At 69.9% G+C, this 56378-nt stretch carries 54 protein-coding genes and 1 riboswitch (2 of these 55 cut by a window edge); of the genes, 16 read left to right on the forward strand and 38 right to left on the reverse strand.

The genetic code is table 11. The features are described 5' to 3' along the window. The 3 genes from RNB18_RS11650 to RNB18_RS11660 all read right to left on the reverse strand — a co-directional run. Positions 1-1184: the 5' portion of a hypothetical protein gene (locus RNB18_RS11650; RefSeq protein ID WP_311714037.1), read on the reverse strand. 1018 nt of this gene lie to the left of the window's left edge; the window shows 1184 of its 2202 coding nt (coding positions 1-1184); its start codon is at positions 1182-1184; its stop codon lies off the left edge, out of view. After that, positions 1181-1921, reverse strand: a complete 741-nt coding sequence (locus tag RNB18_RS11655; protein WP_311714038.1) for a nucleotidyl cyclase domain-containing protein — start codon at positions 1919-1921, stop codon at positions 1181-1183. Before RNB18_RS11655 ends, RNB18_RS11650 begins: the two co-directional genes overlap by 4 nt. 105 nt (positions 1922-2026) lie before the next feature. Then, positions 2027-2725 (reverse strand): Crp/Fnr family transcriptional regulator, encoded by a 699-nt coding sequence (locus RNB18_RS11660; protein ID WP_311714039.1) that lies wholly within the window; start codon positions 2723-2725, stop codon positions 2027-2029. Between the two features lie 235 nt (positions 2726-2960). On the opposite strand from RNB18_RS11660, the gene RNB18_RS11665 reads away from it, so the two are divergent. Continuing rightward, positions 2961-3458, forward strand: coding sequence for a DUF4396 domain-containing protein (locus RNB18_RS11665; RefSeq protein WP_311714040.1), 498 nt, complete (start codon positions 2961-2963; stop codon positions 3456-3458). Positions 3459-3465: 7 nt separating this feature from the next. Here the strand turns inward: RNB18_RS11665 and RNB18_RS11670 are convergent, their stop codons facing one another. Next, positions 3466-4098, reverse strand: coding sequence for a sulfite oxidase-like oxidoreductase (locus tag RNB18_RS11670; RefSeq protein WP_311714041.1), 633 nt, complete (start codon positions 4096-4098; stop codon positions 3466-3468). 177 nt (positions 4099-4275) lie between these two features. Here RNB18_RS11670 and bfr point away from each other — a divergent pair, with 177 nt between their 5' ends. Next, positions 4276-4755: a bacterioferritin gene (bfr, locus tag RNB18_RS11675; RefSeq protein ID WP_007381448.1), complete on the forward strand. Its 480-nt coding sequence runs from the start codon at positions 4276-4278 to the stop codon at positions 4753-4755. On the opposite strand, the gene RNB18_RS11680 is transcribed toward bfr, so the two are convergent. Next, positions 4752-5015 carry a (2Fe-2S)-binding protein gene (locus RNB18_RS11680; protein WP_311714042.1) on the reverse strand — a complete coding sequence of 88 codons (264 nt, stop codon included), beginning with the start codon at positions 5013-5015 and terminating at the stop codon, positions 4752-4754. The two genes, bfr and RNB18_RS11680, sit on opposite strands and share 4 nt — an antisense overlap. A gap of 119 nt (positions 5016-5134) precedes the next feature. Beyond that, positions 5135-6487 carry a class II 3-deoxy-7-phosphoheptulonate synthase gene (locus RNB18_RS11685; protein ID WP_311714043.1) on the reverse strand — a complete coding sequence of 451 codons (1353 nt, stop codon included), beginning with the start codon at positions 6485-6487 and terminating at the stop codon, positions 5135-5137. Between the two features lie 283 nt (positions 6488-6770). Here RNB18_RS11685 and RNB18_RS53660 point away from each other — a divergent pair, with 283 nt between their 5' ends. Continuing rightward, positions 6771-6827: a trp operon leader peptide gene (locus RNB18_RS53660; RefSeq protein ID WP_225887340.1), complete on the forward strand. Its 57-nt coding sequence runs from the start codon at positions 6771-6773 to the stop codon at positions 6825-6827. A gap of 91 nt (positions 6828-6918) precedes the next feature. Continuing rightward, entirely contained in the window at positions 6919-8775 is a 1857-nt protein-coding gene (locus tag RNB18_RS11690; RefSeq protein WP_311714044.1) for an anthranilate synthase family protein, read from the forward strand. Positions 8776-8786: 11 nt separating this feature from the next. On the opposite strand, the gene RNB18_RS11695 is transcribed toward RNB18_RS11690, so the two are convergent. From RNB18_RS11695 to RNB18_RS11710, 4 genes are read right to left on the reverse strand one after another with little or no spacing between them, the layout of a single operon-like run. Next, positions 8787-9815, reverse strand: a complete 1029-nt coding sequence (locus RNB18_RS11695; RefSeq protein WP_311714045.1) for a 6-phosphofructokinase — start codon at positions 9813-9815, stop codon at positions 8787-8789. 53 nt (positions 9816-9868) lie between these two features. Next, complete coding sequence (locus RNB18_RS11700) at positions 9869-10543, reverse strand: response regulator (protein ID WP_057611813.1); 675 nt, start codon at positions 10541-10543, stop codon at positions 9869-9871. Beyond that, positions 10540-11760: a MacS family sensor histidine kinase gene (gene macS / locus RNB18_RS11705; RefSeq protein WP_311714046.1), complete on the reverse strand. Its 1221-nt coding sequence runs from the start codon at positions 11758-11760 to the stop codon at positions 10540-10542. The genes RNB18_RS11700 and macS overlap by 4 nt, the downstream gene beginning before the upstream one ends. Before the next feature lie 40 nt (positions 11761-11800). After that, positions 11801-12559 carry a lysophospholipid acyltransferase family protein gene (locus tag RNB18_RS11710; RefSeq protein ID WP_311714047.1) on the reverse strand — a complete coding sequence of 253 codons (759 nt, stop codon included), beginning with the start codon at positions 12557-12559 and terminating at the stop codon, positions 11801-11803. A gap of 144 nt (positions 12560-12703) precedes the next feature. Here RNB18_RS11710 and RNB18_RS11715 point away from each other — a divergent pair, with 144 nt between their 5' ends. Next, positions 12704-13483 (forward strand): alpha/beta hydrolase, encoded by a 780-nt coding sequence (locus tag RNB18_RS11715; protein WP_311714048.1) that lies wholly within the window; start codon positions 12704-12706, stop codon positions 13481-13483. Further along, positions 13476-14081 (forward strand): hypothetical protein, encoded by a 606-nt coding sequence (locus RNB18_RS11720; protein ID WP_311714049.1) that lies wholly within the window; start codon positions 13476-13478, stop codon positions 14079-14081. The genes RNB18_RS11715 and RNB18_RS11720 overlap by 8 nt, the downstream gene beginning before the upstream one ends. A 6-nt stretch (positions 14082-14087) precedes the next feature. Here RNB18_RS11720 and RNB18_RS11725 read toward each other — a convergent pair whose 3' ends face one another. The 6 genes from RNB18_RS11725 to RNB18_RS11750 all read right to left on the reverse strand — a co-directional run bounded on the left by RNB18_RS11725 (position 14088) and on the right by RNB18_RS11750 (position 19081). Further along, positions 14088-14795, reverse strand: a complete 708-nt coding sequence (locus RNB18_RS11725) for an endonuclease/exonuclease/phosphatase family protein (RefSeq protein WP_311714050.1) — start codon at positions 14793-14795, stop codon at positions 14088-14090. 87 nt (positions 14796-14882) lie between these two features. Further along, positions 14883-15836, reverse strand: a complete 954-nt coding sequence (locus RNB18_RS11730; RefSeq protein ID WP_057611808.1) for an ROK family glucokinase — start codon at positions 15834-15836, stop codon at positions 14883-14885. A 67-nt stretch (positions 15837-15903) separates the two neighbouring features. Beyond that, on the reverse strand, positions 15904-16392 hold the full coding sequence (locus RNB18_RS11735) for a DUF5304 domain-containing protein (protein ID WP_057611807.1): 489 nt from the start codon (positions 16390-16392) through the stop codon (positions 15904-15906). 57 nt (positions 16393-16449) lie between these two features. Continuing rightward, on the reverse strand, positions 16450-17607 hold the full coding sequence (locus RNB18_RS11740) for an ArsA family ATPase (protein WP_311714051.1): 1158 nt from the start codon (positions 17605-17607) through the stop codon (positions 16450-16452). A gap of 194 nt (positions 17608-17801) precedes the next feature. Next, positions 17802-18242: an SRPBCC family protein gene (locus RNB18_RS11745; RefSeq protein ID WP_266525699.1), complete on the reverse strand. Its 441-nt coding sequence runs from the start codon at positions 18240-18242 to the stop codon at positions 17802-17804. An 83-nt stretch (positions 18243-18325) separates the two neighbouring features. Then, a complete protein-coding gene (locus RNB18_RS11750) occupies positions 18326-19081 on the reverse strand; it encodes a metallophosphoesterase family protein (protein ID WP_311714257.1) in 756 nt (251 codons plus the stop codon). Positions 19082-19416: 335 nt separating this feature from the next. Between RNB18_RS11750 and RNB18_RS11755 the strand changes: the two genes are divergently transcribed. Beyond that, positions 19417-21213, forward strand: a complete 1797-nt coding sequence (locus RNB18_RS11755; RefSeq protein ID WP_311714052.1) for an AMP-dependent synthetase/ligase — start codon at positions 19417-19419, stop codon at positions 21211-21213. A gap of 19 nt (positions 21214-21232) precedes the next feature. Here RNB18_RS11755 and RNB18_RS11760 read toward each other — a convergent pair whose 3' ends face one another. Then, on the reverse strand, positions 21233-22864 hold the full coding sequence (locus RNB18_RS11760; RefSeq protein WP_449657635.1) for a GMC oxidoreductase: 1632 nt from the start codon (positions 22862-22864) through the stop codon (positions 21233-21235). 32 nt (positions 22865-22896) lie between these two features. Continuing rightward, positions 22897-24039: a glycosyltransferase family 4 protein gene (locus RNB18_RS11765; protein ID WP_311714054.1), complete on the reverse strand. Its 1143-nt coding sequence runs from the start codon at positions 24037-24039 to the stop codon at positions 22897-22899. 132 nt (positions 24040-24171) lie between these two features. On the opposite strand from RNB18_RS11765, the gene RNB18_RS11770 reads away from it, so the two are divergent. Next, positions 24172-25413: a glycosyltransferase 87 family protein gene (locus tag RNB18_RS11770; protein WP_311714055.1), complete on the forward strand. Its 1242-nt coding sequence runs from the start codon at positions 24172-24174 to the stop codon at positions 25411-25413. On the opposite strand, the gene RNB18_RS11775 is transcribed toward RNB18_RS11770, so the two are convergent. After that, positions 25371-26684, reverse strand: coding sequence for an MATE family efflux transporter (locus tag RNB18_RS11775; RefSeq protein WP_311714056.1), 1314 nt, complete (start codon positions 26682-26684; stop codon positions 25371-25373). The genes RNB18_RS11770 and RNB18_RS11775 overlap by 43 nt on opposite strands. A 90-nt stretch (positions 26685-26774) precedes the next feature. Here RNB18_RS11775 and RNB18_RS11780 point away from each other — a divergent pair, with 90 nt between their 5' ends. Next, on the forward strand, positions 26775-27305 hold the full coding sequence (locus tag RNB18_RS11780; protein WP_311714057.1) for a PadR family transcriptional regulator: 531 nt from the start codon (positions 26775-26777) through the stop codon (positions 27303-27305). Here the strand turns inward: RNB18_RS11780 and RNB18_RS11785 are convergent. The 5 genes from RNB18_RS11785 to RNB18_RS11805 all read right to left on the reverse strand — a co-directional run bounded on the left by RNB18_RS11785 (position 27293) and on the right by RNB18_RS11805 (position 32624). Further along, positions 27293-28486: a hypothetical protein gene (locus RNB18_RS11785; protein WP_311714058.1), complete on the reverse strand. Its 1194-nt coding sequence runs from the start codon at positions 28484-28486 to the stop codon at positions 27293-27295. The genes RNB18_RS11780 and RNB18_RS11785 overlap by 13 nt on opposite strands. Before the next feature lie 33 nt (positions 28487-28519). Then, positions 28520-29536: a C40 family peptidase gene (locus RNB18_RS11790; RefSeq protein WP_311714059.1), complete on the reverse strand. Its 1017-nt coding sequence runs from the start codon at positions 29534-29536 to the stop codon at positions 28520-28522. Positions 29537-29761: 225 nt separating this feature from the next. Next, positions 29762-30796, reverse strand: a complete 1035-nt coding sequence (locus RNB18_RS11795) for a C40 family peptidase (RefSeq protein ID WP_311714258.1) — start codon at positions 30794-30796, stop codon at positions 29762-29764. Positions 30797-31005: 209 nt separating this feature from the next. Then, positions 31006-32349 carry an NYN domain-containing protein gene (locus RNB18_RS11800; protein ID WP_311714060.1) on the reverse strand — a complete coding sequence of 448 codons (1344 nt, stop codon included), beginning with the start codon at positions 32347-32349 and terminating at the stop codon, positions 31006-31008. A gap of 35 nt (positions 32350-32384) precedes the next feature. Next, positions 32385-32624 (reverse strand): hypothetical protein, encoded by a 240-nt coding sequence (locus RNB18_RS11805; protein ID WP_020137397.1) that lies wholly within the window; start codon positions 32622-32624, stop codon positions 32385-32387. A 171-nt stretch (positions 32625-32795) separates the two neighbouring features. On the opposite strand from RNB18_RS11805, the gene RNB18_RS11810 reads away from it, so the two are divergent. Both RNB18_RS11810 and RNB18_RS11815 read left to right on the forward strand, forming a co-directional pair. Beyond that, a complete protein-coding gene (locus RNB18_RS11810) occupies positions 32796-33536 on the forward strand; it encodes a rhomboid family intramembrane serine protease (RefSeq protein ID WP_311714061.1) in 741 nt (246 codons plus the stop codon). Next, complete coding sequence (locus tag RNB18_RS11815; RefSeq protein ID WP_057611794.1) at positions 33533-33814, forward strand: Lrp/AsnC family transcriptional regulator; 282 nt, start codon at positions 33533-33535, stop codon at positions 33812-33814. The genes RNB18_RS11810 and RNB18_RS11815 overlap by 4 nt, the downstream gene beginning before the upstream one ends. A gap of 3 nt (positions 33815-33817) precedes the next feature. On the opposite strand, the gene RNB18_RS11820 is transcribed toward RNB18_RS11815, so the two are convergent. The 7 genes from RNB18_RS11820 to ctaE all read right to left on the reverse strand — a co-directional run bounded on the left by RNB18_RS11820 (position 33818) and on the right by ctaE (position 43084). After that, positions 33818-35980 carry a protein kinase domain-containing protein gene (locus tag RNB18_RS11820; protein ID WP_311714062.1) on the reverse strand — a complete coding sequence of 721 codons (2163 nt, stop codon included), beginning with the start codon at positions 35978-35980 and terminating at the stop codon, positions 33818-33820. A 68-nt stretch (positions 35981-36048) separates the two neighbouring features. Further along, on the reverse strand, positions 36049-37410 hold the full coding sequence (locus RNB18_RS11825; RefSeq protein ID WP_311714063.1) for an aminotransferase class V-fold PLP-dependent enzyme: 1362 nt from the start codon (positions 37408-37410) through the stop codon (positions 36049-36051). Positions 37411-37530: 120 nt separating this feature from the next. Then, a riboswitch (SAM riboswitch) is annotated at positions 37531-37647 on the reverse strand. Positions 37648-37718: 71 nt separating this feature from the next. Further along, positions 37719-38783, reverse strand: coding sequence for an anthranilate phosphoribosyltransferase (gene trpD, locus RNB18_RS11830; protein WP_311714064.1), 1065 nt, complete (start codon positions 38781-38783; stop codon positions 37719-37721). 118 nt (positions 38784-38901) lie between these two features. Next, positions 38902-40545, reverse strand: coding sequence for a cytochrome bc1 complex cytochrome b subunit (qcrB, locus tag RNB18_RS11835; RefSeq protein ID WP_311714065.1), 1644 nt, complete (start codon positions 40543-40545; stop codon positions 38902-38904). Continuing rightward, positions 40542-41597 carry a cytochrome bc1 complex Rieske iron-sulfur subunit gene (gene qcrA / locus RNB18_RS11840; RefSeq protein ID WP_311714066.1) on the reverse strand — a complete coding sequence of 352 codons (1056 nt, stop codon included), beginning with the start codon at positions 41595-41597 and terminating at the stop codon, positions 40542-40544. Before qcrA ends, qcrB begins: the two co-directional genes overlap by 4 nt. Beyond that, positions 41594-42403 (reverse strand): cytochrome bc1 complex diheme cytochrome c subunit, encoded by an 810-nt coding sequence (gene qcrC, locus RNB18_RS11845; RefSeq protein WP_266525730.1) that lies wholly within the window; start codon positions 42401-42403, stop codon positions 41594-41596. The genes qcrA and qcrC overlap by 4 nt, the downstream gene beginning before the upstream one ends. A 60-nt stretch (positions 42404-42463) precedes the next feature. Continuing rightward, the gene (ctaE, locus tag RNB18_RS11850) at positions 42464-43084 is read right to left on the reverse strand and encodes an aa3-type cytochrome oxidase subunit III (RefSeq protein ID WP_311714067.1); all 621 of its coding nucleotides are present in this window, start codon (positions 43082-43084) and stop codon (positions 42464-42466) included. A gap of 145 nt (positions 43085-43229) precedes the next feature. Here ctaE and RNB18_RS11855 point away from each other — a divergent pair, with 145 nt between their 5' ends. Next, positions 43230-43631 (forward strand): response regulator, encoded by a 402-nt coding sequence (locus RNB18_RS11855; RefSeq protein ID WP_311714068.1) that lies wholly within the window; start codon positions 43230-43232, stop codon positions 43629-43631. 19 nt (positions 43632-43650) lie between these two features. On the opposite strand, the gene RNB18_RS11860 is transcribed toward RNB18_RS11855, so the two are convergent. From RNB18_RS11860 to ctaC, 4 genes are all read right to left on the reverse strand, one after another. Further along, entirely contained in the window at positions 43651-44913 is a 1263-nt protein-coding gene (locus RNB18_RS11860) for a L,D-transpeptidase (protein WP_311714069.1), read from the reverse strand. Positions 44914-45044: 131 nt separating this feature from the next. Continuing rightward, complete coding sequence (locus RNB18_RS11865) at positions 45045-45443, reverse strand: cytochrome c oxidase subunit 4 (RefSeq protein ID WP_062037766.1); 399 nt, start codon at positions 45441-45443, stop codon at positions 45045-45047. Further along, positions 45440-47182: an aa3-type cytochrome oxidase subunit I gene (ctaD, locus tag RNB18_RS11870; RefSeq protein ID WP_311714070.1), complete on the reverse strand. Its 1743-nt coding sequence runs from the start codon at positions 47180-47182 to the stop codon at positions 45440-45442. Before ctaD ends, RNB18_RS11865 begins: the two co-directional genes overlap by 4 nt. Next, positions 47179-48138, reverse strand: coding sequence for an aa3-type cytochrome oxidase subunit II (gene ctaC / locus RNB18_RS11875; protein WP_280867215.1), 960 nt, complete (start codon positions 48136-48138; stop codon positions 47179-47181). Before ctaC ends, ctaD begins: the two co-directional genes overlap by 4 nt. Positions 48139-48409: 271 nt before the next feature. Here ctaC and RNB18_RS11880 point away from each other — a divergent pair, with 271 nt between their 5' ends. Further along, positions 48410-49771: a cysteine desulfurase/sulfurtransferase TusA family protein gene (locus RNB18_RS11880; protein ID WP_311714071.1), complete on the forward strand. Its 1362-nt coding sequence runs from the start codon at positions 48410-48412 to the stop codon at positions 49769-49771. 9 nt (positions 49772-49780) lie between these two features. Here RNB18_RS11880 and RNB18_RS11885 read toward each other — a convergent pair whose 3' ends face one another. After that, positions 49781-50755: a carbohydrate kinase family protein gene (locus tag RNB18_RS11885; protein ID WP_062037755.1), complete on the reverse strand. Its 975-nt coding sequence runs from the start codon at positions 50753-50755 to the stop codon at positions 49781-49783. Between the two features lie 152 nt (positions 50756-50907). Here RNB18_RS11885 and RNB18_RS11890 point away from each other — a divergent pair, with 152 nt between their 5' ends. Then, complete coding sequence (locus tag RNB18_RS11890; protein ID WP_311714072.1) at positions 50908-51117, forward strand: hypothetical protein; 210 nt, start codon at positions 50908-50910, stop codon at positions 51115-51117. 581 nt (positions 51118-51698) lie between these two features. Then, a complete protein-coding gene (locus RNB18_RS11895; RefSeq protein WP_394817610.1) occupies positions 51699-53270 on the forward strand; it encodes a hypothetical protein in 1572 nt (523 codons plus the stop codon). A gap of 81 nt (positions 53271-53351) precedes the next feature. On the opposite strand, the gene RNB18_RS11900 is transcribed toward RNB18_RS11895, so the two are convergent. Next, positions 53352-53708, reverse strand: coding sequence for an iron-sulfur cluster assembly accessory protein (locus RNB18_RS11900; protein ID WP_266525746.1), 357 nt, complete (start codon positions 53706-53708; stop codon positions 53352-53354). Between the two features lie 269 nt (positions 53709-53977). On the opposite strand from RNB18_RS11900, the gene nadA reads away from it, so the two are divergent. After that, the gene (gene nadA, locus RNB18_RS11905; protein WP_037719710.1) at positions 53978-55162 is read left to right on the forward strand and encodes a quinolinate synthase NadA; all 1185 of its coding nucleotides are present in this window, start codon (positions 53978-53980) and stop codon (positions 55160-55162) included. Positions 55163-55180: 18 nt separating this feature from the next. Here the strand turns inward: nadA and RNB18_RS11910 are convergent, their stop codons facing one another. Continuing rightward, positions 55181-56378: the 3' portion of a protein kinase domain-containing protein gene (locus RNB18_RS11910; protein ID WP_311714074.1), read on the reverse strand. Its footprint extends 1031 nt past the window's final position; only the last 1198 of its 2229 coding nucleotides appear in the window; its start codon lies beyond the right edge, outside the window — the gene reads right to left on this strand; it ends in the stop codon at positions 55181-55183.

Here is a 56378-nt window from a genome sequence, read left to right on the forward strand (position 1 = left end):
CGGGCGGAGACCAGCCGGGCGTCGACGCCGTCGCTGAACAGCGGGCGGCCGGGTGTCGCCTCCGGATCTACGGTGACGGCCAGTTCCCAGGCGAGCACCTCGGCGGCCTCGGCGACGGCGCTGAGCGAGGCCCCGTCCAGGACGGCGACGGCGATCCGGTAGGCCGCGTCCCGTAACCGCTCGGGGGTTTCCGAGCGGACGCCTCCGGCAAACCACTCGGCGGCCTGGCTCTCGGCGAACTTCCGGCATGCCGCGAGCAGTTCGTCGTGCGTGAGCTCGCCCCGGGTGTTGCGGGCCAGCAGGGTCGCGAAGTGGGCCGCCTCCGCGGGCCGCAGCTCGTCGAGGCCCCGCGCCTCCACCACCTCGGGATCGAGCGCCATGGCCCGGGCCCGCTCGTACGCCTCGGGCCCCGCCTCGTCGAGTTCGTCGGCCAGGTGACCTTCGAGTACGGCGGTCTGGGGGGCCGGCGTGTGGACGCGGTAGTAGCGGCCGCCGCGGGAGAGCACGTCCCCGGGTTCGGGGGTGGCCAGCAGGACCGCGTAGGCCTGCTTCTTGCGGAGCAGTTCGCAGAGCCGGTCCAGGCCGGTCTCGTCGGGCAGTCCGACGGCGCTGGGTTCCAGCACATAGCCGTGGCCCTCGTTGATCTGGTTGTCGTCCAGCTTGTCCAGGTCGGTGCGCGGATCGAGCCGCGAGACCTGGCCGCGGGTCAGGTCGTCCAGCAGGGACAGCGCGGTGTAGGAGCGGCCGGTACCGGGACGGCCGAGCAGGACCAGGAGCTGTCCGCCGCGCAGTTGCCCGCGGTACTCGCCGTAGTCCTTCGGTTCCTGGAAGACCCGGCGCAGCCTGCGTAGTTCGTCCTCCGGGAGCGGGCCGGCGAGCAGCCGCTCGGCCGCCTGTCCGCCGTAGAAGTTCATGGTCTGGACGGACCCGGAGCTGATGAGGGTGCCGGAGCCGTGCGAGGACACGGTCGAGCGGTAGATCCTGGAGGCGGCTGCCGCGGCTCCGGGCAGCGCCTCCTCGCCGAGCGGGTAGGCCGCGGTGCCGCCGATGACGTCGGACTGAGGCTGTTCCGGGCCGCTCCCCTGGTCGGGGCCGGTGGACTTGTCCGGTTCGGCTTTCTGCTGCGGCTGTTGCTGCTGGGGTTTCGGGTTGCCCTGGGGAGGCTGGGGGCTCTGCGCGTTCACCGGTCACCGCCGTACTGGTTGATGTGCAACGTGTCGACGTTGCCGTTGGCGATGAACTGGCCGCTGCCGTGGTGGTGGTTGTTCTGGACGAAGCTGTCCCCGGTGCCCTGGGGCTGCGGCGGCTCGGGCGGGAGGTCCTTGGCCGCAGTCGCCGGGTCGGGCGGCTGCGGCAGCCCGGGCACCGTGAACCAGGCGGCCCTGCGGCCCTCCTTCAGCTCCACCTCGTGGCGGCGGTAGTGGTCCGGCTCCACCCAGCGTCCGCCGGCGAGCACGACGTCCTCGTACAGCCGGTCGGAGGCGACCACCACCAGGGGTGCGCCCTCCGCGGCTTTGAGGATCGCCTTCGCGGTGTCGCAGTCGCCCAGTCGGCAGGCGAGATCGACGGCCCGCCCGGAGCGGCCGTGTGCGTCGGGCGTGACGGGGCCGATATGCAGACCCACGCGCAGCCGCAGGGGCTTGTTGAGGTCGCGGTTGGTCTGGCGGAGGTTCTGGTGGAGGTACTCCAGCCACTCCCCCACCACCCGCTGGGGCGGCACGTCGGGCGCCAGGACGCTGAGGATGCCGTCGCCGCGGTCCTCCTGGTAGAGCCGGGGAGCGCGGATACGGGCCTGTTCGAAAGCGGTGTTCGTGACCTCGTAGAGTCTGCGCCGCATCCCGGGTTTCTCGGTGTCGGACAACAGGCCCGAGCCCTGCGCGTCCACGTTGACGATGAAGCCGTACTCGGCTTCCTCCTCCATCGTTCTCTCCTCCCTGCCGTCCCGTCGAACCACCGGCTCCTCGGATGGTCGCGGAGCCTGCCGATCCCCGCTGTAGCCGTTTACACAGCGCGGCGCCGGGTGCTTCTAGGTCTGGGTGCCATGGGGTTGTCCGGCGGCGAGCAGGCGGAGGGGATCCAGGTCGGCCACGGCGAGGGTGCCGGGGCCGGTGCGGACCAGGCCCTGGTCGCGCAACAGGCGCAGAGCCTTGGCGACGGCCTCGCGGGTGGAGCCCACGGAAGCGGCCAGTTCGTGCTGAGCGAGGGGGAGCCGTATGGTCACGGCCTCGTTCTCCAGCCGGCCGGTACGGTCGGCGAGTTCGACCAGGCGTTCAGCGAGCCTCTGTAACACCGTCATGGAGGCGAGGGCCCGGCGCTCGTGGTCCGCGCTGCGCAGCCGCTCGGTGAGCTGAATCGTCATCAGCGCGTTGGCGGGCGGCCGGGAGGCCAGGAAGCGCCGGAAGCGCTCGCCGGGTACGACCAGGCCGGTCACCGGACCGAGGGAGCTCACCGAGGCACTGCGGGGACGGCCGTCGAGTGCCGCCATGTCTCCCACGACCTCGCCGGCCCGACGCAGGGCCAGGATCAGACGGCCGCCGCGCTCGGTCGGCGTCCACACCGTGCACCAGCCGCTGAGCAGGACGACCACGAACGTGGTGCGGTCGCCCTCGGCGAGGGGCGTGTCGTGCGGTGAGTACTCGTGCCGGGTGCCGAGACCCGACAACGCCTCCCGGTCCGCCGGGCCGAGACCCCCGAAAAAGGTACGCCGCTCTCCGAACAGCCCCACCGTCGTCCCCCGTGTGCCGCTCTCCCCCGAACCGGACCGCAAGCGGAACCCCGAAGGCCCCTTGGATCCGTCTCCACCCGACGTTTCCCGCCAGGCAAGGATCTCAGCGTAGCGCTCTGGGCACGGAATGTGCGGTCAGTTACCGGAACGACGTCCGAACCTTCACACGGATACCCCTAGGGGGTATATAGTCGGACCCCTGGAAGGATCCGTCATCCGACGCTGGAGGCCAGCCGTGGACCACGAACACACCGCGCACGCCCACACCGGGCACACCGACGCCGCACAGCCGGGCGCCACCTGGGCCGTCGCCGTCCAGGCCACCCTTCACTGCCTCACCGGCTGCGCCATCGGCGAGGTGCTCGGCATGGTCATCGGCACCGCGCTCGGCTGGGGCAATCTGCCCACCACCGTCCTGGCGATCGTTCTCGCGTTCGTCTTCGGCTACTCGCTCACCCTGCGCGGGGCCCTGAAGGGCGGCCTGGACTTCCGGGCCGCGGTCCGGGTGGCACTGGCGGCCGACACCCTCTCCATCGCCGTGATGGAGCTCATCGACAACGGCGTGATCGTCCTGTGGCCGGACGCCATGGACGCGGAACTCGCCGACCTGCTGTTCTGGGCGTCACTGGCGATCTCGCTGGCCATCGCGTTCGTCGTGACCGTGCCGGTCAACAAGTGGATGATCGGGCGCGGCAAGGGTCACGCGGTGGTCCACCAGCACCACGCGCACTGACCGACCGTCACAGCTCGGGGCCGTCCCCCGGCTGCTCCTGGTACGAGTACCGCTGTTCCTTCCAGGGATCGCCGACGTTGTGATAGCCGCGCTCCTCCCAGAAGCCCCGGCGGTCGGCGGTCATGTACTCGACGCCACGGACCCATTTGGGCCCCTTCCAGGCGTACAGATGGGGGACGACCAGCCGGAGCGGAAAGCCGTGCTCCGCGGTCAGCAGTTCCCCGTCCTTGTGGGTGGCGAAGATCGCGTGTTCGGACGCGAAGTCCTCGAGGCGGAGGTTGGAGCTGAAGCCGTACTCGGCCCAGACCATCACGTGGGTGACCGCCGGGGCGGGCGGGGCGATCTCCAGGATCGTGCGGGCGGGAATGCCGCCCCACTCGGCACCGAGCATGCTGAACTTCGTCACGCAGTGCAGGTCGCCCACGACGGTGGTGTACGGCAGCGCCGTGAACTCCTCGTGGTTCCAGCAGTGTTTCTCGCTGTCCGCGGTGGCGCCGAAGACCCGGAACTCCCAGCGCTCGGGCCGGAACTTGGGGACCGGGCCGTAGTGCGTGACGGGCCAGCCGCGCTGCAGTCGCTGCCCTGGCGGAAGCTCGGAGTGTGCCGCTTCTCCGCTCTCGCTCTCCACCGGCTGACCCATGCCTTCCATCCTGACAGACCCGAGGGGATGCACCCGACCAGCCCTCGCCCAATCCCCCTCAAATTGGACTAAGCATGCCCTTACTTACTAAGTGAAGACTTACTGGACGATCTTCTTCACCGGTGCAAGGATGCGGCGCAACCTGCCAGTTCCCCACGGTTGGAAGGAGCCTCTGCGATGCAGGGCGACCCCGAGGTCATCGAATTCCTCAACGAGCAGCTCACGGGCGAGCTCACGGCGATCAACCAGTACTTCCTGCACGCGAAGATGCAGGAGAACTTCGGCTGGACGAAGCTCGCGAAGTACACGCGGCACGAGTCGTTCGACGAGATGAAGCACGCCGAGGTGCTGACCGACCGCATTCTCTTCCTGGAGGGGCTGCCGAACTACCAGCGGCTGTTCCACGTGCGCGTGGGCCAGACCGTCAAGGAGATGTTCGAGGCCGACCGGCAGGTCGAGGTCGAGGCCATCGACCGCCTCAAGCGCGGTATCGAGGTGATGCGCGCCAAGGGCGACATCACGTCGGCGAACATCTTCGAGTCGATCCTCGCGGACGAGGAGCACCACATCGACTATCTCGACACACAGCTGGAGCTTCTGGAGAAGCTCGGCGAGGCGCTCTACATCGCGCAGCTGATCGAGCAGCCGGAGAGCTAGGCGGCCTCGTCCAGTGCGGCGAGGGCAGGCTGACCCTGTTCGGCGAGCTCACGGCGGGGGTACTCGCCCCGGCGCAGGAGCGCCTGGATACGCCGTACGCACGAACCGCAGTCCGTGCCCGCCTTGCAGGCGGAGGCCACCTGGCGGGGGGTGCAGGCACCGTCCTCGGCGTGCTTCTTGACCTGCTGCTCAGTGATGCCGAAGCAACTGCAGACGTACACGCGGTTCCACCTCCCGCCGGGATTGCTCGGTCTCGCCATCCCGATGATCGGTGAGGCTAACCTAACCTTACCCGGCGCTCAGGAACCGCAAAAGTGGAGCGGGGCGCGGATCGTATGTGATCCGCGCCCCATTCACGTTCCTGTAACAGGTGCTCCTGTCACTGGTCCCTGTACATCTCCGCGACGAGGAACGCCAGGTCGAGCGACTGGCTGCGGTTGAGGCGCGGGTCGCAGGCCGTCTCGTAGCGCTGGTGCAGGTCGTCGACGAAGATCTCGTCGCCGCCGCCCACGCACTCGGTGACGTCGTCACCGGTGAGTTCGACGTGGATGCCGCCCGGGTGGGTGCCCAGGCTCTTGTGGACCTCGAAGAAGCCCTTGACCTCGTCGAGCACGTCGTCGAAGCGGCGGGTCTTGTGGCCGGAGGCCGCCTCGTAGGTGTTGCCGTGCATCGGGTCGGTAATCCAGGCGACGGTCGCGCCGGAGGCGGTGACCTTCTCGACCAGCTCGGGCAGCTTGTCGCGGACCTTGTCGGCGCCCATGCGGACGATGAAGGTCAGCCGGCCGGGCTCGCGGTCGGGGTCGAGGCGCTCGATGTACTGCAGCGCCTCCTCGGCCGTGGTCGTCGGACCGAGCTTGATGCCGATCGGGTTGCGGATCTGCGAGGCGAACTCGATGTGCGCGTGGTCCAGCTGCCGGGTGCGCTCACCGATCCACACCATGTGCGCGGAGACGTCGTACAGCTGCCCCGAGCGCGAGTCCACGCGGGTGAGCGCCGACTCGTAGTCGAGCAGCAGCGCCTCGTGCGAGGAGTAGAACTCGACGGTCTTGAACTCCTCCGGGTCGGTCCCGCAGGCCCGCATGAAGTTCAGCGCCTGGTCGATCTCGCGCGCCAGCTGCTCGTAGCGCTGGCCGGACGGGGACGACTTCACGAAGTCCTGGTTCCAGGCGTGCACCTGGCGCAGGTCGGCGTAGCCGCCGGTGGTGAAGGCGCGCACCAGGTTGAGCGTGGAGGCGGAGGCGTTGTACATCCGCTTCAGGCGCTCGGGGTCCGGGATACGGGCCTTCTCGTTGAACTCGAAGCCGTTGACCGAGTCGCCCCGGTACGTGGGCAGCGTCACGCCGTCGCGGGTCTCGGTGCCCTTGGAGCGCGGCTTGGAGTACTGGCCGGCGATGCGGCCGACCTTCACGACCGGCACCGAGGCGGCGTACGTCAGCACGGCGCCCATCTGGAGCAGGGTCTTGAGCTTGTTGCGGATGTGGTCCGCGGACACGGCGTCGAAGGCCTCGGCGCAGTCGCCACCCTGGAGGAGGAACGCCTCTCCCTTGGCGACGGCCGCCATCCGGGCGCGCAGCTGGTCGCACTCGCCCGCGAAGACGAGCGGCGGATACGACTCGAGGTCCGCGATCACTGCGCGCAGAGCCTCGGTGTCGGGGTACTCGGGCTGCTGCGCCGCGGGCAGGTCTCGCCAGGTGTTGCCAGCGCTCGCGCTGGTCTTAGCGTTCACGGTCACGACGTCAACATTACGGGGTCGTGTCATGGCTCCAGCGCCGTGCCCAGCAAATGAGACACGAGGGGCGGACCGGCACCGCCCGTTCTGGAGGAGCAGCTGCCCGGACCGCGCAGCGCCTCGGCCAGTTCAGCGGCGAGCATCCGGGCCTCCCGGGACCGGTCGCCGGCAAGCTGTTGGGCCCGGCGCGCCGCCGGCCGGCAGCCGGGCACCAGACGGGCTCATGAGCACGCCAAGAAGAAGCCTGAGACGTTCCTGTGAAGGAAAGACGTGTAAGATCCGCGCCATGCACGCGCACTCGACCCAGAACTGGTGGTGGACCGCTCATCCGGCGGCCCACTGACAAGCGCGTACGCAAGACTTCGCGAAGGCCGCCCGAGGGGCGGCCTTCGGTGTTTCCGGGGTCGTTCCTCGCAATCAACAGCTGAGGAACCATGGACCTGACCCAGCTTCTGCACGACGACCGTCCTTTCGCCCTGCTCCGCCGCCGCACCCCGGGCCACGACGAGAACACCGTCGAACTGCTCGTCGGCCCGGTCGGCACCTACGACCGTCTCGCCGACCTCCCCGACGAGGGCCTGGCGCTCGTCCCCTTCCGCCAGATCCGTGAGCGCGGTTTCGACGTGCGGGACGACGGGACGCCGCTCGCGGTGCTGACGCCCGAGGAGACCCACGCCCTCTCCCTCACGGAGGCCCTCGCGCAGCTTCCCGCCCACGACGTCCGCGTCGAGAACGGCGGCTTCGACGTGGCCGACGAGGAGTACGCCGAGATCGTCGGACGGGTACTGCACGAGGAGATCGGGCGCGGCGAGGGCGCCAACTTCGTGATCCGGCGGACCTACGAGGGCGGCATCCCGGGGTTCTCCCGCGCGGACGCGCTCGCCCTGTTCCGGCGGCTCCTGGAGGGCGAGCGGGGCGCGTACTGGACCTTCGTCGTGCACACCGGCGAGCGGACCCTGGTCGGCGCGAGCCCGGAGGTGCACGTCCGGATGTCCGGCGGGACCGTCGTCATGAACCCGATCAGCGGGACGTACCGCTACCCCGCCGAGGGCCCGACCCCCGAGCATCTGCTCGCCTTCCTCGCCGACGGCAAGGAGATCGAGGAGCTGTCGATGGTCGTCGACGAGGAGCTCAAGATGATGTGCACCGTCGGTGACATGGGAGGGGTCGTCATCGGACCCCGGCTGAAGGAGATGTCCCACCTCGCGCACACCGAGTACGAGCTGCGCGGGAAGTCCTCGCTGGACGTGCGGGAAGTCCTGAAGGAGACCATGTTCGCGGCCACCGTCACCGGTTCCCCCGTGCAGAACGCCTGCCGGGTCATCGAGCGGCACGAGGTCGGGGGGCGCGGGTACTACGCCGGCGCGCTGGCCCTGCTCGGCCGTGATTCCGGCGGGGCGCAGACCCTCGACTCCCCCATCCTCATCCGCACCGCGGACATCTCCGCCGACGGCCGCCTCAGGGTCCCCGTCGGCGCGACCCTCGTGCGCGGCTCGGACCCGGTGAGCGAGGTCGCGGAGACCCACGCCAAGGCGGCGGGGGTACTGGCGGCTCTCGGCGTACGACCGTCCCGGCCCCGTGCGGAGCACGCGCGCGTGAGTCTCGCCGACGATCCACGCGTGCGTGCCGCGCTCGACGGGCGGCGCACCTCGCTGGCGCCGTTCTGGCTGCGGATGCAGGAACCCCTCGACGAGCTCACCGGACATGCACTGGTCGTCGACGGGGAGGACACCTTCACGGCGATGCTCGCGCACGTCCTGCGGTCGAGCGGGCTGGACGTCACCGTCCGCCGGTATGACGAGGAAGGGCTCCGGGAGGCGGTGCTCGCGCACGAGGGGCCGGTCGTGCTGGGCCCCGGTCCCGGTGACCCCTGCGACCTGGACGACCCGAAGATGCGGTTCCTGCGGGGCCTGACCACCGAGGTGATCAGGCAGCACCGGCACGGCGTCCTCGGCGTCTGCCTCGGACACGAGCTGATCGCGGCCGAGCTGGGCCTGGAGATCGTACGGAAGGAAGTGCCGTACCAGGGCGCGCAGACGACGGTCGATCTGTTCGGGCGGCCCGAGACCGTCGGCTTCTACAACAGCTTCGTGGCGCACTGCGACGACGAGACGGCGACCGAACTGGCCGCGCACGAGGTCGAGATCAGCCGGGCGGACAACGGAGAGGTGCACGCCCTGCGCGGCCCCGGCTTCGCGGGCGTCCAGTTCCACCCGGAGTCGGTCCTGACCCTGAACGGCGCCGTCGTCGTACGGGAGTTGGTGAGGCAGCTGCGCCGCACGACCGTGTGAGCCGGCCGGCGTCAGCCGAAGAACACCCCCACCTCCTCGTACAGCTTGGGATCCACCGTCTTCAGCTTCGCCGTCGCCTCCGCGATCGGCACACGCACGATGTCCGTCCCGCGCAGGGCGACCATCTTGCCGAAGTCGCCCTCGCGGACGGCGTCGATGGCGTGCAGGCCGAAGCGGGTGGCGAGCCAGCGGTCGAAGGCGCTGGGGGTGCCGCCGCGCTGGATGTGCCCGAGGACCGTCGTGCGGGCCTCCTTGCCGGTGCGCTTCTCTATCTGCTTGGCCAGCCACTCGCCGACACCGGACAGCCGAACGTGTCCGAAGGAGTCGAGCGACTCGTCCTTGAGGACCGCGTCGCCGTCCTTCGGCATGGCGCCCTCGGCGACGACCACGATCGGGGCGTACGACGCCTTGAAGCGCGAGGTGATCCAGGCGCACACCTGGTCGACGTCGAAGCGCTGCTCGGGGATGAGGATGACGTTGGCGCCGCCCGCGAGGCCGGAGTGCAGGGCGATCCAGCCGGCGTGGCGGCCCATCACCTCGCAGACCAGGACGCGCATATGGGACTCGGCGGTGGTGTGCAGCCGGTCGATGGCCTCCGTGGCGATGCCGACCGCGGTGTCGAAGCCGAAGGTGTAGTCGGTGGCGGAGAGGTCGTTGTCGATGGTCTTCGGTACGCCGACACAGGGCACGCCGTGTCGGTCGGACAGTTGCGCGGCCACGCCCAGGGTGTCCTCGCCACCGATGGCGACGAGCGCTTCGATCTCCCGCGCGGCCAGGTTCTCCTGGATCCGGCGGATGCCGTCCTCCTGCTTCAGCGGGTTCGTGCGGGAGGAGCCGAGGATGGTGCCGCCGCGGGGCAGGATGCCGCGCACGGCCGGGATGTCGAGACGCACGGTGGCGTCCTCCAGTGGACCCCGCCAGCCGTCCCGGAAGCCGGTGAAGTCATAGCCGTACTCCTGAACGCCCTTGCGGACGATGGCCCGGATGACGGCGTTGAGGCCGGGGCAGTCGCCGCCTCCGGTCAGTACTCCGACGCGCATGGACAGTTCCCTTCGCCGCAGGTGCCTGACGAAGGGTCAGTGTGACGCGCGTCTCACTCGTCGTCGAGGCCTCTTTCGATGGCGTATCGGACGAGCTCGACCCGGTTGTGGAGTTGCAGCTTGCCGAGGGTGTTCTGGACGTGGTTCTGGACCGTGCGGTGGGAGATCACCAGACGTTCGGCGATCTGCTTGTAGCTCAGGCCCTTGGCGACCAGCCTGAGCACCTCGGTCTCGCGCTCGGTGAGCTGCGGGGCCCTGGGCTGGTCGGGGTCGGTGGTGGGCGCGGGGTCGGTGGCGAGGCGGCGGTACTCGCCGAGGACCAGGCCTGCGAGGCCGGGCGTGAAGACGGGGTCTCCGACGGCCGTGCGGCGGACCGCGTCCAGGAGTTCCTCGGTCGACGCGGACTTCAGCAGATAGCCGGTCGCGCCCGACTTCACGGCCTCCAGTACGTCGGCGTGCTCGCCGCTCGCCGACAGCACGAGGACACGCAGCGCCGGGTTGTGCCCGACGAGCTCCTTGCAGACCTGGACGCCGGGCTTCACCGGCAGGTTCAGGTCGAGCACCAGCACATCGGGGTCCGCCGCCTTGGCCCGGCGTACGGCCTGGTCGCCGTCGCCCGCCGTCGCGACCACGTCGAAGCCGGACTCGGCCAGGTCCCGGGCGACCGCGTCGCGCCACATGGGGTGGTCGTCGACCACCATCACCTTGATCGGGCCCTTGTCACTCATCGCTGTCCTGCCTTCCCCCGTGAAACCTTCGGTACCTTCAGTTCGACCTCCGTGCCCTGTCCCGGAGGCGAGATCAGCTCGGCGCTGCCGCCGAGCTCGCGCAGCCGGCCCCGGATCGACAGGGCCACCCCGAGCCGCCCCTCGCCCTCGGCCTGGGCGAGCCGGCCCTCCGGGATGCCGGGTCCGTCGTCCCGTACGGTCACGATCACCTCGTCGGGCTCGTCCTCGACGAGGATCCACGCACGCGCGTGCTCACCGGCATGCCGGTGGACGTTGTCCAGGGCGGCCCCGACGGCCGCGGCCAGCTCGCGCGCGGCGGGCGGAGGCAGCGGGACGGGGGCGCCGGGCTCGACGAGGGAGACCTTCGCCGAGGCGTACGGGGCGAGCAGTGCGCGCAGGTCGAGCGGACCGGTCTCGTCCGGCCCGTCGTCGTCGACGACGTGGACGACCGCCCCCTGGGCCGCGTCCCGTGACACCCGGGAGACGGAGGTCAGGCCGCCGGAGACCAGGGTGCGCAGTGCCACCTCCTGCTCGCCGGCCATCCGGCCCAGTTCGGCCGCCTCGCCGCCCATGACCGCGCCCCGGCGCTGCACCATGGCGAGCACCTGGAGGACGCTGTCGTGGATGTCCCGGGCCAGTCGCTCACGCTCCCGGGTCGCCGCCTCGATCTCCAGGGCGCGGGCGAGGGTGCGCTCGGAGGCGCGGGCGACCTCGACGACGTAGCCGATGGCGATGGAGGCGACCCAGACGAGGATCACGTTGTGGACGGTGTCGCGGGCCGGATGGCCGCGCTCGAACAGGTTGGCGGCGGCGACCGGCGTGGAGGCGAGCGCGGCCCAGCGCCAGCCGCCCTTGATGGCGAACGCGAGGACGGAACCCGCCGTCCATATCGACGGCAGGGTGGGGCCGCCGCTGTCGATGTGGTGGTCGTTGACGACCAGCGGGGTCAGCACGATCCCGGTGATCGCGATCGCGAGGTCGACGGCGAGGAAGCGCTTGGTGCAGGCGGCCGCGTTCTGGACGCGGGGCAGCGTGGCGAGCGTCCACACGCACAGGACGACGTAGTAGGCGATGGCGATGCCGGGCCGGTCGAACTCGTCGTACTCGGTGGCGAAGAGCCCGACGGCGTACAGCATGGTGAGCACCCGGTACCCGGTCAGCGCACGCCACAGCGGCTGCTCGACCGACATGCGCATGACGCGCACCTGCTTGACCATGTCCCCCACCCCTGGGCTCCGACTGCCGTGTCCGAGGATCCTAGGACGCCGGCTGCTCGGGCTTGTCCTGCTCGGCCTTCGCGGCAGCCGCCTTGGCGGCCTTCTCGGCCTTGGCCGCGTCCGAGATCCGCCGCTTGGCGGCGGTCGCGTAGATGTCGACGTACTCCTGGCCGGAGAGCTTCATGATCTCGTACATGACCTCGTCGGTCACCGCGCGCAGCACGAACCGGTCGTGCTCCATGCCCTGGTAGCGGCTGAAGTCCAGGGGCTCGCCGATGCGGATGCCCGGTCGCATCAGCTTGGGCATGACCTTGCCCGGCGGCTGGATCTTCTCCGTGTCGATCATCGCGACCGGGATGACCGGGGCGCCGGAGGCGAGCGCCACGCGCGCGAGGCCGCCGGGCTTGCCGCGGTAGAGGCGGCCGTCGGGCGAGCGGGTGCCCTCGGGGTAGATGCCGAACAGCTCGCCGCGCTCCAGCACGTCGAGGCCGCTCCTGATGGCCGCCTCGCCCGCGCCGCGTGCGCCGGAGCGGTCCACCGGGAGCTGGCCGACGCCCTTGAAGAAGGCGGCCGTGAGGCGGCCCTTCACTCCGGGAGTGGTGAAGTACTCGGCCTTCGCGATGAAGGTGACCTTGCGGTCGAGGACCGCGGGCAGGAAGAAGGAGTCGGAGAAGGACAGGTGGTTGCTCGCCAAAATGGCGGGGCCCTCGGCGGGAATGTTCTCGAGGCCTTCCACCCAGGGCCTGAAGGCGACCTTCAGCGGCCCTCCGATGGCGACCTTCATCGTGCCGTACAACAACCGAGTGCCTCCTGTGTCCGTCGATGAGACCTTAACCCGGAGCCCTGTCAAACAGCCCGACGGCCCTGGTCGGTGTCAGTGCGGTCGCGTACGGTGAACCTCACCTGGACTTGCTCACGCTTCTTTCATGAACAGGAGACCTAGGTGCCGGTCCTCCCCGGAGCCGAGCCGTTCCGCCATGAGGGCGGGGAGGCCGGTGTCCTTCTCTGCCACGGCTTCACCGGTTCCCCCCAGTCGCTGCGCCCCTGGGCCCAGTACCTCTCCGAGCACGGCCTGACGGTCTCCCTGCCGCTGCTGCCCGGGCACGGCACCCGCTGGCAGGACATGGCCCTCACCGGCTGGCAGGACTGGTACGCCGAGGTGGACCGCGAGCTGCGCGCCCTCAGCGAGCGCTGCTCCTCCGTGTTCGTGGCCGGTCTGTCCATGGGCGGCACCCTGGCCCTCAGGCTGGCCGCCAAGCACGGGGACGCGGTGAGCGGTGTCGTGGTCGTCAACCCGGCGAACCGTATGCACGGCCTCGCGCCGTACGCCCTTCCGGTGGCCCGTCACTTCGTCCGTACGGCGCCCGGTATCGCCAGCGACATCGCCAAGGAGGGCAGCGTCGAGCTGGGGTACGACAAGGTGCCGCTGCACGCGGCGCACTCCCTGCGCACCTTCTTCCGGCAGGTCGACGGCGAGCTGCCGCAGGTCACCCAGCCGCTGCTGGTGCTGCGCAGCGCCCAGGACCATGTGGTGCCGGCGGCCGACTCCGCGCGCGTGCTGAGCCGGGTGTCGTCGACGGACGTAACTGAGATCGTGCTGGAACAGAGCTACCACGTGGCGACGTTGGACCATGACGCGGAGCGGATTTTCGACGAGAGCCTCGCGTTCATCGGCCGGCACACCACCGGCATCGGCAGCGAAGGGACGGCCGCACGTGGCTGAGCACGACTCCGACCGCGAGGACCGCGAGCCGGACGAGCAGGGCGTCCCGTTCGACGAGGAGGCCGCGTGGGCGGCCATCGTGGCCGGGTACGGCGAGGAGCCGAAGGACCCGCCGGGCACGAAGCCGTTCAAGTCGGTCGAGGATCTCGCGCTGCTCGAGACCGAGACGAACGACGAGCCGACGACCACGGAGACGCAGCCCAAGAAGGACGGGGCGAAGAAGGACGCGCCGAAGCAGGACGAGAAGCCGGCGAAGCCGCTGGGCGGTTCCGTCGCCTTCGCACCCGGTGTCGGGCCGCGCGACTACAGCGCGCCCGAGCCGTCCGAGGAGGACTTCGAGGAGGACGACGAGGGGCACTTCGTCCCCCCGGAGCCGCCGCCGCTGCCGTCCGCCGACACCACCTCGAGGTTCGCCTGGCTGGGAGTGCTGGGCGGGCCGGTTCTGCTGCTGGTCGCGGTGCTGCTCGGCTGGGAGATGACGTGGTGGCTGGCCACGGCGGGGATCGGCGGGTTCCTGGGTGGCTTCGTCACGCTGGTGACGCGGATGCGGGCGGACGACGAGGACGACGAGGATCCCGGCCGGGGTGCCGTGGTCTAGTACCGCTCAGTTCGCGGGGATTCCGAGGGTGGCCAGGACCGGGAGATGGTCGGTGGCCGCCCTCATGTCTGCCTCCGTGATCCCGGGGAGGTGCGTGGGGACTCCGCAGCCGAGCACGTCGATGCCCTTCGTGGCGAAGATCGCGTCGATGCGCTGGTGGGGTTCCGAGTGGGTCCAGGTGTGTTCGGCACCCGTCGGGCTGGTCGCCCAGCAGTCCTGGAGGTTCGTGGCGAGGCGCCTGAAGGTGCGGCCGGTGGGGCGGTCGTTCAGGTCGCCGCCGGCGATGACGTGGTCCACGCCCATGCCGGCGAGGCGGTCGAGGAGCATGCCCGCCTGGTCGTAACGCTCGTCCTCCTGCAACGACAGGTGACAGCTCAGTACGCCGAGGCGGGTGCCGCCGAGTCGTACGACCGCTGTGGCGAAGCCTCTTCTGTGCTGCCCGGGAGTAAGAGGGAGGAGGACGTCTTCCGTACGTTCGACCGTTGCCCGCAGGTTGCAGAGGATCGCGGGGCCCGCCGCTGTGCCGCCTCCGGTGAGGATGACCAGTCCTGAGGCTGACGCCAGCCTTGCCAGCTTCTTGCGCCAGCGGAAGAAACGGGGGGCTTCCTGGATCAGTACGAGATCGGGTTCGCAGGCCTTGATGACTCGGGCCAGCGCGTCTGTGTCGTCTCGCATCGAGCGGATGTTGTAGCTCAGGACTTTGACCGGAACCATGTGGATCAATTTACGCCCAAGAGCAAGAGGAAGGGGCGCGAGGTGTGTGCCGCCCCGCGCCCCTGAGTAGGTCCACCGAATGCAGGTCTACATGATCGGGTCCGGCTCTCTCGCCAGGTCCGCCGCGCCCACCAGGCCCGCCTTGTTGCCCAGTTGGGCCGCGATGACGTCGGCGACCGGGCGCCAGTTGCCGCCCACCAGCCAGCGCTTGTAGGACTTGCGGATCGGGTCCAGGACCAGTTCTCCCTCGTCGGAGAGGCCGCCGCCGACGATGAACGCGGAGGGGTCGAAGAGGGAGGCCAGGTCGGCGAGGCCGGCGCCGGCCCAGCGGGCCAGCTCGCGGTAGGAGTCGACGGCCACCGGGTCGCCCTGTCGGGCGGCCATGGAGATGTGCTTGCCCTCGATGCCGTCGGGGCTGCCGTCGCCGAGGCCGAGGAGGATCTCGGCGTTCTCCGGGGTGGCGTTGGCGCGCTGCTTGGCGTAGCGCACCAGGGCGCGGCCGGAGGCGTACTGCTCCCAGCAGCCCTGGCTGCCGCAGCCGCACAGGAGACCGTCGGGCACCATGCGGATGTGGCCGAACTCGGCCGCCACGCCGAAGTGGCCGCGGCGCAGCTTGTTGCCGATGATGATGCCGCCGCCGAGGCCGGTGCCCAGTGTGATGCAGATGACGTTGCGGTGGCCCTTGCCCGCGCCGAATTTGTACTCGCCCCACGCGGCCGCGTTGGCGTCGTTCTCCACGACGACCGGAAGGCCGACCCGGGTCTCGACCTTCTCCTTCAGCGGCTCGTTGCGCCAGTGGATGTTGGGCGCGAAGTAGACCTCCGAGCGCTGGCGGTTGACGTATCCGGCCGCACCGATGCCCACGCCCACGATCGCGTGCCCGGCGCGCGCGCCCTCCACCGCCGAGGCGATCGCGTCCACGATGCCCTCGGCCGTGCCCGGGGTCGGCACCTTGTAGGTCGAGAGGATGTTGCCTTCCTCATCGACCACGCCGGCCGCGATCTTCGTGCCGCCGATGTCGACGCCGATGGTGAGTCCCATGAATCCCTCAGTTTCGGTCGAGCCCCGCTACGGCCAACCGTACCCGAGCCCCTGCCGTCAGGGGGTTTCAGTCCAAGTCGATGCGCTCGCCGGGGCCGGGGTCCTCGCCCCGGTCGCGCAGCGTGTCGTCGTCGCGGCGGCTCCAGCGCTGCTCCTGCGCCTGGACCGCGGAGCGGTAGGCGGCGAGGAGCTCGCCCCCCGCGGCGGCGAGGTGGTCGAAGACGTCCGGGTTGCGTTCGATGACCGGCTCGACCGCGGCCTTGGCCTGCTGGACGACCTGCTTGACCACCTGCTGGGCGGCGGGTCCGGCGATGCCACCGAGGAGCGGGGACTGGAGGCCGGACAGCTTCTCGGCGACGTTGTCGACGAGCTTGCGCAGCTCTTCGGCGGCCGAGCCCGGGGGCGGGCCGTACTGGGTGCGGCGGCGGGCCTTCTCCGCCGCGAGGTCCTCCGCGACCGCCGTCGCCCACGCGTCGGCGTCGGTCGCCCGTACCTCGTCCACGGAATCCACGGGCTCGCGGTCTCCGGCGTCGGACGGGGGGAGCTCTTCGCTCATGACGACCTCCTGACTACGGTTCGTCCCTACGACGTTACCCGAACGGGCGTACACGGTTCACGGTGTCCGGGGCCACAGATCCGGGTCCGGCGCGAACCGGATCCGCAGCTCGCCCTCGCGCAGGGCGGCGCCGGCGACGGTGCAGCGGCGCAGAGCCGAGGGCAGCGGGACGATCCGGCGGAACTGCCCTGCGCTGACGAGGAGTTCGTCGCCGCGCCGGATCAGCTCCAGCTCCTCGCGTATGGCGCCGGGCAGCGGGAGGTGCCACACCAGGACGCCGTCCTCGGCGAGGTGATCGACGACAGGCCACTCGACGGTGGAGGTCGTGTCGTTGACCTCGGGGACGGCGAGGGCGGCGAGGTCGTCGGTGCCGCGCGGGTCGTGGCCGAGATGCGGGACGGCATGGACGTCGTACGACTCCTGCCACTCCTCCAGGGCCTTGCGCTGCTGGGCGACGAGGCCGGCGGGCCACTCCTCCGGTACGACGCGGTTGGCGATCAGTGCGTCGGGGCGCAGGCCGCGCAGGGCGAGGGCGAGGCTCGCGGACCGTACGTCGTCAGTACCGGCGGGGCCGGGTTCGGCGACGAGTCGTACGACGGCCTCCCGATCGGCGAGGACGGCCTCGACCGCGCCGAGTTCGGTGTCCCAGCGGGCGGCGGTCTCGTACAGCCACTCCGAGGGCATGGGGACGCCGGCGAGCCTTCCGAGCACGGGGCGCAGGCCCGCGGCGGCCTGGCGCTCGGCCGGGAGCAGACGGCGCAGGTAGCGGCGGAGTTCCTCGGGGAGGGAGAGGAGGGCGAGGGCCTGCTGGGTGGGCGGCAGGTCCACGACGAGCAGCTCGTGCCGCTCTGAGAGCGCCGCGTCGCGCAGGGCCCGCAGGAGGGTGAGTTCCTCGGCGCCGGGGAGGGGGGTGACCTCCTCGGGGTCCAGGCGGGAGGCGCCGAGCAGGTTGAGGACGTTGGAAGCGCGGTCCTGGAAGCGGGCGAGGTCATCCCGGAAACCGGCGGTGGCGTCGGGGCGCCAGGCGGTGAGATGTGGGTTGACCCGGGTGGGGGTGGGGCCCGTTGCCGCGCCGAGAGTTGTGCCCAGGGTGTCCGTGCGGTCGGCACTCAGCACCAGGGTGCGGATGCCGTCGCCTGCGGCGCGCAGGGCGGTGGCGGCGGCGACTGTCGTACGACCGCTGCCGCCGGGGCCGGTGATCAGGATGGTGCGCATAGGGGTGAACCGTAACGGACGCCACGGTTCGGCCCGGCCGTGCGGTCTCGCGGCTGCGGGCCGGTGGGGGCTGGTCGCGCAGTTCCCCGCGCCCCTGAGTGTTTGGGGGCGCGGGGCTGTATCAACGTGCGGCTCCGCCGCGTGGGCGCGACCAGCCACGACGGACCCGCACCCGACAGCCGACCGGCGAACCCCTACTCCCCCGACTCCACCCGCTTCTTCAACCCCGCCAGCGCCCGGTCGATGATGACCTTCTCCGCCTTGCGCTTGATCATGCCGAGCATCGGGATCTTGACGTCGACCGTCAGCAGATACGTGACCTCCGTCGCCCCCGCACCCGCCGGCTTCAGCACATACGAACCGTCCAGCTGCCGCAGCATCTGGGACTTCACCAGCGTCCAGGAGACCTCGTTCTCGCCGGTCCATGTGTAGCCGAGGACCTGGTCGTCCTTGATGGCGCCCGCGTCCATGACCAGCCGGACCTGCTCGGCGCGGCCGGACGCGTCCGTCGAGAGGACCTCCGCCTGCTTCACCTCGCCCGTCCAGTCCGGGTAGCGGGCGAAGTCCGCGATCACCGCCATGACGTCGGCAGGCGCAGCTTCGATCGTGATGCTCGAACTGGTGTGTTCCGCCATCGCCGTGGCTCCTCCAGAAATGGTCCGGTGAGGAAGGGTGGTACGCACGTCTGTGCAGCGTGAAGGCTACCGCGCGTCCGGACTCACCATTCCAGCGCCCACGGCTTGCCGGTCCCCGCGAAGTGCCCCACGTTCACGCACTCGGTCGCCCCGATCCGCATTCGCCGGACCAGGGGCTGGTGGACGTGACCGAACAGCGCGTACCGGGGCCGGGTGCGGCGGATCGCGTCCAGCAACGCCCGGCTGCCCCGCTCGAACCGCCGCGCCACCGTGTCGTACACCAGCTCCGGCACCTCCGGCGGGATGTGCGTGCACAGCACGTCCACCTCACCGACCGCCTCGATCTTCGCCGCGTACTCCTCGTCGCTGATCTCGTACGGCGTCCGCATGGGCGTCCTGAGACCGCCGCCGACGAAGCCGAACGTCCAGCCGCCGATCTCCGCCCGCTCGCCGTCGAGCACGGTCGTACCGGGTCCGGCGTACTCCGGCCACAGAGGCGGCATGTCGACATTGCCGTAGGTCGCGTACGTCGGTGTCGGGAAGGCGGCGAACATCTCGGCGTACTGCTTGCGCACCGCCTTCTCGATCACGGAGGCCCGGTCGGCGCCGATCCCGTCCCACAGCCGGGCTCCGAGCTCTCGCGCCTCCTCGAAACGGCGGGCGGTGCGCAGTTCCACGATCAGGTCGGCGTTCTCCGTCCCGAACAGGTCGGGGAAGATCCCGCGCGAGTGGTCGGCGTAGTCGAGGAAGAGAACGAGGTCACCCAGACAGATCAGGGCGTCGGCACCCTCGCCGGCTCTGGCCAGGTCACGGGCGTTGCCGTGCACATCGCTGACCACGTGTACGCGCGTCTTCCGGTTTCCGGCCGGTGTGGGTGCCATGACGATCAAGAGTAGGCCTGTGCGGCATACGTGAACAGAGCCGACCGGTCCTGCGGTTACTGGCCAGTCAGTAAGCAGGTGGACTACTGTGCGCGAAGAACCCCAATCCGTGTGACGCAGCGAACATCTCGCCGGGACCCCCTGTCGAAGAAGCCATACCGGCGGGTAACGTCCGGGCAGTCCAGTCGTGCTCAGCTTTCAATTACTGAAACCCTGAGTACCTGCCCGAGCCTTGGACCGACCGTCGCATCACACAACGTCGTGGCGCCGGCGCCCTATGAGGAGCAGCAGTCTTGCGCGAGTTCAGCCTTCCGGCTTTGTACGAGGTCCCTGCGGACGGCAATCTCACCGACATCGTCCGCAGAAACGCCGCGCAGCATCCCGACGTCGCCGTCATCGCCCGCAAGGTGGGCGGTCAGTGGCAGGACGTGTCGGCCACGGCGTTCCTGGCCGAGGTGCACGTCGCCGCCAAGGGGCTCATCGCCTCCGGCGTCCAGCCGGGCGACCGGGTCGGCCTGATGTCCCGTACCCGCTACGAGTGGACGCTGCTCGACTTCGCGATCTGGAGCGCGGGCGCGATCACCGTGCCGGTGTACGAGACCAGTTCGCCGGAGCAGATCCAGTGGATCCTCGGTGACTCGGGCGCGACCGCCTGCATCGTGGAGCTGGACGGTCACACCGCGGCCGTCGAGTCGGTGCGCGACTCGCTGCCCGCCCTCAAGCACGTCTGGCAGATCGAGGGCGGCGGGATCGAGGAACTGGCCCGCGCCGGCAAGGACATCAGCGACGCGGCCGTGGAGGAGCGCAGCTCGCTGGCGAAGGCCGACGACCCGGCGACCATCGTCTACACCTCCGGCACCACAGGCCGCCCCAAGGGCTGTGTGCTCACCCACCGCAGCTTCTTCGCGGAGTGCGGCAACATCGTGGAGCGGCTGCGCCCGCTGTTCCGCACCGGTGACTGCTCGGTACTGCTCTTCCTGCCGCTCGCGCACGTCTTCGGCCGGCTCGTGCAGATCGCGCCGATGATGGCACCGATCAAGCTGGGCATGGTCCCGGACATCAAGAACCTCACCGACGAGCTGGCGTCCTTCCGGCCGACGCTGATCCTGGGCGTCCCGCGCGTCTTCGAGAAGGTCTACAACTCGGCGCGCGCCAAGGCGCAGGCGGACGGCAAGGGCAAGATCTTCGACAAGGCCGCCGACACGGCGATCGCCTACAGCAAGGCCCTGGACACCCCGTCAGGTCCGTCGCTGGGCCTGAAGATCAAGTACAAGACCTTCGACAAGCTGGTCTACAGCAAGCTGCGCGCGGTCCTCGGCGGCAAGGGCGAGTACGCCATCTCCGGTGGCGCCCCGCTCGGCGAGCGCCTGGGGCACTTCTTCCGCGGCATCGGCTTCACGGTCCTGGAGGGCTACGGCCTGACCGAGTCCTGTGCCGCGACCGCGTTCAACCCCTGGGACCGCACGAAGATCGGCACGGTCGGTCAGCCGCTGCCGGGCTCGGTGATCCGGATCGCGGACGACGGCGAGGTGCTGCTGCACGGCGAGCACCTGTTCAAGGGCTACTGGAACAACGAGGCCGCCACGGCCGAGGCGCTGACCGACGGCTGGTTCCACACCGGTGACATCGGCACCCTCGACGAGGACGGCTACCTCAGGATCACCGGTCGCAAGAAGGAGATCATCGTCACCGCGGGCGGCAAGAACGTCGCGCCGGCCGTGATCGAGGACCGTATCCGGGCGCACGCGCTGGTCGCGGAGTGCATGGTGGTGGGTGACGGGCGGCCGTTCGTGGGTGCGCTGATCACCATCGACGAGGAGTTCCTGGGCCGTTGGGCCGACGAACACGGCAAGCCGGCGGGTGCCACCGCGGCGTCGCTGGCCGGGGACGCGGACCTGAACGCTGCGATCCAGGCCGCGATCGACGACGGCAACGCCGCGGTGTCGAAGGCGGAATCGGTGCGGAAGTTCCGCATTCTGTCCTCCCAGTTCACGGAGGAGACGGGCCACCTCACGCCGTCCCTGAAGCTGAAGCGCAATGTGGTGGCGAAGGACTACGCGGACGAGATCGAGGCGATCTACGCGAAGTAGAACGCCTGTTGAGCGAGCGTCATGGCGCGGTGTCCTCGGCGAGGACCCGCGCCATCGTGCGTTCGGCGAGCGCGGTGATGGTGACGAACGGGTTCACCCCGATGTTGCCGGGGATCAGTGAGCCGTCGGTGACATAGAGCCTCGGATAGCCCTTCACCCGGCCGTAGTTGTCGGTGGCCCTGCCCAGCACGCAGCCGCCCAGCGGGTGGTAGGTGAAGTCGTCGGCGAAGACCCTGCTGGGGGAGCCGAAGAGGTCGTACCGGTAGATGGTCGAGTTGGCGGAGTTGATCCGGTCGAAGAGCTTCTTGGCCATGCCGGAGGAGACCGAGCTCTGCGCGGCGCTCCAGTTGAGGTTCAAAGCGCCGCCCGAGTACGAGAAGGCCGCGCGCTGCGGGTTCTTGGTGATCGCCAGATACAGGCTCACCCAGTGCTCGAGTCCCGTGGGTAAAGGCGCGATCTCGGCGAAGACGGGGTTGTCGGTGTTGGCCCAGTCGTCGATGCCCATGACCGGCATGGTCGACTGGTTGGCGCCGACGGTGTCCCACAGGTGGTTGGCCCGCCCGAGCATCACGTTGCCGTTGGGGCCCCAGCCGGCCCCGACGCTGGCGTCCAGCGCCGGGAGGGTCCCCGACTGCTTCGACCGGAGCAGGAGTTCACTCGTGCCCAGGCTGCCGCCGCCGAGGAACAGATAGGTGCAGCCGTACTGCTTGGTCTCGACGACCGCGCCGGTGTTGTCGATACGGTCGGCGGTCAGCACCCAGCTGCCGTCGCTCGCCCGGCTGATCCCGGTGACCTTCTCCATGGTGTGGATGGTGACGTTGCCGGTGCCGAGCGCGGACGCCAGATACGTCTTGTCGAGGCTCTTCTTGCCGTGGTTGTTGCCGTAGATGACCTCCTGGCCGAGGGCGGACTTGGTGGCGGTACCGGCGGCCTCGCGCTGCATGTAGCCGAAGTCGTAGACGCTGGGCACGAAGGTGGTCTTCAGGCCGGTGTTGCCGGCGTGCTTCCGGGAGACCCGGCTGAACTGGTACCACTCGGTCGACTCGAACCAGGCCGGGTCGACGGTGTTGACGCCGAGCATGGCGCGGGCGCGCGGGAAGTACGTGTTGTACATCTCCGCGGTGTCGACGCCGGGGAACTGCTCGGCGAAGTAGGACTGGCGCGGGGTGACCGCCATCGAGCCGTTGACCAGGGAGCCGCCGCCGACCCCGCGGCCCACGAACACGGACATGTTGGAGAAGCGGACGCGGTCCAGGACGCCGGGGTAGGGGTTGATGTCCTTGTTGACGACGTCCAGCCACAGGAAGGTGGCCAGCGGCGCCTCGGTGCGGGTGCGGAACCACATGGAGCGCTGGTCGGGGTTGGCGGTGTTGCAGAAGACCTTGCCGTCGGGGCCGGCGGTGTTCCACAGCCGGCCCATCTCGAGGACGAGGGTGCGGATGCCGGCCTGGCCGAGTCGGAGGGCGGCGACGGAGGCGCCGTAGCCGGAGCCGACGACGATGGCGGGGGCGGACTCGACCGCGACGGGCTCGTCCGCGCGGGCCGACTGGAGCCCGACACGGGTGAAGCCGAGAGTGGCCGCCGTCTGGAGGGCGGCCATACCAAGGATCTGACGTCTAGTCAGCTGACGCTGTATCAGTTTTGCTGTCATGCGCGCAGCATCGGCGGATTATTGGCCTCCGGCTATAGCAACGCCTTCAACTTTTCCGCCAACAAATCCCATCGCCACTTCTCCTCGACCCACTCCCGTCCCCGCTCCCCCATGCGCCTCCGCAGTTCCGCGTCGCCGAGGAGGACGACGATCCGCTCGGCGGTCTCCTCGGCCGATCCGCCGCGCACGACCCAGCCGGTCTCGCCGTCGAGGACCGCGTCCGGGGCACCTCCGGAGTCTCCTGCGACGACGGGCAGGCCGGTCGCGGAGGCCTCCAGGTAGACGATCCCGAGCCCCTCGACGTCGAGCCCGCCCCGGCGGGTCCGGCACGGCATCGCGAAGACGTCCCCGGCGCCGTAGTGGGCGGGCAGCTCGGCCCAGGGCACGGCTCCGGTGAAGCGCACGGAGTCGGCGACACCGGTCTCGTGGGCGAGCCTGCGCAGCTCCTTCTCGTAGGGCCCGCCGCCGACGATCAGCAGAACGGCGTCGGGCTCCTTCGTGAGGATCCGCGGCATGGCGAGGATCAGCGTGTCCTGTCCCTTGCGCGGCACGAGCCGGGACACGCACACGACCACCGGCCGGTCCGTCAGGCCCAGCCGCGCCCGCACGGCGTCGCCGCCCGACCCGGGATGGAAGGTCTTCTCGTCGACGCCCGGCGGCAGCTGCACCATCCGCCCGGCCGCCCGCGGCGTCAGCGCGCCGGCGATCCGCGAGCGCGTGTACTCGCCGAGGTAGGTGATGGTGTCGGTCGACTCCCCGATCCGGCCCAACAGCTGCCGCGCGGCGGGCAGTTGGGCCCAGCCGGCCTCGTGCCCGTGGGTCGTGGCCACCAGTCGCCCGGCACCCGCCCTCCTGAGCGCCGGCGCCATCAGCCCCAGCGGCGCGGCCGCCCCGAACCAGACCGACGTACAGCCGTGCTCACGCAGCAGACCGACGGCCCTGCGGGTGGCCCCGGGCGTCGGCAGCAGCATGGTGGTGGAAGCCCGTACGACGGTGAAGGGCTGCTCCGCGTCGAAGGCGGCGGTCGCCTCGATGCCCTCCCGGCTACGCTTCCAGGTGGAGGCGTGGACCACCAGGCGCTCGGGGTCGAGCCGGAGCGCCATGTTGTGCAGGAAGGCCTGGATGCCACCCGGGCGGGGCGGGAAGTCGTTCGTCACGATCAGGGTCTTGTGCATCGCCGCCGACCCTACCGAACCGGCAGCTCACAGCCGGGGACGGCCGCCCTTATGGCACCCTCACAGGAGAGCGGGACATCATGTTCTCCTCAAGCGACCATTTCAGGGCGACGGCGAACGGCGGGGAACCACGTGGAGACGACAGGCGTGCGGCGGTCCCTGACGTGGCTGCTGCTGACCTGGGGCGCGACCAGGCTGCTGCTGCTCCTGTTCGTCTTCAAGGTGTACGTCTTCCCCGGGCCGGACGTCACCAGTGACGTGTCGGTCATCTACCAGGGCTGGTACGACGTCCTGCGCACCGGAACGTTCCCGCAGTCCGACGTGACCTGGCAGTATCCGCCCGCCGCCGCCCTCGCGATCCTCTCCCCCGCGCTGCTGCCCTTCCTGGAGTACACGCAGGCCTTCTTCCTCATGGCCTTCGCCGCGGACCTGGCGGCCCTCCTCCTGCTGCTGTACGCGGGCCTGCGTCCGGGACGGCGGCTGCGGGGAGCCTGGGTGTGGGTGGCGGGCGTACCTCTGCTCGGCCCGACCGTCTACTCCCGCTACGACGTGATGGTGACCGCGGTGGCCGTTGCCGCGGTCCTCGCGGCCGCCCGGCATCCGAAGGTGGCCGGGGCGCTGGTGGGCTTCGGGGCGCTGCTGAAGGTGTGGCCCGCCCTGATCCTCGTCGGGATCCGCAGGCGGAGCGTCTGGGCCTCGGCGGCGGTGACGGTCGTGGTGGTGGCCGGACTGTTCTCCGTCGCGATGCCCGGGGCCTTCGCCTTCCTGACCTTCCAGCGGGAGCGGGGCACCGAGGTGGAGTCGCTGGGCTCGCTGGTCTTCCACATCGCCCGGCACCACGGCTGGAACGGCTCGGTCCTGCTCAACTACGGCTCGGTCGAGTTCCTCGGCCCCTGGGTGACCATGGTCAGCACGGCCGCGCTCGCGCTGACCGGTATGGCCTTCGGCCTGCTGCTGCTGTGGCGGCTCGCGGCCACCCGGTTCGAGGCGCACACGGCTGCCGACGCGGCGCTGGTGGCGGTGCTGATGTTCACCACCACCAGCCGCGTGATCAGCCCGCAGTACATGGTGTGGCTGGTCGGTCTCGCGGCGGCCTGTCTGTGCTTTCGCGCGAGCCGGATGGGCGTGCCGGCCGTCCTGGTGCTGATGGCGTGCTTCGTGACGGTCCTGGAGTTCCCGATCTGGTTCGCGGACGTCGTCGGGAGCACCCCGCGCGGCATCGTCCTCCTGGTCGCGCGCAACGGCCTGCTGGTCCTCGCCACCGTCATCGGCATGCGCGAGCTGTGGAAGACGACGGTCCCGAAACCGGCCCCGGAGGTCCCGGTGCCGGATCAGGCCGAGGCTCCCGCCCAGGAGGCCTCCGCCTCGTCCTGAACTCCGGCGCGCGTCCGCCGGAACAGCACCGTCGCGACCCCGCACTGAAGGGCCATGGCCAGCGCCATCGCCAGGCACACACCGGGCAGTCCGAGGCCCGTGCAGCCGTACGCCAGCGCCGGCTGGACCGCCGTGCCGACCAGCGTCACCGGAAGCAGCACCCGCGCCTGTCCACTGCCCTCGAAGACCCCGCCGAGCGCGATGAAGCACGCCATCAGCAGCAGGTACGGACCGACACAGCGCAGGAACAGCACGCCGTCGTGGGCGACTTCGGGGCCCGCGCCGAAGGCAGCCATGATCCAGGGGGCGGCCACGAAGAGCAGCACCGCCGCCACGAGCCCCACCGCGCCGGACACGACCACCGCCTCCCGCCCGATCGCCCGCCGCGCGTCCCGCCCGGCGCCCCGCAGGTGCGCGGTGTGGATGGAGGCGGCCTGCCGCACGGCATAGAAGGCCATGGTGGCCACATACATGACCTTGTACGCGATGGAGTAGGCGGCCACCGCCGTCACCCCGAGCCGCGCCACGATCGCCACCAGGACGAGCGCGCCGCCCTGGCGCACGGTGAAGTCGGCGGCCATGGGCAGCCCGGTGGTCAGCGTCGCCCGCAGCGGGACACCGGCCGGGACACCCCCGCACGACCGGAGCAGTGTGTTCCGGCGCACGGCGAGCAGTCCCACCCCGAGGGTCAGGGCCCGGCACAGCACGGTCGAGGCCGCGGCGCCCTGGACGCCGTACCCGTGGATCAGGAACGGATCGCACACCAGGATCAGCCCGTTCGCGAGGAGAGCGAGCCGCATGGGCGTCCGGGTGTCGCCGGCGCCCTTGAGGATGCCGTCGACGAGTTGCTGGGCGAAGAAGACGGCGATGCCGGGCATCGAGATCGTGAAGTAGGCGGTGGCCAGGGACACGGCCCGGCCGCCGTCGAGCACCAGCCGGGCCAGCGGCTCGCGCAGCAGGAAGCCGCCCACGGCGACCACCGGGGTGACCAGCGCCCACAGCGCCACGCCACCGCGCACGGCCGCCCGCACGCCGCCGGGATCCCGCGCGCCTCGGGCGTGCGCCACCAGCACGGTCGTCCCGGAGGCGAAGACGAGCGCCACGCCGAGCAGCACGTTCTCGGTGTTGGTCGCGACGGCCACGGCGGCGACGGCGGACCCGCCGAGCCGGGAGACCCACACGGTGTTGATGATCCCGGCGGCGACGGAGGCCAGCAGACCGAGGTAGACGGGGCGGGCGAGCGCGACGAGTTGATGGCGGTGGCTGTTCATCCGGAGTTCCCCCTCGATACGAGCTACCTCGAATAGAGGTAGCTCGATAAGAGGTAGCATGAGGTCACGACCCCCGCAAGGAGGAATGCAGTGCTGGAGCTGTCGATCCTCGGCTTCCTCGCCGAAGAATCCCTGCACGGCTACGAGCTCAAGGAGCGCATCAAGGCGCTCACCGGCCATGTCCGCCCGGTCAGCGACGGCGCGCTCTATCCGGCGATCACGCGTCTCGTCAAGGCGGGCAAGCTCGACGAGCGGGCCGAGCCGGGCGCGAGCGCGGCCCCGCGTCGGACGCTGTCGCTGACCGGTCTGGGACGCGAGGAGCTGCTGGAGCGGCTGCGGCACCCCAAACAGGCCGAGATCACCGACCAGGTCCGTTTCAACACCGTCCTCGCGTTCCTGCGGCACCTGCCGGACCGGCGGGAGCAGGCAGCCGTACTGCGCCGGCGGCTGGAGTTCCTCCGGACGCCCGCCAGCTTCTTCTACGACGGTGGCGAACCGGTGCGCGCGGAGGAGACGGACGACCTGTTCCGGCAGGGCATGCTGCGGGTGGCGCGGGCGACCGGCCAGGCCGAGCGGGCGTGGCTGGCGGAGGCCATCGAGCAGTTGGATCAGCCGAGCTGAGCCCGCAGATACGCCCGCCACTCGGCCGTGAATGCCTTGAGGTCGGTGCCGAGCACCTTCGCCATGGCCTCCTCCACCGCCCCCGGCCGCTTCGTGTGCGTGCCCACGGCCCGGTAGAACGCACCCAGTTTGGCCTCGCCCCACCGGTCCGCGATCATCCGGCAGGCCATCCAGCCGCTCTCGTAGGACTTGGCGAGCGCGGTCGCGCTGCCGGCGAAACCGAAGTCCGCGTCGGACGGCAGGACCGTCGGCACCCGGCGCTCGGCGACGGCCTCTCCCAGCTCCGGTGCGGCCTCCGCCGGGGTGCGTCCGGTGCCGCGGTAACCGACCCAGTCGGCGTACCCCTCCGACAGCCACAGCGGGGTCGCGGCGGTGGTGTCGGCGCGGGTGGCGACATGGGTGGTCTCGTGGGTGAGCACGACCTGCCCGCCCACGGCGCCGAGGAGGCCGTACGCGTCGGGGTTGACGATGATCCGGTCCGCGGGCGCCTGCGCCGGGGCGCCGGTCTCGCCGGTGGTGACGGCCGCGATCCCGCGGTACGAGGAGGCGGGCGAGCCGAGCAGGCCCGCCATCCCCTCCACGGACCTCGGTACGAGCACGACGACATGCCGGGACCACTCGGTGCCCCAGGCGTCCGACACCGCGGGCACGGCGCGGTCGGCCAGATCCGCGAAGGAGTGCAGCCTCTCGCCGGACTGTCCGACGCCGAGGACCAGGCTGTGCGTTCCGCGGACGACGGTCACCTCGCCCTGGTCCCACAGCTGCTGCGGGGCCTTCTCGGCGGGCTTCTCACCGACGACGTACCACTGGTCGGACGCGTCCAGGGAGAGGTCCAGGGTGCGGGCGACGGCGACGGGGGCGCTGTCGTACCCCTGGACCTGGTAGCGCAGTTCCGCGTCGGCGGTGGCGGTGGAGCCGCTGCGGCGGACGCCGGTGACCTTGTAGGACCAGGAGGCGAGCGGTACCGCGCTGACGTCCTCGAACCAACTCGCGGTGCCTGTCTCGGCGATGGCCGCCTTGTCCCGGTCGAGGACGGCGGTGGCCCTCCGGTCGAGGACGCGCTGCACGTCGGCCTTCGCGGTGTCGGCGGCCGTCGGCCTCCCGCCGCAGGCCACCAGGGAGGCCAACAGCAGGCACAGCACCACGACACCGTGTTTCGACGCCCGCCTTCGACCAGCCATGTTTCCCGATCGTACGGGTATCGGAGCCGTCGGTCAGGGGCGTGTGACCGTCGCCCCCGGCATCATGCCCACCGGGTCGTAGCGCACCGGGGCGCCGGGATAGGGGGCGTGGACGACCTGACCGTTGCCGACGTACATGCCGACGTGGCTGGCGTCGCCCCGGTAGGTGACCAGGTCGCCGGGCCGCGCCTGGGAGAGCGGGACCTGGCGGCCGGCGTAGCGCTGGGCCTGGGACGTGCGGGGCAGGGCGACGCCGGCCTGGGCGTAGGCCCACTGCGTCAGGCCCGAACAGTCGAAACCGGTGGGCCCGTTGGCGCCCCACACGTACGGCATGCCGATCGCCGACTGCGCGGCGGACACCGCGGCGGCCGCCCGGCCCGAGGGCGCCACCGCACCCGAGAGGTCGGGCATCTCCGAGCGGCCGGAGCGGGAGGCCCGGTCGTAGGCGGCGCGTTCGTCGGACGGCAGGGAGTTGAGCAGCTCGCGCGCCCTGGCGAGCTTCCTCTCGACGGTCCGCTTGTGGGCGGCGACGGCCTTGCGGCTCTTCTCCAGTTCGCCGAGCTTGAGTGCCGCTTCGCTGCGCTCCTGGGTCAGTTCGCGCATGGCCTCCTGGAGGTCCTTGAGCTCACCCGCCTGGTGGGCGCTGATCCGGTCGAGGACGGCGGCCTTGTCGAGGTACTCGTCCGGGTCGTCGGAGAACAGCAACGCGAGGGACGGGTCGAGGCCGCCGGAGCGGTACTGGGCGCCGGCCAGCGAACCGAGCGCCTCCCGCATGGAGTTGATGCGCTCCTGCTGCCGCGCGATCCCGTCCTGCGCGGTTCCGACCTCCTCGCGCAGCGAGTCGGCGCGCTCGTCGGCCTTGTTGTAGGCCTCGGTGGCGTGCTCTGCCTCCTCGTAGAGACGGTCCACCTCGGCCCGGGTGTCGTCGGACGGGGCGGCGACGGCCGGTACGGCGCCGAGCGCGGCGGCCGCCGCGGACAGCACACACAGGGCGGCACCGGCGCCCCGGTTGAACCCGGACGTCTGGACAAGGCGGCGATGGGACCCCACGGGAAGCCGCGCTCCTTCCACTGGCGGACAGAGACGTTCCCCGGCGAGGGGGAAACGCGGCCGACAGTAGCCCCGCGGCGGGGGCGTATCCAACGACCTCCGTGGGCACACAACGTGACACCCCGCCTATGACGCAGGTCATGGGCGGGGTGTGGAGTCAGTTGTGCTTGTCGCGATTCGCCCGAACGGACGGCGAGTTGTCGCGATCTTGAGCAGTCGGGAGGCTCAGATCCGCACGCCGAACTGGAACGGCATGTTGTTGATCGACTCGTAGCGCACGACCGTGCCGGTGCGCGGGGCGTGGATGACCTGGCCGTTGCCCGCGTACAGGGCGACGTGGTGCAGGTCGCCGTAGAAGATGACCAGGTCGCCGACCTTGAGGTCGCTCATGCTGTAGATGCGCGTGCCGGCGTTGGCCTGGGCCTGGGAGGTGCGCGGGATGGTGATGCCGGCCTGGGCGTAGGCCCAGGAGGTCAGGCCCGAGCAGTCGTAGGAGGCGGTGCCGGTGGCGCCGTAGACGTACGGCTTGCCGAGCTGGGTCTGGGCGGCGTTGAAGGCCGCCTGGGCCCGGGCGGAGGAGGCGGGGGCGTCACCGAGGTCCACGCGCTCGCTCGCGGAGCGGCTGGCGCGGGCGTCGGCGGCGGCGAGGGCGGCCTTCTCTGCGGCCGTCAGCGTGTTGAGGAGCTTCTGCGCCTCGGCGAGCTTGCCCTGAACGGCCTTCTTCTGCTTGGCCAGTTCGGTGCGGGTGCTCGAGAGGTCCTTGAGCTTCTCGGAGGCCTCGGCGCGGTCCTGGGCCAGCTCGCGCTGCTTCTCCTGGATCTTCTTCAGCGCCTCGACCTGCTGGGAGCTGAGCTGGTCCGCGGTGGACGCCTTGTCCAGGTAGTCCTCCGGGTTGGAGGACAGGAAGAGCTGGAGCGAGGAGTCGATGGTGCCGCTGCGGTACTGCGCGGCGGCGGCGAGGCCTATGGAGTCCCGCAGTTCGTTCAGGTCGTCCTGGCCGCGGGCCACGTTGTCCTGGATGGTGGAGATCTCCTTCTGGAGCTTCTCCTGCTTCTCCTTGGCGCCGTTGAGCTTCTCGGTGGCCTGCTCGGCCTGCTCGTAGAGGGCGTCGACCTTCGCCTTGACCTCGTCCTTGCTCGGCTTCTCGCTCGGCGCGGCGTTGGCGGCATTGGCACTGAGGGCCACGGCGGCAGCGGCTGCGGTCGTGAGCACGGTCACGCGCGTACGGCTCGGCTGCTTGGGTCGACGGTGGGACGCCACGGAGGTGAACTCCTTCTTTTGAGTGATCACCCGCTCGGAGGTTCGAGCCCAGACCTTAGTGACCTTCCCGTGATCAGTTCAAATCCTCAGGAGCAAAATCTCGTCACGCCCTGCATTCTTTGCACATAACTCACATGCGGTGACGCCAACTTGACACTACGTTGCGTGACGATACGGCTAATTCGGTCATTCAGCCTGGACTTTGATGTTTAGGACAGCCGCTTCAGAAGCACCGCGGAAGCGACCGGCCGCGCCCCCGCCTTGGCGATGCCGTCGGCGACCTCGCGGTCGGTCGAGGCGACGATCACCGGCCGCCCGGGCGGCTCGGCGCGCACCAGCTGGCGGATCAACTCGTCGGCGGTGACACCCGCCTTGGAGAACAGCACCCGCACCCCGCGCGGCGGCGCGAGCAGCACGGGCGCGGCCAGCTCGGCCCCGTCGAACACACAGGTCACCTCTGCCCCGGTCTGCGCGGCGAGCTGGGAGAGCTGCCCCAGGAGCCTCAGACGCTGCTTCTCCAGCGGCATCTGGGGATAGCCGGTCTTGGTGACGTTGTAGCCGTCGACCACCAAGTGCGCCTGCGGCAGGGCCAGAAGCTGGTCCAGGATCGCGGGGTCGTTCTCGGACAGGGCCCGCGCGGCGATGTCCTTCGGGGTCATTCGTCCCGGTTCGACCGCGTCCACCGTCTCGGCGGGCCGCACGGAGACCGGCGGCAACGCCAGCTCCCGCCGCAGCCCCTGGGCCGCGTCCAGAACGGTGTCCAGAAGCAGACGCACGCGCATGTCCTCGACACTGCGCCCCTCCCGCGCCGCTCTGCGCGTGGCCTCCAGAGCGGCCTCCGACTCCCCGAGGCGAGCCTTCAGGCGCCGGGACTCGCTCTCGGCGGCGGACAGCTGGGCCTGCCCCTCGGTGCGTACGGTCTCCATCTCGGCCTGCAGCTTGCGCAGGGCCGCCTCGCCGCGCTTGACGTCACTGTGTGCCGCGCGCAGTTTGCGGTGAAGCGATTCGGCTTGCTTCTTGGCGGACTCCAGCTCGGTGCGCAGCCGCTCGGTCTCGGCGCGCGTCTGGTCGCGAGCGGCCGTGAGCTCCTCGCGCAGCCGCTCCAGCTCGGCACGGCTCTCCTCGTCGGCGCGCTCGGCGTCCGCCCGCAGGGCCTCCTCGCCGGCCGCGGTGACCAGCTTGACCCAGCCGGTCGGCCGCAGAACATAGGCCGCGGCCGCCACATCCAGCGGATCCGCGGCCGGGGGCGGCGCACCTGAGTCCAGCGCGCCGGCCAGCTCCGGCTGGGCCTCTCTGAACTTCTCCCCGATCCGCTGGCGGAACAGCGGATCGGTCTCGAGCGCGGCCGCCATGGCGTTGCCCGCGAACTTGGCCCGCCGGTTCGGCGCGAAGCGCGCGTACTGCCTGAGCTGTGCGGGCAGTTCACCGACGGTCAGCCCGCCGAAGCCCTCCGAGACGATGTGCACGACCCTGCGCCGCACCCCGTCGGGCAGCGGACGGTCGAGCACCTCGGCGGCGCCGTCGCCCGGCTCCCCGCCTTGTGTCTCCACCATCCGTCACACCCCATCACTGTGCGGGGCCGGCTCTCTCAGGAGTCGGCGCCCGGCCTGTCCACGAGTTCCACCTGGTCCACGGCGTTGCACCAGCGGCACCGCACCGACTCGATGGTCTCACTGACCACCTCGCGCTCCTCGACCTTCGGCTCTCCGGCCAGGTCGAGGTGGACGTACTCGACGACCTTCGACGAGCGGGTCACGTCGAAGCGCGTGAGGTTGCCGCAGAGCGTGCAGCGCCACCGCGTCGAGGCGGTCGGGAGGGGAACCGTCATCGTGACTGTGCTCTTTCCTACTAGCCATTGTCCGTGACACACCGGCGGCCCGGTGCGTGTGGCTCGTAACCCTAAGGCCTGGCGGGTACTCGCCGCTCGGGCGTCCACAGCACCTGTCCGACGGCGAGGCGGTCTGTGCGGTTGCGTCCCGTTACGCCATGCTCTGTGTTCGTGATCAGTAACTGGAGGGTGACGGTCGGTGGAGCGAAAAGGTCGCTGTGGGGGCCGGCACCGGTCACCTACGGCCTGATCGCCCTGTGCTGTCTGATCTTCCTGGTCGGCCCCGCCTCGGGTCTCGATCCGGCATACGGCTCCGGGGACGCGGCCCTGGCCGCTCAGCGGGCCTACTTCCACCGCTGGGGCGTGGTCCCCGCCGAGCTCTTCGCGGACTCCCCCGGTGCGGCTCTCACCCCGGCCACCGCGCTGTTCGTGCACGGCAGCTGGGTGCACCTGCTGGGCAACATGCTCTTCCTCTACGTCTTCGGGGTGATGACCGAGGAACGGATGGGCCGGGTGCAGTTCCTCCTCTTCTACGTCGGCTGCGGCTACCTCGCCCTGCTGGGCTACGCGGCCGCCAACGCCGACTCCGAGCAGTCCCTGGTCGGTGCCTCCGGGGCGATCTCGGCGGTCCTCGGCGCGTTGCTGTTCCTGTTCCCCGGGGCCCGGGTGACCAGTCTCCTGCCGTTCCTCTTCTTTCTCCCGCTGCGCTTCCCGGCCTGGGTCGTCCTCCCCTTCTGGGCGGCCCTGCAGTGGCTGGCGGCGGGCCGTGCCTCCGACGGCCCCGGGGTGGCCTATCTGGCCCACCTGGTGGGCTTCGGACTGGGCCTGGTCTTCGCGTGGGTGCGCTTCGGCCGTACCACTAGAGTGAAGTCCGCCCCAGCTCCGTCCCCCGAGGGAGAGAACCAGCCGTGATCACCGCGATCGTCCTCATCAAGACCAGCGTGGACCGGATCCCCGAGATCGCGGAGCGGATCGCCGCGCTGGAGTCCGTGAGCGAGGTCTTCTCCGTCACGGGCACGTACGACCTGATCGCCATGGTCCGGGTCAAGCAGCACGAGGACCTCGCCGAGGTCATCCCCGGCAGCATCAGCAAGATCCCGGGCGTGGAGGGAACGGACACGCATGTGGCGTTCCGGACCTACTCCCAGCACGACCTGGAGGCCGCGTTCGCGATCGGCCTCGACGGCTAGGGCCTAGGAGTCGAGCGCGAGCACGGTGATGCCGTCGGCGGTCGCCACGTACACGCGGCCGCTCCGGACGACCGGCGACTGGTTGCCGACGGAGGCACCGCCCTCGACGCGCTTCTGCCAGGTCTGCTTGCCCTTGCGGTTGACGCCGTAGAGCGTCGAGCCGTGGCGTACGTAGACGGTGTCGCCGAAGACCGTCGGGTTGCTGTACTGGCTTCCCTCGTCGTTGAACCGGAAGGACCAGACCGTCGACCCGTCGGCGGGGTCCAGGGCGACGAGTTCGTAGTCGGAGGCGGTGACGCCCAGGCCGCCGAAGGGCACGCAGGTGAAGTAGCGGCTGCCGTACACCTTGTCGTTGGTCGAGTCCCACAGCGGCTTGCCCTTGCGGCCGATGCCGTGCAGCATCTGCTCGCCGCCCGATCCGACCACCAGCGTGTCGCCGACCAGCGCGGGCCGCCCGGCGTCGAGGCCGGCCGCCGTCGCCCAGAGCCGCTTGCCGGTCTTCGCGTCCAGCGCCTGCACCTGGTCCCCGAACGTGCCGACGTAGACCACCCCGTCCGCCACCAGGGGCTCGCTGGTGGGCGCCGGCCCGGTCGGCGTGGACCAGCGCACTCTGCCGTCGGGGGCGTAGGCCCGCACCCCGCCCGCCTCCGAGCCGTCGCCGTAGGACACCAGGATCAGTTGCCCCGCGGTGACCAGGAACTGGCTGTTCGCGGCGAACGCCTTGGCCCAGCGGACCTTGCCGCCCCGGCCGAGCGCGCACAGCTTGGAGGCGCCCTCCTGGTCGTCCTCCAGCAGGCAGTACACGCCCTGCGCGGTGGCGAGCGGGGACATGGCCTCGGCGCCCAGTGCGGTGTGCCAGACGGTCCGCCCGTCCAGGTCCAGCGCGTGCAGCGAGCCGTCCGCGCCGCCGACGTACACCCGTGTGCCGTCGGGCGAGAGGGCGGCGCAGGGGCCGCGCCGCCCGCCGAGCCCCTGGACCTTGTACTGCCAGCCCGTCGCGGGCGTGCCCGTCACGGACCCCGCACCGCTCGCCCCGGCCACCGTCTCGCCCTTCGCGGATCCGTCCGAGGAGTCCCGCAGCCACAGCCACCCGCCCACACCGCCGGCCGCCACGACCCCGGCACCGCCCACCGCGGCCCGCAGCAGCCGCCGCCGGGAGGGTGGAGCGGGCGTCGGTGGGACACGGGTGGCCGCGGGGACGTCCGTGACGGTCACCGGCGCCACGTACTCGACCCGGCTCTCCCGCTCCCCCGAGTCGTGCCCGGGAACCCAGCGCGCACCACCCTGCGCGGCCTCCGGCTCCTTCACGGTGCCGGGGCCGTACCACCCCGCCCGCAGTCCCTCGCGCAGCGATCCCGCGGTGTGCCCCGCGGCCGCGACCAGCTCCGCGGGCGTCGGCCGCGCGCCGGGGTCGTCCCGCAGACACGCCTCCACCAGCGGCAGCTGTTCCTCCGGTACGGCGGACAGGTCGACGTCCCCGGTCAGGATCCGCAGCAGAACGACCGAATCCTGCCCCTCGCCGAACGGTTCCTTGCCGCCGGACGCGTACGCGAGGACCGCGCCCAGGGAGAAGACGTCACTGGCCGGTACCACCTGGGCGCCGTTGCGGATCTGCTCGGGCGAGAGATAGCCGACCGACCCGACGACCACGCCGGTCCGGGTCAGTGCCGTGCCCTCCAGAGCCCTGACGATCCCGAAGTCGATGACCCTGGGCCCGTCCGGCGAGAGCAGGATGTTGGAGGGCTTGAGGTCCCGGTGCACCAGCCCCTTGGCGTGGATCGCGGCGAGCGCCTCGGCGAGCGCGGCCGCCAGCAGCCGTACCGCGTCCGCGGGCAACGGTCCCCGGTCGAGCACCGCGTCCCGCAGGTTGGGCCCCGCCACGAACTCGGTCGCCATCCACGGCCGCGCGGCCTCGGTGTCCGCGTCCACGACCCGCGCGGTGTACGTGCCCGTCCCTCCGACGGTCTGTGCGGCCCGCACCTCGTGCCGGAACCGGGCGCGGAAGGTGCGGTCCTCGGCGTGCTCGGCCCGTACGACCTTCACGGCCAGCCGCAGCCCGCCCCGCGCCTCGGCCAGATACACCTCGCCCATGCCGCCGGACCCGAGTCTGCCCAGGACCTCGTAGGGCCCGATGGTCCGCGGGTCCGTCTCGCGCAGCTCCTGCACCCCGTGCTCCCCCTGCTTTCCGTACGGCTGCTGAGGGGGAGCGTATACGCGCGCCGGACGTCAGTACGTCAGACGGCCGGGACGCAACGGCCGTCCTCGGTGCGGTACGTCCACTTCGCGCCGTCCGCGACCAGTTCCTTCACGGCCCGCACGAACCGCTCCACATGCTCGTCCGGTGTGCCCGCGCCGAAGCTCACCCGGATCGCGTTGAGGGACTTCTCGCCGGGCGCGGCCTCGGGGGCACCGCACTCGCCCTGGGACTGCGGGTCGCTGCCGAGGAGGGTGCGGACGAGGGGGTGGGCGCAGAAGAGGCCGTCGCGGACGCCGATGCCGTACTCGGCGGAGAGGGCGGCGGCGAAGTGGGAGCTGTTCCAGCCCTCGACCACGAAGGAGATCACGCCGACACGGGGGGCGTCGTCACCGAAGAGGGACAGGACGCGGACCTCGGGGACCTCGGCGAGGCCCGCCCGCACCTTCTCGATCAGGTGCTGCTCGCGGGCGACCAGGGTGTCGAAGCCGGCCTCGGTGAGGGCCCGGCAGGCGGAGGCGATGGAGTAGGCGCCGATGACGTTCGGCGAGCCGGCCTCGTGGCGGGCGGCGCTCTCGTGCCACTCCACGTCCACTCCCCCGTCCTCGCGCCGGGTGACCTTGCGGCTGGCGCCACCGCCCGCGAGGTAGGGGTCGGCGGCCCGGAGCCAGTCGGCCCGGCCGGCCAGGACTCCGGAGCCGAAGGGGGCGTAGAGCTTGTGGCCGGAGAAGGCGACCCAGTCGACGTCGAGGTCACGGACGCTCAACGGGTGGTGCGGGGCCAGCTGGGCCGCGTCGAGCACGATGCGGGCGCCGTGGGAGTGAGCGGCTGCCGCAAGCTCCCGTACGGGCCACAGCTCACCGGTGACGTTGGAGGCGCCGGTGACGCACACCAGGGCCGGGCCCTGGGGGTCCCGGTCGGCGAGGGCCCTCTCCAGCGTCTCGACGGCCTGCCGCGGGGTGCGCGGGGCGTCGAGGTAGGTGACCCGGGCGTCCTTCCACGGCAGCAGCGAGGCGTGGTGCTCGGTCTCGAAGACGAAGACCTGGCAGTCGGCGGGGAGGGCGGCGGCGAGGAGGTTGAGCGAGTCGGTGGTCGACCGGGTGAAGACCAGCTGGTCGTCGTCCCGGCAGTCGAGGAACTCGGTGACGGTCCTGCGGGCGTTCTCGAACAGGTCGGTCGACAGCTGCGAGAGGTAGCCGGCACCGCGGTGCACGCTGCCGTAGTAGGGCGCGTAGGCCGCCACGTCGTCCCAGACCCGCTGGAGGGCGGGGGCGCTGGCCGCGTAGTCGAGGGCCGCGTAGGTGACCTCGCCGCCGGTGACGAGCGGGACGGTGACATCTCGCCCCAGAACGGGCAGCTGGGCACAAATGGTCTGGGCGGAGGCAGCGGTGGAGACAGACATGGGGACTCCCGTGAAAAGAAAGGTGAGATGGGTGTGCGGAGGCGGGGCTCGGCGCCCTATCGCATTCGCTTGCTCACGGAAGACTCCCTCGAATGACCAGGACCCCTGGGTTTCGAGAGGGGCCCGCGCTTGCCGTAGACCTCGCTGCCTACGGCCTGGTCTTCACCCGGGGCACCCCGCCACGGACGGAGGGTTGCCGGACAGTCGGCCGGGGCCTCATGACTGTCACTCATGACCTGGTACAGGAACGTACGTGAAGTGATCGCGGTCCCGCAACCCGTGTCCGGATTACGGGACCGCAGTGCCTGCTACGCGTGGCTCGCGGCCACCCAGCGGTCCAGCGTGCGCTTGGCGGACCCGGAGTCGATCGACTCGGCGGCCTTCGTCATGGCGGCGCCGATCTGCTCGGCCAGCGTCCCCGAACCCGGGTCGAGCGCCACCAGCGCCGCCGCCGAGTTCAGCAGTACGGCGTCCCGGACCGGGCCCGTCTCGCCGTCCAGCAGCCGCCGCGCGACCTCCGCGTTGTACGACGGGTCCGCGCCCCGCAGCGCCTCCACCGGGACCAGCTCGATGCCGACGTCCCTCGGGTCGAAGCTCTCCTCGGTGACCTTGCCGTCGCGCACGACCCACACCCGGGACGTGGACGTCGTGGTCAGCTCGTCGAAGCCGTCGTCGCCGCGGAAGACGAGGGAGGAGTTGCCCCGCTCGGCCAGGACGCCGGCGATGAGCGGTGCCAGGCGGGGGTCGGCGACGCCCACGGCCTGCGCCTTCACCTTGGCCGGGTTGGTCAGCGGACCGAGCGCGTTGAAGGTGGTCCGGATCCCCAACTGCCCTCGCGCGGCAGCCACATGACGCAGCGCCGGATGGAACTTGATCGCGAAGCAGAAGGTGATCCCGGCCTCCTCGGCCACCTCGGCCACCCGCTTCGGCGTCAGCTCCAGATTGACGCCGAGCTTTTCCAGGACGTCCGAGGCGCCGGACGCGGAGGAGGCGGCCCGGTTGCCGTGCTTGACGACCTTCGCACCCGTGCCGGCGATGACGATCGCCGACATCGTGGAGATGTTCACCGTCTTCGCCCCGTCGCCGCCCGTGCCGACGATGTCGACGGTCCGGCCCGGCACCTCGATGACGTTCGCGTGCTCGTACATCGTCCGGACGAGCCCGGTGATCTCCTGGACGGTCTCGCCCTTGGCGCGCAACGCCACCGCGAACCCGGCGATCTGCGCGTCCGTGGCCTCGCCGCGCATGATCAGGTCCATCGCCCAGGCGGTGTCGTCGGCGGACAGGTCACGGCCCTCCAGCAGGCCGTTGAGCAGAGCGGGCCAGGAACGGCCCGCCGCGGTGTTGCCTCCAGCGGGGGTCACAGCGCTCATGGGGCCGCTCCAGATGTCGTAGAACAATGTGCTCCCACCCTATCCAGCCCGGGGCACGGCAAAGGGCCCCGTCCGGTGTTCGGACGGGGCCCTTCATCGCGCGTGGCGAGCGCAGCGATCAGTGGTGGCCGTGGCCGCTCGTGATCTCCTTGTACTCCTCGACGGTGGGCTTGGGGATCTGGGCCTCTTCGCCGTAGTACGCCTCGCTCAGCTTGGCGCGCAGCTTCTCGGAGCCCTTCACCTTGCGCTCGACGCCGTTCTCGTCGACCGTGGCACCGATCGCGGCCGGCTCGTACTGCTCGTGCGCCGTGAGCGTGTGCAGCTGCTCCTGGCTGAGCGGCTCGTGCACCTCGATGAACTCACCGTGCGGCAGGCGCTTGATGATGCCGGACTCGCGGCCGTGCAGCACCTTGTCCTTGTCGCGGCGCTGGAGGCCGAGGCAGATCCGCTTGGTGGCGATGAACGCGAGGACCGGGGCGACGAAGAACGCGACCCGGACGAACCAGGTGATGGCGTTGATCGACAGGTGGAAGTGGGTGGCCCACAGGTCGTTTCCACCACCGATCAGCAGCACCATGTACCAGGTGATCCACGCGACGCCGAAGGCGGTACGCGTCGGCGCGTTGCGCGGGCGGTCCAGGATGTGGTGCTCGCGCTTGTCGCCGGTGACCCAGGACTCGATGAACGGGTAGACCGCGATCGCGACCAGGACCAGCGGGAAGATCACCAGCGGGATGAACACACCCAGGACGAGCGTGTGGCCCCAGAAGTTGATCTCCCAGCCCGGCATGACACGGATCAGGCCCTCGGAGAAGCCCATGTACCAGTCCGGCTGGGCGCCCGTGGACACCTGGTCGGGACGGTAGGGGCCCATCGACCAGATCGGGTTGATCGAGGCGATCGCCGCGATGGCCGCGATGACACCGAAGACCAGGAAGAAGAAGCCTCCGGCCTTGGCCATGTAGACCGGCAGCAGCGGCATGCCGACGACGTTGTTGTTTGTCTTTCCGGGGCCCGCGAACTGCGTGTGCTTGTGGTAGAAGACCAGGATCAGGTGGCCGACGACCAGGCCGAGCATGATGCCCGGCAGCAGCAGCACGTGGATCGAGTAGAAGCGGGCCACGAAGTCGCCGCCCGGGAACTCGCCGCCGAAGAGGAAGAACGACAGGTACGTGCCGACGATCGGCACGGACAGGATCGCGCCCTCCATGAAGCGGACACCGGTGCCGGACAGCAGGTCGTCCGGGAGCGAGTAGCCGGTGAAGCCGGTGAACATGCCCAGGACGAACAGCAGGAAGCCGAACAGCCAGTTGACCTCACGCGGCTTGCGGAACGCGCCCGTGAAGAACACGCGCATCATGTGCACGAACATGCCGGCGAGGAAGATCAGCGCCGCCCAGTGGTGGATCTGCCGGATCAGCAGACCACCGCGCACATCGAAGGAGATGTGCATGGTCGAGTTGAACGCCTCGGACATCAGCTGGCCCTGCAGCGGGACGTAGCTGCCGTGGTACTCCACCTCGTTCATCGACGGGTGGAAGAACAGCGTCAGGTACACACCCGTGAGGATGATGATGATGAAGCTGTAGAGGCAGATCTCACCCAGCATGAACGACCAGTGGTCGGGGAAGATCTTGCGCATGTTGGCCTTGGCCAGGGAGTAGATCCCCAGGCGGCCGTCGGCCCAGTCGGCGACGCGCTCGCCCGCCGGTGCCTTGTCGCGCCGCGCCCCGTTGGCCGCGGTGCTCTCGTTTGTGCTCATCCGCGCTCCCAGAATGCAGGACCGACAGGCTCGTCGAAGTCGCCGAGCGCTTCGAGGTAACCCTGGTCGTTCACGCCGATGCGCAGCTGCGGCAGGGCGTGACCGGCGGGGCCGAAGATCACCCGGGCACCGTCGGAGAGGTCGAAGGTGGACTGGTGGCAGGGGCAGAGCACGTGGTGCGTCTGCTGCTCGTACAGGGAGATCGGGCAACCCACGTGGGTGCAGATCTTCGAGTACGCGACGATCCCCTCGTGCGACCACTCGAGCTCGCGCTTGTCCTTGATGTTGTCCGGCTGGATGCGGACGATCATCAGGGCGGCCTTGGCGATCTCGGTCTGGAACTCCTCGTCGTGCTCCTCCAGGCCCTCGGGCTTGGCGAAGGTCAGCGAGCCGACCGCGACGTCGGAGGGACGCAGCGGCTCGTTGGTGTTCATGTTGACGAGCTGGAGGCCCTTGCGCCACATGGTGTGGCGGAGCTTGGTGCCGGGCAGCGGGCCGAGGTCGCGCAGCAGCATGACGCCGGAGAGCGGGAACAGGGCCAGCGCGCCGAACATCGTGTTGCGGATCAGCTTGCGACGGCCGAGCGCCGACTCCTTGGCGCCCTGCTTGAAGTCCGCGTGGACCTTCGCGCGGACCTCGGGGGACGCCTCGATCGGGTGGCGCTCGTCGGCGATCTCCTCGTCGGACATCAGGGTGCGGGCCCAGTGGACCGCACCCGCGCCGATCGCGAAGAGGGCGAGACCGAGGGTCAGGCCCAGCGCGAAGTTCAGCGCGTTGATGTGTCCGATCGGGAAGACGAAGATCGACTTGTCGTGGGGGATGCCCACGTACGAGGCGATGAACCCGACGGTGGCCAGCATCGACACCGTGAACAGCATGGCCACCGTGCGCTCGGACCGCCTGGCGGCCCGCTCGTCGATGTCCTGCACCCGGTGCTCGTGAGGCGGGAGACCGGGGTCCGCGAAGGGGTTCTTCTCGTCCGCGACGCCTACCGCGCCGTGCGCGTCCTGCTCTGCGGGCAGGTTCTCTTCTGGAATGTCTTGGCTACTCATGACTTCTTGGCCTTTGCGGTCCGAGCGGCGACCCAGACGGCGACCGCGATCAGCGCGCCGAGGCCGAAGATCCAGGCGAACAGGCCTTCGGAGACCGGGCCGAGACCGCCCAGCTCAAGGCCGCCGGGGCTCACGGTGTCGTCGCCGTTGACCGCGTTCAGGTACGCGATGATGTCCTTCTTGTTCTGCTCCGACAGCGTGGTGTCGGGGAACGACGGCATGTTCTGCGGGCCGGTCTGCATGGCCTCGTAGATGTGCTTCGGGTCGACGCCCTCGAGGCTCGGCGCGAACTTGCCGTGCGTCAGCGCGCCGCCCTTGCCGGTGAAGTTGTGGCACTGCGTGCAGTTGTCACGGAACAGCTCGCCGCCCTTGGCGATGTCGGCACCGTCGGGGCCGTACTGCGCCTCCGTCGGGATGCTCGGACCCGCGCCCAGCGAGGAGATGTACGCGGCCAGCTGGTCGATCTCGGCCTGCGTGTAGATGACCTTCTTCTTCGGGACCTGCGCGCCAGGCTGCTGGGCCGGCATACGGCCGGTGCCGACCTGGAAGTCGACGGCCGCGGCGCCCACGCCCACGAGGCTCGGACCGTCGGAGGATCCCTGACCGCCGGCGCCGTGGCAACTGGCGCAGCCTACGGCGAAGAGCTTCTTGCCCTCGTCGATGGCCAGGGACTGGGCGGTTTCATCTGCCTGCGCCTTGCTCGCGGGTGCGAACACGGCGTACAGCCCCCCGGTGCATGCCAGCGCGAGGAGTAGGACGACGAGCGCTGCCAGCGGGTGGCGTCGTCGTGCGGAGAGCTTTTTCACGGATTACCCCGGTGTCAGGATCTTCTGCGTCGATGCTTGCGATGTCGGGAGCGGGCCCGGCTACTTGATCAGGTAGATCGTGGCGAAGAGGCCGATCCAGACGACATCGACGAAGTGCCAGTAGTAGGACACGACGATGGCCGCGGTCGCCTGTTCGTGGGTGAACCGCTTCGCCGCGTACGTACGGCCGAGGACGAACAGGAAGGCGATGAGGCCGCCTGTCACGTGCAGACCGTGGAAGCCGGTGGTCAGGTAGAAGACCGACCCGTACGGATCGGACGAGAGGGAGATCCCGTCCTTCTTCACCAGCTCGGTGTACTCGTAGATCTGACCGCCGATGAAGATCGCACCCATGATGAAGGTGATGATGAACCAGCCCCGGAGCTTCTTCACGTCACCTCGCTCGGCGGCGAAGACGCCGAGCTGGCAGGTGAGGGAAGAGAGCACCAGGATCGTGGTGTTCGTCGCCGAGAACGGAACGTTCAGGGCGTGCGCCATCTCTTTCCAGTGATCAGGACCCGTCACCGATCGCAGGGTGAAGTACATCGCGAAGAGGGCCGCGAAGAACATCAGCTCGGAACTCAGCCAGATGATCGTTCCGACGCTGGTGAGGTTCGGTCGGTTGACCGACGGGTGCGCGTGCCCGGTGTCTACTGTCGTTGCTGTCGCCACGACCGACATTATGTCGGTCGCTTATCCCGCCCTCACCCCGGGGGGTGCCGTTCGGAGTGTCTCCCTGCTTCATACCGGTGTTGACGTGGTGTTCAAGGGAGTAGCATCCGGCCCAACGGGCCTGTCCTTACGACGCTGACGTCACGGAGGAACAATGCAGCCGACCGCCACGGTGCTGGTCTACAGCGACGATTCCAACACCCGCGAGCAGGTACGGCTCGCGGCGGGCCGTCGACCGGCTCCCGACGTCCCGTTGGTCGAGTTCCTGGAGTGCGCCACGCCTGCGGCGGTGGTGAAGGAGCTGGACAAGGGCGGGATCGACGTCTGTGTGCTGGACGGGGAGGCCGTGCCGATGGGCGGCATGGGGCTCTGCCGGCAGATCAAGGACGAGGTGTTCGACTGCCCGCCGGTGCTGTTGCTGATCGGGCGGCCGCAGGACGCGTGGCTGGCGACGTGGAGCCGGGCGGAGGCCGCGGTGACCCATCCGGTGGATCCGGTGGAGTTCGCCTCGGCGCTGGCTTCCCTGCTGCGGGACCGGAAGGCTCTGAGCGCCTGAGAGCTGCTCCCCCCTCCCGCTAGATGCTCTGCGGCCTCAGCCTTGCCGTCTGGTCGGGGCTGGGGGCGTCCGGGGTGCCGGCCACCAGGGCGCTGCCTTCGCGCCATTTCTTCCAGTCGAGGTTCCAGTCGCCGAAGCCGTTGCCGAACGGCTCCATCGTGTTGCCGCCCGAGTTGACGACCTGGACCACGTCGCCCTCGTGGACGGTGTCGAAGAACCATTCGGCGTTGGACGTGCTCATGCCGGTGCAGCCGTGGCTGACGTTGGCGTAGCCCTGGGAGCCGACCGACCAGGGGGCGGCATGGACGTACTCGCCGCTCCAGGTGACGCGGGTGGCGTAGTACACCGGAAGGTCGTACGACTCCGAGGAACCCTCGGCGATCCCGATGCTGGTGCCGCGCATACGTACGAAGTACTCCTTGCCCAGCACGACCTTGACGCCGTTGCGGGTGTCGAAGCCCGGCTTGCCGGTGGTGACCGGGAGCTCTTTGATGACCTCGTCGTTCTTGTAGACCTTCATCGAGTGTGACGAGGCGTCCGTCACGGCGATGATGCGGTCCCCGGTGGTCAGCTTCAGGGGCTTCGCCTTGCCGCCCCAGAGCCGGTCGCCGATCTTGATGCCGTCCAGGTCGCTGCGGACCTGGATCGTGGCGTGGGCGGGCCAGTACTCCCTGGGCCGGTAGTGGAGTTCCTTGTCGTCCACCCAGTGCCAGGCGCCCGGTACGGCGGGCGTGGAATCGACCCTGAGGGCGCGTTCTATGACGGCCCGCTGAGCCTTGTCCTTGACGGGTCTGTCCAGCTTGGCGGTGACGGGCTGGCCGACGCCGTACGTGCCCGACTTGGGACCGAAGGTGACCTTCAGACGCTTCTTGCCCAGAGGCTTGCTGGTGTCGAAGTCGAGGACCTTGCGGCCAGGTGCCCCGTCCTCGTCCTCGGTGCTCACCCGGACGGTGTAATGGGCGTTTGCCGCCAGCGGGGACGTGCTGCGCCAGCGGGAGCCGTCGGCGGAGAGTTCGCCCGCCACATAGCGGCCTGTGGCGTCTGTGGCCGTGACGTCGGTGATGCGGCCGTCGTCGTCCTCGGCGGTCACCTCGAGCGGCTTGTCCGGGTCGGCCTTCTTGCCGTCGCCGGTGGGCGCGTTGAAGGCGATCTGGTCCGCCGCGTCGAACGGCGTGGCCGCCAGCGGGTTCCCGTCGGACCCGCAGGCGGCGGCGCTCGCGCCGAGGGCGATCACCAGCAGCGTGCAGCTCACGAGGATGCGGGTACGCGGTGCGTGATTCATGACTTCACGCTAGGAAGCCCCGTCAAGAACGGCGCGCTGAGTGACTCGTACGAGGGACAAGGATTGCGGCAAAAGCAGGAGCCCGGATTCTCCTGACGGAGTGTCCGGGCCCCTGATGAGCTGCGCTCGTGCTACTGCGTGCGGTTCTCACCGCGGTAGTACTCGAAGACCCAGCCGTACAGGCCGATCATGATCACCGGCACCGAGAAGTACAGCAGCCACCAGCCGATCGCGACCGACAGGAAGGCGAGGGCGCCGCCGAAGCCGAGGGCGAGCGGCTGCCAGCTGTGCGGGCTGAAGAACCCGACCTCACCGGCGTCGTCCGCGACGTCGGCCTCCTTGTTGTCCTGCGCGCCGGCGTCCACCCGCCGGGCCGTGAAGCCCAGGTAGAAGCCGATCATGATGGACAGCCCGAAGGCCAGGAAGAGCGCGGTGGTACCGGCCGGCTCCTTCGACCACACGCCATAGACGATCGCCATGACGAGGATGAAGACGCTCAGCCAGATGAACATCCGTCCCTGGATCTTCACTTGCCGGCCTCCTTGCCGCCGTTGCCGGCCAGAGCCTTCTCACCGTGACCGGAGTTCTCGAGCTGGTCGAGAGCGGCGATCGCGGGGTGGTGCAGGTCGAACGCCGGGGATTCGCTGCGGATCCGCGGCAGGGTGAGGAAGTTGTGGCGCGGCGGCGGGCAGGAGGTCGCCCATTCGAGTGAGCGGCCGTAGCCCCACGGGTCGTCGACGCCGACCGGCTTGCCGTACTTGGCCGTCTTCCACACGTTGTAGAGGAACGGCAGGATCGACAGGCCGAGCACGAACGAGCTGATCGTCGAGATCGTGTTCAGAGCGGTGAAGCCGTCGGCCGCCAGGTAGTCGGCGTAACGACGCGGCATGCCCTCGGCGCCCAGCCAGTGCTGGACCAGGAAGGTGCCGTGGAAGCCGATGAACAGCGTCCAGAACGTGATCTTGCCGAGGCGCTCGTCGAGCATCTTGCCGGTGAACTTCGGCCACCAGAAGTGGAAGCCGGAGAACATCGCGAAGACGACGGTGCCGAAGACGACGTAGTGGAAGTGCGCCACCACGAAGTACGAGTCCGAGACGTGGAAGTCCAGCGGGGGCGAGGCCAGGATGACACCGGTCAGACCACCGAAGGTGAAGGTGATCAGGAAGCCGGTGGCCCAGAGCATCGGGGTCTCGAAACTCAGGGACCCCTTCCACATCGTTCCGATCCAGTTGAAGAACTTCACGCCCGTCGGTACGGCGATGAGGAACGTCATGAAGGAGAAGAACGGGAGCAGCACACCGCCGGTGACGTACATGTGGTGCGCCCACACCGTCACGGACAGACCCGCGATCGCGATGGTCGCCGCGATCAGACCCATGTAGCCGAACATCGGCTTGCGGGAGAAGACCGGGATGACCTCGGAGATGATGCCGAAGAACGGCAGGGCGATGATGTACACCTCTGGATGGCCGAAGAACCAGAAGAGGTGTTGCCAGAGCAACGCTCCGCCGTTCGCGGCATCGAAGACATGTGCCCCGAATTTCCGATCCGCCTCCAGCGCGAACAGCGCGGCGGCGAGAACGGGGAAGGCGAGCAGGACCAGCACCGCGGTCAGCAGCACGTTCCACACGAAGATCGGCATGCGGAACATGGTCATGCCGGGCGCGCGCATGCAGATGATCGTGGTGATGAAGTTGACGGCGCCGAGGATGGTGCCGAAGCCGGAGAAGGCCAGGCCCATGATCCACAGGTCGGCGCCGATGCCCGGAGAGCGGACGGCGTCGGAGAGCGGGGAGTAGGCGAACCAGCCGAAGTCGGCCGCACCCGAGGGGGTGAGGAAGCCGCCGACCGCGATCGTCGAACCGAACAGGTACAGCCAGTAGGCGAACATGTTCAGCCGCGGGAACGCCACGTCGGGCGCGCCGATCTGCAGCGGCATGATCCAGTTGGTGAAGCCGGCGAACAGCGGCGTCGCGAACATCAGCAGCATGATCGTGCCGTGCATCGTGAACGCCTGGTTGAACTGCTCGTTCGACATGATCTGCAGACCCGGCCGGGCCAGCTCGGCGCGCATGAAGAGCGCCATCACGCCGCCGATGAGGAAGAACGCGAACGACGTGACCAGGTACATCGTGCCGATCGTCTTGTGGTCAGTGGTGGTGAGCCACTTGATGACCACGCTGCCGCGGTTCTGGCGCCGGACCGGCAGTTCGTCCGCGTAGTGGGACCCCGCTTCGGCGGCACCCTGGGGTTCGTTGAGGATGCTCACAGGTTCGTCGTCTCCCGGTCCTTCTCGTGGGCGGTCTGCTCGATGCCCGCGGGAACGTAACCGGTCTGCCCCTTCTTCGCGAGGTCCTTGAGGTGCTGCTCGTAGCGCTCGGGGGAGACGACCTTCACGTTGAACAGCATCCGGGAGTGGTCGACGCCGCACAGTTCGGCGCACTTGCCCATGAAGGTGCCCTCCTTGTTCGGAGTCACCTGGAAGGCGTTGGTGTGGCCCGGAATCACGTCCTGCTTCATCAGGAACGGCACCACCCAGAAGGAGTGGATGACGTCACGCGAGGTGAGGACGAAGCGGACCGTCTTGCCCTTGGGGAGCCAGAGGGTCGGGCCGGGGTTGCCGGTCTGCGGGTTCCTCGTGGCGGGCGTACCGAAGTCGTAGACACCGCCGGCGTTCGCCGGGAAGTCGTTCTTGAACCGGGTCGGAATCGCGTCCAGGTTCTTGTCGGTCTTCGCGTCGCCCGTGGAACCCGCGACGGGCTCGATGTAGTTGAAGGCCCAGCTCCACTGGTAGCCGACGACGTTGATGGTGACGTCGGGCTCCTTCTTGAGGCTGAGGAGCTTCGACTCGTCGCGGGCCGTGAAGTAGAACAGGACCGAGACGATGACGAGCGGAACGACCGTGTACAGCGCCTCGATGGGCATGTTGTACCGGGTCTGCGGAGGAACTTCGACCTTGGTGCGGCTGCGCCGGTGGAAGATCGTGCTCCACAGGATCAGGCCCCACACCAGCACGCCGGTGGCCAGCGCGGCTGCCCAGGAACCCTGCCAGAGGGAGAGGATCCGCGGAGCCTCTTCCGTGGTCGGGGTGGGCATACCAAGGCGGGGGAAGTCCTTGTATGTGCAGCCGGTGGCGGTCGCCAGGACCAGGCCCGCGGTCATTGCCTGCAGCAGCTTCCGCCGCATCGGGCGCCGCGGCGAGCGGTCGGAGCCGTTGGGACTCACGTAGCGCCTTCCCGAGAGTCTCGCCCGCGCGGATTGGCTGCGGCCTGCCCTTACTCGGTGGTCGGTCGCCGCCCTGCGTCGGGCAGGGGTTTGGATGTTTATGCGGACCAAACCCTAGCCGACGCTCTCCGGGGGTTCAGCGGGAGGGGTGCCTAGTCACTCGGTGGGTTCGCTTGATTGGCGGCTGCGGGTGCTTTGTGGCTTATCGCGCCCCGCGGCGGAGCCGCTATCGGATACAGCCCCGCGCCCCTGGGGAGGTTAGCGTTGCCGTGTGTCATATTTCGACGCTGCTTCCAGCGCGCCTCTTCATCCCGTTGCCCGTCAGGCGCTGTTGGCCTCTCTGGATGAAGGGTGGGCTGATCCCTCTCGGTTGTACCGGGAAGGGCGGCGGGCTCGGCTGCTGTTGGATGCCGCTCGGGAGGCCGCTGCGGAGGCCGTGGGGTGCCGGCCTGACGAACTGGTCTTCACGTCCTCCGGGACGCGGGCCGTGCATGACGGGATCGCGGGGGCGCTTGCCGGTCGGCGTCGCATTGGACGTCACCTGATCGTGTCAGCCGTCGAACACTCCTCGGTACTTCATTCGGCGGAGCTGTTCGAGGTGACCGAGGTTCCGGTGAGCCGTACGGGAACGGTGAGCGCGCAGTCGTACGTCGATGCTCTTCGCCCTGACACCGCGCTGGCGTGTCTCCAGTCGGCGAACCATGAGGTGGGGACCGTGCAGCCGGTGGCCGAGGTGGCCGCCGTGTGCCGTCAGGCCGGGGTGCCGTTGCTGGTGGACGCGGCGCAGTCGCTCGGGTGGGGGCCGGTCGAGGGCGAGTGGTCGCTGTTGACCGCCAGCGCGCACAAATGGGGAGGTCCGTCGGGGGTCGGCCTGCTCGCCGTGAGAAAGGGTGTCCGATTCTCACCCCAGGGACCCGCCGACGAGCGGGAGTCGGGGCGGGCGCCGGGGTTCGAGAACCTGCCGGCCGTCGTCGCGGCGGCGGCCTCGCTGCGGGCGGTGCGGGCCGAGGCTGCGCAAGAGGCCGTACGACTGCGGGAGCTGACGGCGCGGATCCGGGCACGGGTGCCCCGGCTGGTGCCGGACGTGGACGTGGTGGGCGATCCCGAGAACCGGCTACCGGGGATCGTCACCTTCTCCTGTCTCTATGTCGACGGAGAGACCTTGCTGCACGAGCTGGACCGGGAGGGGTTCTCCGTTTCCTCCGGATCGTCGTGCACGAGCAGCACGCTGACGCCGAGCCATGTGCTGAAGGCGATGGGCGTGCTGAGTGAGGGGAATGTGCGGGTTTCGCTGCCGTTCGGGGCGGTCTCCGAGGAGGTCGACCGGTTCCTGGAGGTGTTGCCGGGGGCGGTGGCGGCGGTGCGGGAGAAGCTGGGCGCACCGACGCCTTCGGCTGTGGTGGGGGAGGACTCACTCGTCGTGGACGCCCTCGGCAAGCGGTGCCCGATCCCGGTCATCGAACTGGCCAAGGTGATCGGAGACGTTCCGGTGGGCGGGACCGTCCGGGTCCTGTCGGACGACGAGGCGGCCCGCCTGGACATTCCGGCATGGTGCGAGATGCGGGAGCAGGAGTACGTAGGAGAGGAACCGGCGGACAACGGAACGGCATATGTGATCCGCCGGATCAGCTGATGACGAGCCTCAGCCCAGGTGCCCCTGGACCTCTGCCGCCGCCTCGTCCCCGTACGCCTTGGTGAACCGCTCCATGAAGTTCCCCCGCCGCAGCCGGTACTCCTGCGTCCCGACGGTCTCGATGACGAGCGTCGCCAGCATGCAGCCCACCTGAGCCGCCCGCTCCAGCGAGACCCCCCAGGCCAGCCCCGACAGGAACCCGGCGCGGAACGCGTCGCCGACCCCCGTGGGGTCCGCCTTGCGCTCCTCCTCCGCGCAGCCGACGACGATCGGCTCCTCGCCGACCCGGTCGATCCGCACACCCTGCGCCCCGAGCGTCGTGACCCGGTGGCCCACCTTCGCCAGGATCTCCGCGTCGGACCAGCCCGTCTTGGACTCGATGAGCCCCTTCTCGTACTCGTTGGAGAACAGGTACGTGGCGCCGTCCAGCAGTATCCGGATCTCGTCGCCGTTCATCCGGGCGATCTGCTGGGAGAAGTCCGCGGCGAAGGGGATGCCGCGCGACCGGCACTCCTCGGTGTGGCGGAGCATCGCCTCGGGGTCGTCGGCGCCGATGAGAACGAGGTCGAGGCCGTCGACCCGGTCGGCCACGGTCTTGAGCTCGATCTGGCGGGCCTCGCTCATCGCGCCCGTGTAGAAGGAGCCGATCTGGTTGTGGTCGGCGTCGGTGGTGCACACGAAGCGGGCGGTGTGCAGGGTCTCGGAGATGCGGACGGACGCGGTGTCGACGCCGTGCCGGTCCAGCCAGGCGCGGTACTCGTCGAAGTCGAAGCCCGCGGCCCCGACCAGGATCGGGTTGGTGCCGAGCTGGCCCATGCCGAAGGCGATGTTCGCGCCGACACCTCCCCTGCGTACGTCGAGGTTGTCGACCAGGAAGGAGAGCGAGACCGTGTGCAGTTGGTCCGCGACGAACTGGTCGGCGAAGCGGCCGGGGAAGGTCATGAGGTGGTCGGTGGCGATGGAGCCGGTGACTGCGATGCGCACGGCGTGGCTCTCCTGGGGGGAGGGTGTATTGACGGTTAACGCTATCGGGTCCGTATGGGGTACTGCGAGGCGGCCGACGGCGCGGTGAAGCAGGTAAAACTACCCGATAGTAGATCTTTCTTCGCGGGCTCCGGCGTGCATACGGTGCCGTCATGACCAACCTTGAGCTGTACGTCTCCGCCCCGGCCGACCTGGACGGGGGCCTCGCGTCCCTGCTCGGTGACTGCGCCCGGATGGCTCCGCACTGGGCGGTTCCCGACCGGATCGTTTCCGTTCCGGTTTCTCCCTCACTCATCCACGGCGTGACGGTTCCCGAGGGCTCCGCGCGGCTGCTGGAGGCGATGTCGGAGTACGGCGACTGAGTCACGGCGCTCGCGTCGGCGCGTTCGAGGGAACCGCGCGCTCCCCCGCTGCGTCCCATCGCCGTCCCCCGGAAAGGGGATGCGGGATACGACCCGTTTGCCGACCTTTTTGACAGGGTCGGGTCAGGGTCGAGGGACAGTTGCGCAGCAGAAGGAGCGATGCGGTGAACACCGAGCGACCCGACAACGACGAGGCCTCCGGCGGCGGGGACGGGAGCTCTGCGGAAGCGCGCGGTGCGGGGGCGCTGGGTGCCGAGGAAGTGAGCGGTGCCGAGGAGACGCACGGTTCCGACGCTCACGGCGACGAGACGAGCGCCGGTGGAGCCGAGGGCACCGAGGAAGCCTCCGGTGCCGCCGGAGGCTCGACGGAGCACGCCGAGGAAGCGGCGGACGACTCCCCGGCCTCCGGCACCGCAGCCGCGGCCGACGCCGACGGGCCGGAGGCCCCCGCGGCCCCCGACGCCCATGCCGACGCCGACACGCCACGGGTTCCCGCCGATGGCGACAGCTCGGCGACTCCCAGCCGCACCGGCCTCGGCAAGCTTCCGGCACCCGACGCCTCTGCCGGCCCGGACGAGCCCGTGGGCCTGGACACCGATCACGATCAGCCTCAGCCCCCCGCTCCGGATACCGCTGTCAGCGGGGCGGACTCCGACCACGATCACATTCCCGCCGTTGGCGCCCTCCCCGACCCCGGCGTCCCCCGTTCCGGTCGGCACCGCTCCCCCGTCGTCATCGCCGCCGTCGCCGCTGCCGTCCTGCTGGTCGGGGGCGGTGGGGCGTACCTCGCCGCCAGTACCTCCGGAGGGTCCGGCGACGGCACGGCCTCCGGCGCGTCGGGGGACGACACTCCCCCGCCCCTCGCGCTCGACGGTTACCGCGTGAGTGGTGGAACGGGCAACGGGATCGCGCCCGGCGAGCCGAATCCGTACGGCGTGACGTATCGCGTGGACGGCAGCCTCCCGGAAGGGCCCGGCTCGGCGCCGGTCTACCGGACCCAGGGGCAGGTCACCGAGGACGACGTGGTGCGGCTCGCCGAAGCGCTCGGGGTGGACGGGACGCCGGTGGCGCAGGGGCAGGTCTGGCGGGTCGGGGTCAAGGACGGGTCGGGGCCGAGCCTGCAGGTGAACCGGCAGGCGCCGGGCGCGTGGACCTTCCAGCGCTACTCACCCGTCATCGACAACTGTGACAGCGCCACCGTGTGCGGGGCGGAGCAGACCCCCACCGGATCGCCGGTGAGCGTGGCGGTCGCGGAGAAGGCCGCCGCGCCGGTGCTGAAGGCGGCGGGTCAGGACGGCGCGAAGCTGGACGCGAGCCAGGTCATGGGCGCCCAGCGGGTCGTGAACGCCGATCCGGTCGTGGGCGGGTTGCCCACGTACGGCTGGACGACCGGCGTCTCCGTGAACGGCCAGGGTGAAGTGGTCGGCGGATCCGGCCAGTTGAAGGCGCCGGTGAAGAGCGACACGTATCCCGTGCTGAGCGCCGAGAAGACGCTGGGCCTGCTGAACAAGGTGCCGGCGACCGACCACCGCATGGGGATCGGCGGCTGCGCCAGTCCCGTACCGCTGAAGGACCGGTTGGAGGCGCCCTGCGGGGAGTCGACGGCGAGCCCCGCGAAGAGCACGCTCACCGTCGAGAAGGCGGTGTTCGGGCTGGCGTCGCACCTCGTGGCCGGCCGGCAGGCGCTCGTGCCGTCCTGGCTGTTCGAGGTGCGGGCGGCGGGCGCGAAGGACGCCTTCACGGTGACGTATCCGGCGGTCGACCCGAAGTACATCGACTCCCCGGCGACGGCGACGCCCACGTCACCCGCCACACCCACGGCACCCTCGGACCAGCCGACCTCCGCGCCGAAGACGCGGGACGTCAAGGTGGACGGCTACTCGGCCGAGGGCGACGAGCTGACCCTGAGCTTCACGGGCGGGGTGTGCGGGGACTACGCGGCGACGGCGAGCGAGACCTCGGGCGAGGTGACGGCCAAGGTGACCTATACGCCGTGGCCGGACAAGGTCTGCATCATGATCGCCAAGGAGATTCAGAAGACCGTGCCGCTGAACGAGCCGCTCGGTGACCGCAAGGTCGTGGGCTCGGACGGCAAGGAGATCCCGCTGAAGAAGGCGGGGGCACGGCTGCCGGAGACCTCCGGGGCCCGGTAGCCCTGGAGATACGCGAAGGCGGCGGCCCCGTCGGAGGGGGCCGCCGCCTTCTGTCGCTCGAGCCTTGGTCGAACTCGATGCTTAGCTGAAGGAGTCGCCGCAGGCGCAGGAGCCGGTCGCGTTCGGGTTGTCGATCGTGAAGCCCTGCTTCTCGATGGTGTCCACGAAGTCGATGGACGCGCCGCCGAGGTACGGGGCGCTCATACGGTCGGTGACGACCTTGACGCCACCGAAGTCCTTGACGACGTCCCCGTCGAGGGAACGCTCGTCGAAGAAGAGCTGGTAACGCAGGCCGGAGCAGCCGCCGGGCTGAACGGCGACGCGCAGGGCCAGGTCCTCACGGCCTTCCTGGTCGAGCAGGGCCTTGACCTTCGCCGCGGCGGCGTCGGACAGGATGATGCCGTCGGTGACGGTGCCGGTCTCGTCCGATACGGACATCTACATCTCTCCCGGGTTGTACGGAGACTGCTTACCGACGATTGCAACCGCCGGGGCCGCGGATTCATTCCGGGCCGAGCAACTTGTCTTTTCGCCTGTCCTCTTCATGCTCGCACACCCGCGACGAAGCGAACAGCGGCCCGAGAACCACCCCTCTTACGGAGGACCGGGATTCACGTCACATCGACGCTATAGCCATCGTCAAAGTGACGTGAACCGGGTTATGATAGATAACGTCAGTTCGACGAAAAGTAGAAAGGGTGCGTGTCGTGACCACCGCCCAGACCACGGAGCTCGACGTACAGCCGACTCCGCTCGCCCTGTTGCTGCTCGGCCGCGAGGCCGACCCTAGGAGCGAGCGGGGCGTCGAGTGTCCCGGCGACCTGCCCTCGCCCTCCGACCCCGACCTGGTCGAGCGCGCCCGCGCGGCCAAGGAGAAGCTCGGCGACAAGGTGTTCGTCCTCGGCCACCACTACCAGCGTGACGAGGTCATCCAGTTCGCCGACGTCACGGGTGACTCGTTCAAGCTGGCCCGGGACGCGGCCGCACGCCCGGAGGCCGAGTACATCGTGTTCTGCGGCGTGCACTTCATGGCGGAGTCCGCGGACATCCTGACCTCCGACGACCAGAAGGTCGTCCTGCCCGACCTCGCCGCCGGCTGCTCCATGGCCGACATGGCGACGGCCGAGCAGGTCGCCGAGTGCTGGGACGTGCTCACCGAGGCCGGCATAGCCGAGCAGGTCGTGCCGGTGTCGTACATGAACTCCTCGGCGGACATCAAGGCGTTCACAGGCAAGCACGGCGGCACCATCTGCACGTCGTCCAACGCCAAGAAGGCTCTTGAGTGGGCCTTCGAGCAGGGCGAGAAGGTGCTGTTCCTTCCCGACCAGCATCTCGGCCGCAACACCGCCGTGCGGGACATGGGGATGACGCTGGAGGACTGCGTCCTCTACAACCCGCACAAGCCGAACGGCGGCCTGACCGCCGAGCAGCTGCGCGACGCGAAGATGATCCTGTGGCGCGGCCACTGCTCGGTGCACGGCCGTTTCTCGCTGGAGTCGGTGGAGGACGTCCGCGCGCGGATCCCCGGTGTGAACGTCCTCGTGCACCCCGAGTGCAAGCACGAGGTCGTGGCCGCTGCGGACTACGTCGGCTCGACCGAGTACATCATCAAGGCGCTGGAGGCGGCCCCGGCCGGCTCGAAGTGGGCCATCGGTACGGAGCTCAATCTCGTACGACGGCTCGCGAACCGTTTCGCCCCCGAGGGCAAGGAGATCGTCTTCCTCGACAAGACGGTCTGCTTCTGCTCGACCATGAACCGCATCGACCTGCCCCACCTGGTCTGGACCCTGGAGTCGCTGGCCGAGGGCAAGCTCGTCAACCGGATCGAGGTCGACAAGGAGACGGAGGCGTTCGCGAAGCTGGCGCTGGAGCGGATGCTGGCGCTGCCGTAGAACCGTCGTGGGGAGCGCTCACCCCGATGCGGAGGTCCGCTCGGGGTGGGCGGGGTCGAGGGTGAAGACATCGCCGGCCTGGGTGGTGACGACCAGGGCGCCCTTGTGGAGCAGCACCTCGGGCAGCGGCTCGTTCAGGTCGTTCACCCACTTGGCACGCGGCAGGGTTTCCCACAGCAGCGTGCCCTTCTTGCCGTCCAGGGCCGCGACCCGGCCGTCGGCGCTGGACAGATAGACCACGCCCGGGCGCGGGGCGGCGGTGACACCGCTCGGCTGTTGGAGGCTCGTCCGGGTCTGCCACAGCTGCTTGCCGGTGCGGACCGACACGGCGGTCACCTGGCCGGTGGTGCCGACGAACCACAGCACGCCGTCCGCCGTCGTCACCGTGCCCTCGAACTCCTCCGCCAGCTCCGTCGTCGTGGCGGCACCGGTGTCGGGGTTCACCAGCCGGATCCGGGAGAAGGGTCCCTTGTCCTCGGAGGCCAGGTGCCCTTCCTCGAGGTAGAGCAGGCGGCCGTCGTACGTGCCGACGAGAATCGCCTGACGGGGCACCGTCAGGCGCCGTACCGAGCCGTCGGAGCGGTCGAACCCCAGGACCAGCATGTCCTTGCTGCCCGTCATGGGGGGTACGCAGTCCAGGTAGAGGCCCTCGTTCACGCGCGCCGGGTCGCACTGCATCCCCGGCGGAAGCGGCGCCCTCCAGCGCTCGGCGCCGGTGCGGGCCGAACGTGCGGTCACCGATCCGCGCTTGATGTCCGGGACGAGCAGGAGGTCGCCCGAGAGGTACGGGTGGTTCGACGCGGCGTCCACCGTGCGGCGCCACAGCCGTTCCCCCGTCCCGGTGTCGAGGGCGATGACCGAGATCACGAGATTCCCGCCCTCGGGTTGGTTGTGCTGCTCGACCAGCATCACGTCGTCCGCGACCCCGAGGAGCGAGAAGACGTACGACCTCTTCCTCACGACGGACGGCACCCCGTCGGCGCGCCAGTCGACCCGTCCGGTGACACCGTCGAGGCGCACGGGCAGAACCGCGGTGCCCGCGCAGTAGACGGAACCCTCGTACATCTGGCACTCCGGGCCGTGGTCCATCCCTCCCTCCAGGAGGGTGATCCCCTTCTTCAGGCCCCGCTCGGCGTCGGCGTACACCGTCGTCTGCCAGGGCTGCCAGCCACTGGGCAACGCCGTCCAGCGAGAGACGGCGGCCTGCTCGCCGGCC

The organism is Streptomyces doebereineriae (assembly GCF_031845645.1).
In the GTDB taxonomy this organism is placed as follows: Bacteria; Actinomycetota; Actinomycetes; order Streptomycetales; family Streptomycetaceae; genus Streptomyces; species Streptomyces canus.

What these genes read in the sequence shown, in the direction of transcription:
- RNB18_RS11825 (WP_311714063.1), bottom strand. Translation starts at nt 37,410, where the DNA reads ATGTCTGTCTCCACCGCTGCCTCCGCCCAGACCATTTGTGCCCAGCTG.
- RNB18_RS11765 (WP_311714054.1), bottom strand. Translation starts at nt 24,039, where the DNA reads ATGCACAAGACCCTGATCGTGACGAACGACTTCCCGCCCCGCCCGGGT.
- qcrA (WP_311714066.1), bottom strand. Translation starts at nt 41,597, where the DNA reads ATGAGTAGCCAAGACATTCCAGAAGAGAACCTGCCCGCAGAGCAGGAC.
- RNB18_RS11680 (WP_311714042.1), bottom strand. Translation starts at nt 5,015, where the DNA reads ATGGCGAGACCGAGCAATCCCGGCGGGAGGTGGAACCGCGTGTACGTC.
- RNB18_RS11725 (WP_311714050.1), bottom strand. Translation starts at nt 14,795, where the DNA reads ATGGTTCCGGTCAAAGTCCTGAGCTACAACATCCGCTCGATGCGAGAC.
- RNB18_RS11890 (WP_311714072.1), top strand. Translation starts at nt 50,908, where the DNA reads ATGACCAACCTTGAGCTGTACGTCTCCGCCCCGGCCGACCTGGACGGG.
- trpD (WP_311714064.1), bottom strand. Translation starts at nt 38,783, where the DNA reads ATGAGCGCTGTGACCCCCGCTGGAGGCAACACCGCGGCGGGCCGTTCC.
- RNB18_RS11760 (WP_449657635.1), bottom strand. Translation starts at nt 22,864, where the DNA reads ATGACAGCAAAACTGATACAGCGTCAGCTGACTAGACGTCAGATCCTT.
- RNB18_RS11855 (WP_311714068.1), top strand. Translation starts at nt 43,230, where the DNA reads ATGCAGCCGACCGCCACGGTGCTGGTCTACAGCGACGATTCCAACACC.
- RNB18_RS11690 (WP_311714044.1), top strand. Translation starts at nt 6,919, where the DNA reads ATGGACCTGACCCAGCTTCTGCACGACGACCGTCCTTTCGCCCTGCTC.
- RNB18_RS11900 (WP_266525746.1), bottom strand. Translation starts at nt 53,708, where the DNA reads ATGTCCGTATCGGACGAGACCGGCACCGTCACCGACGGCATCATCCTG.
- RNB18_RS11740 (WP_311714051.1), bottom strand. Translation starts at nt 17,607, where the DNA reads ATGCGCACCATCCTGATCACCGGCCCCGGCGGCAGCGGTCGTACGACA.
- qcrB (WP_311714065.1), bottom strand. Translation starts at nt 40,545, where the DNA reads ATGAGCACAAACGAGAGCACCGCGGCCAACGGGGCGCGGCGCGACAAG.
- RNB18_RS11785 (WP_311714058.1), bottom strand. Translation starts at nt 28,486, where the DNA reads ATGGCTGGTCGAAGGCGGGCGTCGAAACACGGTGTCGTGGTGCTGTGC.
- RNB18_RS11670 (WP_311714041.1), bottom strand. Translation starts at nt 4,098, where the DNA reads ATGGGTCAGCCGGTGGAGAGCGAGAGCGGAGAAGCGGCACACTCCGAG.
- RNB18_RS11695 (WP_311714045.1), bottom strand. Translation starts at nt 9,815, where the DNA reads ATGCGCGTCGGAGTACTGACCGGAGGCGGCGACTGCCCCGGCCTCAAC.
- RNB18_RS11700 (WP_057611813.1), bottom strand. Translation starts at nt 10,543, where the DNA reads ATGAGTGACAAGGGCCCGATCAAGGTGATGGTGGTCGACGACCACCCC.
- RNB18_RS11655 (WP_311714038.1), bottom strand. Translation starts at nt 1,921, where the DNA reads ATGGAGGAGGAAGCCGAGTACGGCTTCATCGTCAACGTGGACGCGCAG.
- RNB18_RS11805 (WP_020137397.1), bottom strand. Translation starts at nt 32,624, where the DNA reads ATGACGGTTCCCCTCCCGACCGCCTCGACGCGGTGGCGCTGCACGCTC.
- RNB18_RS11730 (WP_057611808.1), bottom strand. Translation starts at nt 15,836, where the DNA reads ATGGGACTCACCATCGGCGTCGACATCGGCGGCACGAAGATCGCGGCC.
- RNB18_RS11735 (WP_057611807.1), bottom strand. Translation starts at nt 16,392, where the DNA reads ATGAGCGAAGAGCTCCCCCCGTCCGACGCCGGAGACCGCGAGCCCGTG.
- ctaE (WP_311714067.1), bottom strand. Translation starts at nt 43,084, where the DNA reads ATGTCGGTCGTGGCGACAGCAACGACAGTAGACACCGGGCACGCGCAC.
- bfr (WP_007381448.1), top strand. Translation starts at nt 4,276, where the DNA reads ATGCAGGGCGACCCCGAGGTCATCGAATTCCTCAACGAGCAGCTCACG.
- RNB18_RS11775 (WP_311714056.1), bottom strand. Translation starts at nt 26,684, where the DNA reads ATGAACAGCCACCGCCATCAACTCGTCGCGCTCGCCCGCCCCGTCTAC.
- RNB18_RS11745 (WP_266525699.1), bottom strand. Translation starts at nt 18,242, where the DNA reads ATGGCGGAACACACCAGTTCGAGCATCACGATCGAAGCTGCGCCTGCC.
- RNB18_RS11860 (WP_311714069.1), bottom strand. Translation starts at nt 44,913, where the DNA reads ATGAATCACGCACCGCGTACCCGCATCCTCGTGAGCTGCACGCTGCTG.
- RNB18_RS11800 (WP_311714060.1), bottom strand. Translation starts at nt 32,349, where the DNA reads ATGGTGGAGACACAAGGCGGGGAGCCGGGCGACGGCGCCGCCGAGGTG.
- macS (WP_311714046.1), bottom strand. Translation starts at nt 11,760, where the DNA reads ATGGTCAAGCAGGTGCGCGTCATGCGCATGTCGGTCGAGCAGCCGCTG.